The sequence below is a fragment of the Streptomyces sp. NPDC007917 genome (assembly GCF_042959105.1).
Taxonomy (GTDB): Bacteria; Actinomycetota; Actinomycetes; order Streptomycetales; family Streptomycetaceae; genus Streptomyces.
The window spans coordinates 337,328-394,123 of record NZ_JBIBKK010000009.1 but is presented as its reverse complement, the minus strand read 5'-3'; the positions used below and the strand labels follow the sequence as shown (position 1 = coordinate 394,123).

At 71.9% G+C, this 56,796-nt stretch carries 51 protein-coding genes (2 of these 51 only partly in view); 25 read left to right on the top strand and 26 right to left on the bottom strand.

Features of this window, described 5'->3' with window-relative positions; translation table 11 throughout:
* The 3 genes in view from ACFZDL_RS21165 to ACFZDL_RS21155 are tightly spaced (at most 29 nt apart) and all read left to right on the top strand, a layout consistent with a single transcriptional unit that may run on beyond the window.
* Positions 1-247 carry the final stretch of an LLM class flavin-dependent oxidoreductase gene (locus ACFZDL_RS21165; protein WP_353588071.1) on the top strand. It extends 881 nt beyond the left edge of the window, so 247 of the gene's 1,128 nt are visible here — the last part of the coding sequence; the start codon falls outside the window, past its left edge; its stop codon occupies positions 245-247.
* Positions 248-276: 29 nt separating this feature from the next.
* A complete protein-coding gene (locus ACFZDL_RS21160; RefSeq protein ID WP_353588069.1) occupies positions 277-2,019 on the top strand; it encodes an amidohydrolase family protein in 1,743 nt (580 codons plus the stop codon).
* Positions 2,020-2,026: 7 nt separating this feature from the next.
* Positions 2,027-2,980: an SDR family oxidoreductase gene (locus ACFZDL_RS21155; RefSeq protein ID WP_353588067.1), complete on the top strand. Its 954-nt coding sequence runs from the start codon at positions 2,027-2,029 to the stop codon at positions 2,978-2,980.
* On the opposite strand, the gene ACFZDL_RS21150 is transcribed toward ACFZDL_RS21155, so the two are convergent.
* Positions 2,981-4,501 (bottom strand): CehA/McbA family metallohydrolase, encoded by a 1,521-nt coding sequence (locus tag ACFZDL_RS21150; RefSeq protein WP_353588065.1) that lies wholly within the window; start codon positions 4,499-4,501, stop codon positions 2,981-2,983.
* 157 nt (positions 4,502-4,658) lie between these two features.
* Complete coding sequence (locus ACFZDL_RS21145; protein WP_353588063.1) at positions 4,659-5,744, bottom strand: alpha/beta hydrolase; 1,086 nt, start codon at positions 5,742-5,744, stop codon at positions 4,659-4,661.
* A 109-nt stretch (positions 5,745-5,853) separates the two neighbouring features.
* Here ACFZDL_RS21145 and ACFZDL_RS21140 point away from each other — a divergent pair, with 109 nt between their 5' ends.
* Complete coding sequence (locus ACFZDL_RS21140; protein WP_353588061.1) at positions 5,854-6,606, top strand: TetR/AcrR family transcriptional regulator C-terminal domain-containing protein; 753 nt, start codon at positions 5,854-5,856, stop codon at positions 6,604-6,606.
* A gap of 107 nt (positions 6,607-6,713) precedes the next feature.
* Positions 6,714-9,317, top strand: coding sequence for a bifunctional FO biosynthesis protein CofGH (locus ACFZDL_RS21135; protein ID WP_353588059.1), 2,604 nt, complete (start codon positions 6,714-6,716; stop codon positions 9,315-9,317).
* Between the two features lie 93 nt (positions 9,318-9,410).
* Here the strand turns inward: ACFZDL_RS21135 and ACFZDL_RS21130 are convergent, their stop codons facing one another.
* The 5 genes from ACFZDL_RS21130 to ACFZDL_RS21110 all read right to left on the bottom strand — a co-directional run bounded on the left by ACFZDL_RS21130 (position 9,411) and on the right by ACFZDL_RS21110 (position 12,689).
* Entirely contained in the window at positions 9,411-10,115 is a 705-nt protein-coding gene (locus ACFZDL_RS21130; protein WP_353588057.1) for a type 1 glutamine amidotransferase, read from the bottom strand.
* The gene (locus tag ACFZDL_RS21125) at positions 10,112-10,399 is read right to left on the bottom strand and encodes a hypothetical protein (RefSeq protein WP_353588055.1); all 288 of its coding nucleotides are present in this window, start codon (positions 10,397-10,399) and stop codon (positions 10,112-10,114) included. The genes ACFZDL_RS21130 and ACFZDL_RS21125 overlap by 4 nt, the downstream gene beginning before the upstream one ends.
* A gap of 83 nt (positions 10,400-10,482) precedes the next feature.
* Positions 10,483-10,917 (bottom strand): DUF2690 domain-containing protein, encoded by a 435-nt coding sequence (locus tag ACFZDL_RS21120; RefSeq protein ID WP_353588053.1) that lies wholly within the window; start codon positions 10,915-10,917, stop codon positions 10,483-10,485.
* A 180-nt stretch (positions 10,918-11,097) separates the two neighbouring features.
* The gene (locus tag ACFZDL_RS21115; RefSeq protein ID WP_353588051.1) at positions 11,098-11,991 is read right to left on the bottom strand and encodes a virginiamycin B lyase; all 894 of its coding nucleotides are present in this window, start codon (positions 11,989-11,991) and stop codon (positions 11,098-11,100) included.
* A gap of 71 nt (positions 11,992-12,062) precedes the next feature.
* Positions 12,063-12,689 (bottom strand): TetR family transcriptional regulator, encoded by a 627-nt coding sequence (locus ACFZDL_RS21110; protein WP_353588049.1) that lies wholly within the window; start codon positions 12,687-12,689, stop codon positions 12,063-12,065.
* Between the two features lie 250 nt (positions 12,690-12,939).
* On the opposite strand from ACFZDL_RS21110, the gene ACFZDL_RS21105 reads away from it, so the two are divergent.
* On the top strand, positions 12,940-13,158 hold the full coding sequence (locus ACFZDL_RS21105) for a hypothetical protein (protein ID WP_353588047.1): 219 nt from the start codon (positions 12,940-12,942) through the stop codon (positions 13,156-13,158).
* Here the strand turns inward: ACFZDL_RS21105 and ACFZDL_RS21100 are convergent.
* Positions 13,137-13,637 carry a hypothetical protein gene (locus ACFZDL_RS21100; protein ID WP_353588045.1) on the bottom strand — a complete coding sequence of 167 codons (501 nt, stop codon included), beginning with the start codon at positions 13,635-13,637 and terminating at the stop codon, positions 13,137-13,139. The genes ACFZDL_RS21105 and ACFZDL_RS21100 overlap by 22 nt on opposite strands.
* A gap of 166 nt (positions 13,638-13,803) precedes the next feature.
* Here ACFZDL_RS21100 and ACFZDL_RS21095 point away from each other — a divergent pair, with 166 nt between their 5' ends.
* Both ACFZDL_RS21095 and ACFZDL_RS21090 read left to right on the top strand, forming a co-directional pair.
* The gene (locus ACFZDL_RS21095; protein WP_353588043.1) at positions 13,804-14,688 is read left to right on the top strand and encodes an NAD(P)-binding domain-containing protein; all 885 of its coding nucleotides are present in this window, start codon (positions 13,804-13,806) and stop codon (positions 14,686-14,688) included.
* Between the two features lie 228 nt (positions 14,689-14,916).
* Positions 14,917-16,041, top strand: a complete 1,125-nt coding sequence (locus ACFZDL_RS21090) for an ADP-ribosylglycohydrolase family protein (protein WP_353588040.1) — start codon at positions 14,917-14,919, stop codon at positions 16,039-16,041.
* Here the strand turns inward: ACFZDL_RS21090 and ACFZDL_RS21085 are convergent.
* Complete coding sequence (locus ACFZDL_RS21085; RefSeq protein WP_353588038.1) at positions 16,026-17,381, bottom strand: glycosyltransferase 87 family protein; 1,356 nt, start codon at positions 17,379-17,381, stop codon at positions 16,026-16,028. The two genes, ACFZDL_RS21090 and ACFZDL_RS21085, sit on opposite strands and share 16 nt — an antisense overlap.
* 278 nt (positions 17,382-17,659) lie before the next feature.
* Here ACFZDL_RS21085 and ACFZDL_RS21080 point away from each other — a divergent pair, with 278 nt between their 5' ends.
* Together ACFZDL_RS21080 and ACFZDL_RS21075 are read left to right on the top strand one after the other, a co-directional pair.
* Positions 17,660-18,094, top strand: coding sequence for a nuclear transport factor 2 family protein (locus ACFZDL_RS21080; RefSeq protein ID WP_353588036.1), 435 nt, complete (start codon positions 17,660-17,662; stop codon positions 18,092-18,094).
* Between the two features lie 118 nt (positions 18,095-18,212).
* Positions 18,213-18,740, top strand: a complete 528-nt coding sequence (locus ACFZDL_RS21075; protein ID WP_353588035.1) for an anthrone oxygenase family protein — start codon at positions 18,213-18,215, stop codon at positions 18,738-18,740.
* Between the two features lie 64 nt (positions 18,741-18,804).
* On the opposite strand, the gene ACFZDL_RS21070 is transcribed toward ACFZDL_RS21075, so the two are convergent.
* The 3 genes from ACFZDL_RS21070 to ACFZDL_RS21060 form a co-directional block, all read right to left on the bottom strand.
* Positions 18,805-20,385 carry a sodium:solute symporter family protein gene (locus ACFZDL_RS21070; protein WP_353588033.1) on the bottom strand — a complete coding sequence of 527 codons (1,581 nt, stop codon included), beginning with the start codon at positions 20,383-20,385 and terminating at the stop codon, positions 18,805-18,807.
* A 380-nt stretch (positions 20,386-20,765) separates the two neighbouring features.
* Positions 20,766-21,548, bottom strand: coding sequence for an SDR family oxidoreductase (locus tag ACFZDL_RS21065; RefSeq protein ID WP_353588031.1), 783 nt, complete (start codon positions 21,546-21,548; stop codon positions 20,766-20,768).
* Between the two features lie 123 nt (positions 21,549-21,671).
* The gene (locus tag ACFZDL_RS21060; RefSeq protein WP_353588029.1) at positions 21,672-22,853 is read right to left on the bottom strand and encodes a PLP-dependent aminotransferase family protein; all 1,182 of its coding nucleotides are present in this window, start codon (positions 22,851-22,853) and stop codon (positions 21,672-21,674) included.
* 137 nt (positions 22,854-22,990) lie between these two features.
* On the opposite strand from ACFZDL_RS21060, the gene ACFZDL_RS21055 reads away from it, so the two are divergent.
* Positions 22,991-23,851, top strand: a complete 861-nt coding sequence (locus ACFZDL_RS21055; protein WP_353588028.1) for a hypothetical protein — start codon at positions 22,991-22,993, stop codon at positions 23,849-23,851.
* Positions 23,852-23,958: 107 nt separating this feature from the next.
* Here the strand turns inward: ACFZDL_RS21055 and ACFZDL_RS21050 are convergent, their stop codons facing one another.
* The 3 genes from ACFZDL_RS21050 to ACFZDL_RS21040 all read right to left on the bottom strand — a co-directional run bounded on the left by ACFZDL_RS21050 (position 23,959) and on the right by ACFZDL_RS21040 (position 26,298).
* Positions 23,959-24,168: a DUF397 domain-containing protein gene (locus ACFZDL_RS21050; RefSeq protein WP_353588026.1), complete on the bottom strand. Its 210-nt coding sequence runs from the start codon at positions 24,166-24,168 to the stop codon at positions 23,959-23,961.
* Between the two features lie 183 nt (positions 24,169-24,351).
* Positions 24,352-25,224 (bottom strand): helix-turn-helix transcriptional regulator, encoded by an 873-nt coding sequence (locus ACFZDL_RS21045; RefSeq protein WP_353588024.1) that lies wholly within the window; start codon positions 25,222-25,224, stop codon positions 24,352-24,354.
* A gap of 327 nt (positions 25,225-25,551) precedes the next feature.
* Positions 25,552-26,298, bottom strand: a complete 747-nt coding sequence (locus ACFZDL_RS21040) for a GPP34 family phosphoprotein (protein WP_353588022.1) — start codon at positions 26,296-26,298, stop codon at positions 25,552-25,554.
* 259 nt (positions 26,299-26,557) lie between these two features.
* On the opposite strand from ACFZDL_RS21040, the gene ACFZDL_RS21035 reads away from it, so the two are divergent.
* Together ACFZDL_RS21035 and ACFZDL_RS21030 are read left to right on the top strand one after the other, a co-directional pair.
* Complete coding sequence (locus ACFZDL_RS21035) at positions 26,558-28,885, top strand: D-alanyl-D-alanine carboxypeptidase (protein ID WP_353588020.1); 2,328 nt, start codon at positions 26,558-26,560, stop codon at positions 28,883-28,885.
* A 242-nt stretch (positions 28,886-29,127) separates the two neighbouring features.
* Complete coding sequence (locus tag ACFZDL_RS21030; protein WP_353588018.1) at positions 29,128-31,110, top strand: MFS transporter; 1,983 nt, start codon at positions 29,128-29,130, stop codon at positions 31,108-31,110.
* 50 nt (positions 31,111-31,160) lie between these two features.
* Here the strand turns inward: ACFZDL_RS21030 and ACFZDL_RS21025 are convergent, their stop codons facing one another.
* From ACFZDL_RS21025 to ACFZDL_RS21000, 6 genes are all read right to left on the bottom strand, one after another.
* Positions 31,161-32,477, bottom strand: a complete 1,317-nt coding sequence (locus ACFZDL_RS21025; RefSeq protein ID WP_353588016.1) for an extracellular solute-binding protein — start codon at positions 32,475-32,477, stop codon at positions 31,161-31,163.
* Positions 32,474-33,439 carry a hypothetical protein gene (locus ACFZDL_RS21020; RefSeq protein WP_353588014.1) on the bottom strand — a complete coding sequence of 322 codons (966 nt, stop codon included), beginning with the start codon at positions 33,437-33,439 and terminating at the stop codon, positions 32,474-32,476. Before ACFZDL_RS21020 ends, ACFZDL_RS21025 begins: the two co-directional genes overlap by 4 nt.
* Positions 33,436-35,088, bottom strand: coding sequence for a VWA domain-containing protein (locus ACFZDL_RS21015; protein WP_353588012.1), 1,653 nt, complete (start codon positions 35,086-35,088; stop codon positions 33,436-33,438). The genes ACFZDL_RS21020 and ACFZDL_RS21015 overlap by 4 nt, the downstream gene beginning before the upstream one ends.
* Positions 35,089-35,100: 12 nt before the next feature.
* Complete coding sequence (locus ACFZDL_RS21010) at positions 35,101-37,434, bottom strand: tetratricopeptide repeat protein (RefSeq protein ID WP_353588010.1); 2,334 nt, start codon at positions 37,432-37,434, stop codon at positions 35,101-35,103.
* Positions 37,435-37,520: 86 nt separating this feature from the next.
* Positions 37,521-39,233 carry a serine protease gene (locus ACFZDL_RS21005; RefSeq protein ID WP_353588008.1) on the bottom strand — a complete coding sequence of 571 codons (1,713 nt, stop codon included), beginning with the start codon at positions 39,231-39,233 and terminating at the stop codon, positions 37,521-37,523.
* A 219-nt stretch (positions 39,234-39,452) separates the two neighbouring features.
* Positions 39,453-40,721, bottom strand: a complete 1,269-nt coding sequence (locus ACFZDL_RS21000; RefSeq protein WP_353588006.1) for a helix-turn-helix transcriptional regulator — start codon at positions 40,719-40,721, stop codon at positions 39,453-39,455.
* A 261-nt stretch (positions 40,722-40,982) separates the two neighbouring features.
* Here ACFZDL_RS21000 and ACFZDL_RS20995 point away from each other — a divergent pair, with 261 nt between their 5' ends.
* The 5 genes from ACFZDL_RS20995 (at position 40,983) to ACFZDL_RS20975 (ending at position 44,502) form a co-directional block, all read left to right on the top strand.
* Complete coding sequence (locus tag ACFZDL_RS20995; protein WP_353588004.1) at positions 40,983-41,357, top strand: ATP-binding protein; 375 nt, start codon at positions 40,983-40,985, stop codon at positions 41,355-41,357.
* A gap of 107 nt (positions 41,358-41,464) precedes the next feature.
* Positions 41,465-41,599 carry a hypothetical protein gene (locus tag ACFZDL_RS20990; protein ID WP_353588002.1) on the top strand — a complete coding sequence of 45 codons (135 nt, stop codon included), beginning with the start codon at positions 41,465-41,467 and terminating at the stop codon, positions 41,597-41,599.
* 14 nt (positions 41,600-41,613) lie between these two features.
* The gene (locus ACFZDL_RS20985) at positions 41,614-42,783 is read left to right on the top strand and encodes a JmjC domain-containing protein (RefSeq protein ID WP_353588000.1); all 1,170 of its coding nucleotides are present in this window, start codon (positions 41,614-41,616) and stop codon (positions 42,781-42,783) included.
* Complete coding sequence (locus ACFZDL_RS20980) at positions 42,780-43,679, top strand: aldo/keto reductase (protein ID WP_353587998.1); 900 nt, start codon at positions 42,780-42,782, stop codon at positions 43,677-43,679. The genes ACFZDL_RS20985 and ACFZDL_RS20980 overlap by 4 nt, the downstream gene beginning before the upstream one ends.
* Positions 43,680-43,698: 19 nt before the next feature.
* Complete coding sequence (locus tag ACFZDL_RS20975; RefSeq protein WP_353587996.1) at positions 43,699-44,502, top strand: hypothetical protein; 804 nt, start codon at positions 43,699-43,701, stop codon at positions 44,500-44,502.
* A gap of 194 nt (positions 44,503-44,696) precedes the next feature.
* On the opposite strand, the gene otr(A) is transcribed toward ACFZDL_RS20975, so the two are convergent.
* Positions 44,697-46,721 (bottom strand): tetracycline resistance ribosomal protection protein Otr(A), encoded by a 2,025-nt coding sequence (gene otr(A), locus ACFZDL_RS20970; RefSeq protein WP_353587994.1) that lies wholly within the window; start codon positions 46,719-46,721, stop codon positions 44,697-44,699.
* A gap of 169 nt (positions 46,722-46,890) precedes the next feature.
* Positions 46,891-47,502 (bottom strand): TetR family transcriptional regulator, encoded by a 612-nt coding sequence (locus ACFZDL_RS20965; protein ID WP_353587992.1) that lies wholly within the window; start codon positions 47,500-47,502, stop codon positions 46,891-46,893.
* 123 nt (positions 47,503-47,625) lie between these two features.
* On the opposite strand from ACFZDL_RS20965, the gene ACFZDL_RS20960 reads away from it, so the two are divergent.
* Complete coding sequence (locus tag ACFZDL_RS20960; protein WP_353587990.1) at positions 47,626-48,447, top strand: NAD(P)H-binding protein; 822 nt, start codon at positions 47,626-47,628, stop codon at positions 48,445-48,447.
* Between the two features lie 70 nt (positions 48,448-48,517).
* Here the strand turns inward: ACFZDL_RS20960 and ACFZDL_RS20955 are convergent, their stop codons facing one another.
* Positions 48,518-49,600, bottom strand: coding sequence for a Ku protein (locus ACFZDL_RS20955; RefSeq protein WP_353587988.1), 1,083 nt, complete (start codon positions 49,598-49,600; stop codon positions 48,518-48,520).
* Positions 49,601-49,632: 32 nt separating this feature from the next.
* On the opposite strand from ACFZDL_RS20955, the gene ligD reads away from it, so the two are divergent.
* The gene (ligD, locus tag ACFZDL_RS20950; RefSeq protein WP_353587986.1) at positions 49,633-50,535 is read left to right on the top strand and encodes a non-homologous end-joining DNA ligase; all 903 of its coding nucleotides are present in this window, start codon (positions 49,633-49,635) and stop codon (positions 50,533-50,535) included.
* Positions 50,536-50,611: 76 nt separating this feature from the next.
* Positions 50,612-51,529: an ATP-dependent DNA ligase gene (locus ACFZDL_RS20945; RefSeq protein ID WP_353587984.1), complete on the top strand. Its 918-nt coding sequence runs from the start codon at positions 50,612-50,614 to the stop codon at positions 51,527-51,529.
* 78 nt (positions 51,530-51,607) lie between these two features.
* Here the strand turns inward: ACFZDL_RS20945 and ACFZDL_RS20940 are convergent, their stop codons facing one another.
* Entirely contained in the window at positions 51,608-52,555 is a 948-nt protein-coding gene (locus tag ACFZDL_RS20940; RefSeq protein ID WP_353587983.1) for a pyridoxal-phosphate dependent enzyme, read from the bottom strand.
* Positions 52,556-52,607: 52 nt separating this feature from the next.
* Positions 52,608-53,444 (bottom strand): class I SAM-dependent methyltransferase, encoded by an 837-nt coding sequence (locus tag ACFZDL_RS20935; protein ID WP_353587981.1) that lies wholly within the window; start codon positions 53,442-53,444, stop codon positions 52,608-52,610.
* Positions 53,445-53,673: 229 nt separating this feature from the next.
* Between ACFZDL_RS20935 and ACFZDL_RS20930 the strand changes: the two genes are divergently transcribed.
* The 4 genes in view from ACFZDL_RS20930 to ACFZDL_RS20915 are tightly spaced (at most 42 nt apart) and all read left to right on the top strand, a layout consistent with a single transcriptional unit that may run on beyond the window.
* Positions 53,674-54,750: a trypsin-like peptidase domain-containing protein gene (locus ACFZDL_RS20930; RefSeq protein ID WP_353587979.1), complete on the top strand. Its 1,077-nt coding sequence runs from the start codon at positions 53,674-53,676 to the stop codon at positions 54,748-54,750.
* 14 nt (positions 54,751-54,764) lie between these two features.
* Positions 54,765-55,355 (top strand): effector-associated domain EAD1-containing protein, encoded by a 591-nt coding sequence (locus ACFZDL_RS20925; RefSeq protein WP_353587977.1) that lies wholly within the window; start codon positions 54,765-54,767, stop codon positions 55,353-55,355.
* 2 nt (positions 55,356-55,357) lie between these two features.
* Positions 55,358-56,002 carry a hypothetical protein gene (locus tag ACFZDL_RS20920; protein ID WP_353587975.1) on the top strand — a complete coding sequence of 215 codons (645 nt, stop codon included), beginning with the start codon at positions 55,358-55,360 and terminating at the stop codon, positions 56,000-56,002.
* A gap of 42 nt (positions 56,003-56,044) precedes the next feature.
* On the top strand, positions 56,045-56,796 hold the 5' portion of the coding sequence (locus ACFZDL_RS20915) for a radical SAM protein (protein ID WP_353587973.1). Its footprint extends 676 nt past the window's final position; 752 of the gene's 1,428 nt are visible here — the first part of the coding sequence; its start codon is at positions 56,045-56,047; the stop codon falls past the right edge of the window.

Genomic DNA, 56,796 nt, shown 5'->3' with positions numbered 1-56,796 from the left:
CGAGGAGATCATCGAGCTGCTGATCGCCGAGGAGCTGATGATCTGCGGCGACCCGGACGAGGTCTTCCGGCAGTGCAAGCGGTGGGAGCAGGCGGGCGCCGACCAGCTGTCTTTCGGGCTGCCGATCGGGATCGGCCGCGAGGACACCCTGAACACGATCAAGCTGATCGGCGAGCACGTCATCCCGAAGATCGACACCGACCCGGTGCACCGTACGACCCGCTTCCGCCAGGCGGCCCGCGACTGAGCAGAACCGAGCGTGAAGGGAGAACCACCGTGCTCGACCACCTCATACGCGCCGCGACCGTCGTGGACGGCACCGGCGCCCCCGCCCGCGTCGCCGACGTCGGCCTGCGGGACGGGCGCATCGCGGTCATCGCCGAGCCCGGCACCGTGACGGAGCAGTCCCGCGGCGTCGAGGACGCGACGGGGCTGGTGCTCGCACCCGGGTTCGTCGATCCGCATACGCACTACGACGCGCAGCTGTTCTGGGACCCGTACGCCACCCCCTCCCTGAACCACGGCGTGACCACCGTCGCGGGCGGCAACTGCGGCTTCACGCTCGCGCCGCTCAACCCGGAGCGCCCCGAGGACGCCGACTACACCCGGCGGATGATGAGCAAGGTCGAGGGGATGTCGCTGGTGGCGCTCGAGGAGGGGGCGCCGTGGAACTGGCACTCCTTCGGCGAGTACCTGGACGCGCTGGACGGGCGGATCGCCGTCAACGCGGGCTTCATGGTGGGGCACTGCGCGCTGCGCCGCCACGTGATGGGCCCCGACGCGATCGGCGGGCAGCCCACGGCCGCGCAGATGGACGAGATGCTGCGGCTCCTCCACGCGGCCATGGACGCCGGGGCCTGGGGCCTTTCCACCACCCAGTCCTCCACCCACTCGGACGGCGACCGCAAGCCGGTGGCCTCCCGCCACGCCCGGCCCGAGGAGCTGATCGCGCTGTCGCGGGCGGTGGGCGAACACGAGGGGACGCAGATCGAGGCGATCGTCGCGGGCTGTCTCGACCGGTTCTCGGACGACGAGATCGACCTGCTGGTGGAGATGAGCACGGCCGCCGGGCGGCCGCTGAACTGGAACGTCCTCACGATCGACGCCGCCGTGCCGGAACGGGTGCCGCGGCAGCTGGAGGCGAGCGAGCGGGCCCGAAAGGCGGGCGGCCGGATCGTCGCGCTGACCATGCCGATCCTCACCCCCATGAACATGTCGCTGGGCACGTTCTGCGCGCTCAACCTCATCCCCGGGTGGGGCGACATCCTCGGGCTGCCGGTCCCCGAGCGGATCGCGCGGCTGCGCGACCCCGCCGTGCGCGAGGAGATGCTGCGCCGGGCGCACAGCCCCGAGGCCGGGGTCTTCCGGCGGCTGGCCAACTTCGAGCGGTACGTCATCGGCGACACCTACTCCCCGGCCAACACCGGGCTGACCGGGCGCGTCGTACGGGACATCGCCGCCGAGCGCGGCACGGACGCCTTCGGCTGCCTGGTGGAGATCTGCGCCGCCGACGAGCTCCGTACGGTGCTGTGGCCGATGCCGACCGACAACGACCCGGCGAGCTGGGAGCTGCGCCGGCAGACCTGGGAGCACGAGGACGTGCTGCTCGGCGGCTCGGACGCCGGGGCGCATCTGGACCGGATGTGCGGCGCGCCGTACACCACCCGCTTCCTGGGGGACTGTCTGCGCGGGCGGCGGCTGGTCGGCCTGGAGCGTGCGGTGCGCATGCTCACCGACGAGCCGGCCCGGCTGTTCGGCCTGCGGGAGCGCGGCCGGGTGGCCGAGGGCTACCACGCGGACCTGGTGCTCTTCGACCCCGAGCGGATCGACGCGGGCCAGGCCACGCTGGTGCACGACCTGCCGGGGGACAGCCCTCGGCTGGACTCGCGGGCGATCGGCGTCGTGAGCGTGCGGGTGGGCGGCGTCGAGACCATCCGGGACGACCGGGTCACCGGAGCGCTCCCGGGCACGGTGCTGCGGTCGGGGCGCGATACGGAGACCGTAAGCACGAGGGGCTGACCTTGTGGTGAGCGCTGGGGGTGGGCCGGGCGGCCGTAGCGGCGGGCCGGGCGTGCCGGGCGGCGGTGCCGGCGGGCCGGGTGGGGCTACGGGCGTGCCGGGCGGCGGGCCCGGCGGGCCGGGTGGCGCTACCGGCGGGCCCGGCGGCCCGGCCGGGGCCGTCGCGCCGGAAGGCGGGCCCGATGGCGGCCCCGCCGCCCTCGCGGGCCGCGCCGCCCTGGTGACGGGCGCATCCCGCGGGATCGGCCTCGCCGTGGCTCAGGCGCTGATGGAGGACGGCGCGGCGGTGTGCGTGACGGCGCGGGGCGCGGACGCCCTGACGGACGCCGTACGCCGCCTGGGCCCGCGAGCCATCGCGTGCCCGGGCGACGTAGCGGACCCGGCCCACCTCGACGAGGCCGTATCCCGCGCCCTTTCCGCATTCGGCCGCCTCGACATCCTGGTCAACAACGCCGCCACCAACGCCCCGCTCGGCCCGCTGATGGACGCGGACGCGCTCGCCTGGCGCACGGCCTTCACGGTCAATGTGGAGGCCCCGCTGCGACTGGTCCAGGCGGCCTGGCGGGGATGGATGCGTGAGCACGGCGGCGCGGTCGTCAACATCTGCACCGAGGGCACCCACGGCGTCGGCCCGGGCGTCGGCGCCTACGGCACCACCAAGACCGCCCTGCTCCGCCTCACCCGGCAACTCGCCGCCGAACTGGCGCCCTCCGTCCGCGTCAACGCCGTCTCCCCGGGGCTGGTCCGCACCGAGATGGCCCGTTTCGTCTGGGAGCCCGACGAGCCCACCCTCGCGGCCGGCCTTCCCCTGGCCCGCATCGGCGAGCCGGAGGACGTGGCGCGAGCGGTCCGCTGGCTGGTCTCGGCCGAGGCGTCCTGGATCACCGGCGCGGACCTCGTCGTGGACGGCGGCCGCCGCGTCCGCGCGGCGTACCGCCCACGACCCGCGCCGCCCTCCTAGTTACCGCTCGCCCAGCCAGATCGGGTTCGTCATCGCCGCCATGCGGCCCGGTACCCCCGAGGCGCCGCCGTCCGCCGGGGCGTGGCGCACCTCGGCCCGTACATACGCCGCGTAGGACGCCGTCGTACGCCATTCCGCGGTGGCGGACCCGGAGTCGGGGACCGACGTGGCGTACAGCTGACCCTGGTCGGTGAGGAGCCGGATCGTGCAGCCCAAGCCGACGCCGGAGACCTTCAGCCGGACCGTCACCTCGTGCTGCCGGCCGACCTTCAGCCGCTCGCCGATGCCCGCGTGCTCCCCGCGGCCGCCGACTGCCTCGAAGGAGAGGTCGATCGCCGACGACTCCGCGATCCAGCAGCGCCCGGCCCGTATGCCGTCCTGGATCGCCGTGCGCGACAGGTCGTCGGCGAGCACCACCGTCTGCGGCAGCCCGACGACCTGGGGCTCGCGGTGCGCGTCGCTGTGGCCCACGGCCGGGAGCCAGCAGCCGTCGCCGCGGGCGGCGGCCACCAGCGTGTTGTCCCACTCCTGGACCGTGACCTCGTCGTCCGGGGTGAAGTCCGCGTTCCACACCTCGACCGCGTCCGCTTCGTTGAACCCGAACTTCCAGTTGCAGCCGACGCAGGTGCCATGCGGATGGGCCGGGATGACCAGGCCGCCCGCCTGCCGGATCTTGCGGGCGTACTTCCCGAAGGCGTTGTCCCGGGCGCGGTAGCGCCAGTCGATGAAGACGCCCGGGTCGGTGCCGAGGGCCACCACGTGGCCATTGCGCGTGGTGACCTCCTCACCGGTGAGGATCAGCAGGTCATCGCCCCACAGCCCGTCCCACGCCGGATGCGAGGAGGTCGTGTTGTGCTCGGTGGTGGTGATGAAGTCGAGCCCGGCGGCCCGGGCGGCGGCGGCCACCTCGGCCGGGGTGCGCTTGCCGTCGGAGTGGATCGTGTGCAGATGGGAGTCGCCCCGGTACCAGGCCCGGCCGCGCCCCTTGGCCCGCTGCGGCGGGTAAACCGGCTTCGGCGTCTCACCCGGCTCGCCGAGGCGCAGCGTGACGGTGACCTTGTAGTCCAGCCCCTGCGGAGCGACCGTGTAGGGGCCGAGCACGACATACCAGGTGCCCGCCTTCACCGGCCCCGCCAGATACCCGGGCGTCGCCTGCTCGGCGCTGATCGCGAACTCGGTGCGGGCGCCGCCCGACCAGCCGCGGAAGCCGCGCCCGCCGAGGTCCGTGCCGCGCTCGTCGAAGATGCCGATGTCGCAGGCGTTTCCCTGGGTGCCGGCCGGGACCGTCGGCTTGTCGTACGAGTACGAGACGGCGATCTCGCGGACGCCGCGCGGAACCTCCACCGGCAGATAGACGAAGTCGGGGGAGCCGGTGGGCAGATGGCCCGTGACCGTCTTCGTCCGCTCGCCGCCCGACCCGCCGTCTCGCTCCTCCGCATGGGCGAAGGTCACCGGGTCGAGAGTCAGCACGCCCGCCGCTCCCGCCAGGGCGGAGAGTCTGAGTACTTCGCGTCGCTGCATGAGTGCCCCCTGTGGCCGTCGTGCCGTCCGTCGCCGGCGCTCACACCGTTGTACGCGGGAGTGACACGTACGGAAAGGCCTGTGGATAACTCGATGGCGGCCAGGGAACATGCGCGCGGCCACATCCGGCGCGGCCACATCCGGCCCCCACCGGGGCTCACCGCGCGAGCGTCGCCTCGCCGGTGACCACCGGGCGGACCTTGGTGAGCATGAGGTCCAGGAACTGGTCGGGGTGGCGGAAGGAGGCGAAGTGGCTGGCGTCGCGGATGAGCGCGAAGTCCTTGACCGGCGCCGTGACGTCGTCGAAGAACCGCTTGGCCGGCTCGGGCGGGGTCATGACGTCGTGCTCGCCCTGGAAGAGGAAGAACGGGAGCTGGAACTCGGTGCCGTCGGCCCATTCGTCGAAGGCCACGGTCTGGGGCGCGATCTGCTCGGAGAAGCTCATGCCCTTGAGGTAGCGGCGCAGCTCGCCGAGCCCGTGGAGCGGTGAGAACCACAGCGACCGGATCACCACGGTCTTCATGGTGTCGTAGGTCAGCGGGTCGGACACGACGACGAGCTTGTTGTAGTCGGTCCACTGCCGTGCGGTCCAGGCCGAGGCGTCGGGGCCCATCTCGGTGACGGCGGCGAGTTCCTTGTGCTTGCCGGCCGCGCGCAGCCGCCGCACCAGGGCGTGGTACGCGGAGCGGTCGCGTCCGCCCGCGATGACGTTCTGGTCGGTGCCCACGTAGGCGGAGTAGAGCTCCGGGTGGCTGCGGGCGAGCCGGAGCCCGAAGACGGTGCCGAAGGAGTTGGCGACCAGCAGGACCTTCTCGACGCCCAGCCGGGTGCGGATGTGCTCGGTGAGTTCGAGGGCGTCGCGCTCGATCCGCTCGAAGGTCATCTCGCCCTGCCCCTCCGGGCCGCCGTGGCCGAAGGTCTTGCCGGAGCCGCGCATGTCCCACCGCACGAGGGTGAAGTGCCGCTCCCAGGCGCGGGTGCGGGGCGTGTAGATGGTGTTGGCGGCGCCGGGTCCGCCGTGGATCTCGAGGATCACCGGGTTGCGGCGGTCCTCGCCGCGGATGGAGACCCACTGGTCGATGCCGCCGATGCGGACGAACCCGGACTCGTCGACGGAGCCGGGGGCGGTGAGGCGCAGCAGCCTGGCGTTGGCCGCGCGCTTGTACTGCCGGTATCCCAGCAGACCGGCCGCGGGGGCGGCGAGGGCGGTGGCGGCGGAAGCGGTGATGACGGTGCCGAGCATGGCTACTCCCCTAAACTGTTTATGTCGTAAGCGACGAGGTTTAAGGTATATACAGTTGCTGGTGGATGTCAACGAGCCGGAGAACGAGCCGGAAAGAGGGAGCACCGCGATGGCCAGGACCAAGGAGAAGAAGCGCGATCTGCGGGCGGGCGTCGCGCTGCTGTGGGGCGAACAGGGCCAGCCCACCCGGGGCCCCAAGCCCAGCCTCGACCCCCGCCAGATCGCCCGGGCCGCCGTGGCCCTCGCCGACGCCGAAGGCCTGGACGCCATCTCCATGCAGAAGGTCGCCGCCGAGTTCGGCGTCTCGGCGATGGCGCTCTACCGCTATGTGCCCGGCAAGGCCGAACTCGTCGAACTGATGGTCGAAGCCGTCCTCGCCGAGGGCCCCGACCTGTCGGCCGCGGGCCCCGGCTGGCGGCCACGGCTCGCGGAATGGGTCCGCGCATGCTGGGCCGTGTACCGGGCCCACCCCTGGCTGCTCGCGGCCACCGCGATGCGCCGCCAGGTCATGGGCCCCAACCAGCTCGGCTGGCTCGACGCCGCGCTCGCCGCCCTGGAGCCCACCGGCCTGACGGCGGCCCACCGGCACCAGGTCTTCCTGCTCGCCATCGGGCTCGTCCGCAACCTCGCCCAGCAGCTGCTCGACGAGGACGAGGCCCACAACGAGGAGTGGAGCCGTCTGACCGGCGAACTGCTCACACGCCACGCCGACCGCTTCCCCGCCCTCACCCGGGCCATCGCCGACGGCGTCTTCGCCCCCGGTGACACCGACCCGCTCGAGTTCGGCCTCGAACGCATCCTGGACGGCGTCGAAGCGCTCATCGCCCGCAGGGAGGCCGAGGCCGGCCGAGCCTCCTTCTGAACGCCCGCCCGTATTCCCGTCCGGGGCCTGATCTGCCGTGAGGAGACCCACAAAACCGCTGGTTCGGGCGGTCTGGCGGTGTCAGATCCCCCTCGTATGCTCGGAGAATGACCACGAGCGCGCAGGGATCCGAGCCGTCCGCCCAGGCTGCCCCCACCTCCAACGCCATGCGCCGCGCGCTCAAACGGGCTCGTGACGGCGTGGCGCTGGACGCCGCCGAGGCGGCCGTGCTGCTCCAGGCGCGCGGCGCGGACCTCGCCGACCTGACGGCCTCGGCGGCCCGGGTCCGCGACGCGGGCCTGGAGGCCGCGGGGCGCCCCGGGGTCATCACGTACTCGCGCAGCGTCTTCATCCCGCTGACCCGCCTGTGCCGGGACAAGTGCCACTACTGCACGTTCGTCACCGTCCCCGGCAAGCTGCGCCGCGCCGGCCACGGGATGTTCATGTCCCCCGACGAAGTCCTCGCCATCGCCCGGCGCGGGGCCGAACTGGGCTGCAAGGAAGCGCTCATCACCCTCGGGGACCGCCCCGAGGACCGCTGGCCCGAGGCCCGCGAATGGCTGGAGGCCGAGGGCTACGACGACACCATCGCGTACGTACGGGCCATCTCCATCCGCATCCTGGAAGAGACCGGGCTGCTGCCGCACCTCAACCCCGGCGCCATGACCTGGACGGACTTCCAGCGGCTCAAGCCCGTCGCCCCCTCCATGGGGATGATGCTGGAGACCACCGCCGAGCGGCTGTGGAGCGAGCCCGGCGGTCCGCACTACGGCTCGCCGGACAAGGAGCCCGCCGTGCGGCTGCGCGTCCTGGAGGACGCCGGGCGCAGCTCCGTGCCCTTCACCAGCGGGCTGCTGATCGGGATCGGGGAGAACTACGAGGAGCGCGCGGACTCGCTGTTCGCGCTGCGCCGCGTCGCGCGCGCCTACCACGGCCTCCAGGAAGTCATCATCCAGAACTTCCGCGCCAAGCCGGACACGGCGATGCGCGGCATGCCGGACGCGGAGCTTGACGACCTCGTCGCCACCGTCGCCGTCGCCCGCCACATCCTCGGCCCCGCCGCCTGCATCCAGGCGCCGCCGAACCTGGTCGAGGGGGAGTACGGGCGGCTGATCGGCGCCGGCATCGACGACTGGGGCGGCGTCTCCCCGCTCACCATCGACCACGTCAACCCCGAGCGCCCCTGGCCGCAGGTGGACGAGCTCGCCGAGCACTCGGCCGCCGCCGGCTTCCGGCTGCGCGAACGGCTCGCGGTGTACCCCGAGTTCGTCCAGCGCGGCGAGCCCTGGCTCGACCCCCGGCTGCTGCCCCACGTCAGCGCCCTGGCCGACCCGGCCACCGGCCTGGCCCGCGAGGGCGCGATGCCGGCCGGCCTGCCCTGGCAGGAGCCCGACGAGGGCTTCACCGCCTCCGGCCGCACCGATCTGCACCGCACCATCGACACCGAGGGCCGCACCGGCGACCGCCGCGACGACTTCGACGAGGTCTACGGCGACTGGGAGGCGCTGCGCGAGGCGGCGGCGCCCGGCATGGCCCCCTCCCGCATCGACGCGGACGTCAGCGCCGCCCTGTCCGTCGCCGCCGACGACCCCACCCGGCTGACCGACCCCGAGGCGCTGGCCCTCCTCCACGCCGACGGCCCGGCGCTGGACGCGCTGTGCCGGATCGCCGACGACCTGCGCCGCGCCACGGTCGGCGACGACGTCACCTACATCGTCACCCGGAACATCAACTTCACCAACGTCTGCTACACCGGCTGCCGCTTCTGCGCCTTCGCCCAGCGCCGCACCGACGCCGACGCCTACACCCTCTCGCTGGCCCAGGTGGCCGACCGCGCCCAGCAGGCCTGGGACGTGGGCGCGGTCGAGGTGTGCATGCAGGGCGGCATCCACCCGGACCTGCCCGGCACCGCCTACTTCGACATCGCGCGCGCCGTCAAGGAGCGCGTGCCCGGCATGCACGTCCACGCCTTCTCCCCGATGGAGGTCGTCAACGGCGCGACGCGCACCGGACTGTCCATCCGCGAGTGGCTGACCGCCGCGCGCGAGGCGGGCCTCGACACGATCCCCGGCACCGCCGCCGAAATCCTCGACGACGAGGTCCGCTGGATCCTCACCAAGGGCAAGCTGCCCACCGCCACCTGGGTCGAGGTCGTCAAGACCGCCCATGAGCTGGGCATCCGCTCCTCCTCCACGATGATGTACGGCCATGTGGACCAGCCCCGCCACTGGCTGGGCCATCTGCGGCTGCTCGCCGGGATCCAGCAGGAGACGGGCGGCTTCACCGAGTTCGTGACGCTCCCCTTCATCCACACCAACGCGCCCGTCTACCTCGCCGGTATCGCTCGCCCCGGCCCCACCGCCCGCGACAACCGCGCCGTCACCGCCATGGCCCGGCTCCTGCTCCACCCGCACATCCCCAACATCCAGACCAGCTGGGTCAAGCTGGGGGCCGAGGGCGCGGCCGAAATGCTGCGCTCCGGCGCCAACGACCTGGGCGGCACCCTGATGGAGGAGACCATCTCCCGCATGGCGGGCTCCTCCTACGGCTCGTACCGCTCCATCCGGGACCTCATCGCCATCGCCGAGTCCACCGGCCGCCCGGCCCGCCCCCGCACCACCACCTACGGCCAGGTCCCGCCCGACCGCCAGGCGGCCGCCCTGGCCTCGGACGGCCACCTGCCGGAGCTGCTGCCGGTGCTGGGCGACTGAGGGCGCGGCCACAACACCGGCGAATTTGTGGTGAGTATGGGACAGCGACACGCCGTGGCGTCGGCGTGTCGCTGTCCCATACTCACCACAAACTCAGGCGTGGGCGCGGACCACGGTCGCGAAGTTGGCCGCCAGCCGACGCGCGGCGCGCGCCGAGGCCGGCTCCGCCGCCCGCGCCTCGGCGCGGAGGGCCGCCAGGTCAAGACCCTTGTCGGCCAGCGCCGCCTCGTCCCAGCCGTCGAGCCGGTCCGCGCCGGCCTCGGGATGGAACTGGACGCCCCAGGCACACCCCCCGACCCGGAAGGCCTGCACCTGGCAGGCCTCGCTCCGCGCCAGATGAGCCGAGCCGGGCGGGAGGCACGTGATCTGGTCCCGGTGGTTCTGAATGGCACGGAACCGCCGCGGCAGCCCCTCCAGCAGCCCGTCCCCTCCGGCCTCCTCGCGCAACTCGACGGCGCACGAGCCACGCTCCGGCACCCCGTACGACCCCTCCACCGTGCCGCCCTCGGCCGCCGCCAGGACCTGGGCGCCCAGACAGATCCCGAGCAGCGGGACCCCCTCGGCCACGGCCCGGCGCGTGAGCTCGCGCTGCCCCGGCAGCCACGGCGCGTACGCGTCGTCGTCCGGCAGAAACCCGCCCCCGAGCAGCACCACGCCGTCGTACCCGGCCGGATCGGCCGGCGCCTCGGCGCCCGCCAGCTCCACCACGTCCAGCCCCTCGTCCCGCAGCCACGGCAGCAGCCGGCCCGGCCCGCTGCCCTCGGAGTTGCGGACCATCAGCACACGAGGCGAGGTCACCGCGCGCCCCCGTCCTCGGAGTCCGTATCGACCGGCCCGCCCTCGGCCCCCGCCAACCCGTCGGCCTCCGCGTCCAGCCGCCGCCGCTCCCCCTCACCGAGGAACGGCAGCAGCGCCCCGCAGTCCCGGCAGGCTCGCGCGAACCCGGCGTGGAACGTCGGCCGTGCCTTGAACGCTCCTGGCCGGGGAAACGTCAGCCTCAGCCGCTTCTGCATCGAACTGTCGGACGAAATGAGCTCCCCGACCGGACTCAGCCGCCCGGACCCGCATATCGCGCAACGCATGGCGGGAACGATACGCCCGGCCGCCGATCCGGCAGAGGATGACGGCCCCCCGGCCGAGCCGGGGGACCATCACTGTGGCGATCTCAGTACCAGCCGGTGCAGACGAGGTCGTGACCGACCGGCTTGCCGCAGGCCCGCATGATGTAACCCGCGTCGTTGTACGCGTCGGTGAACTTGCTGGTGCCCCTGGCGATCTGCGTTTCCCCCTTCTGCGCCCACGGAGCGTGCTCGCCGCCCAGCGTCCTCGACCAGTCCACCCAGATCTTGTCGCCGGGCGCTCCCAGGGTGATACGCCCCCACGCGCACCGTGTGGTCTTGTTGTAGCGGAGCTCAATCGCACGACCGCCGCTGTGCACCGGCGAGACCGGAGTGGTGGCCGCGCCGGGAAGGGCTTTCGGGTCGCTGCCACTCGGACAGTCGTAGTCAGCCGCTTGGGCCGGCGACGCGGTCAGCGTCAGACCGGTGACGGCGAGAGTCGCACTCGCGACCACGGCCCCGATTCGATGGAGCATGCGCATGACACTTCCTCCTCGGCGGTCTGTTCTTTCCTGCGCGGAACTTAACAACGCACCGCCGGGACCGGTCCCTGCCGCTTGGCCGCCGGTACTCGTCCGACGGCCTGGATTCCGGCCGGAGGGAGCCAGGGGAGGGAGGGAGCCAGGAGGGAGGGAGCCAGGAGGGAGACCGGCGAGCCGGGGTTACGGTGCCAGGCGCGCGACCGCTCCCGTCTCAAGGGCCGCCCAGAGCGCACCGTCGGGGCCCACCGTGATGCCGTGTGGTTCGGATGACGGCGACGGCAGGTCGTATTCGGCGATCTCGCCGGCCGCGGTGATGTGGCCGATGCGGTTGGCTCCCCATTCGGTGAACCAGCAGTCCCCGGTGGAGGCCGCGACGATGGCGTGGGGTTTGGCGGTGCGGTCGGGGAGCGGGAATTCCTCGATGTCGCCGTCCACCGAGATCCTGCCGATCCGGCCCGCCGCGATTTCGACGAACCACAAGGCGGCGCCGTCACTGGTGATGCCCACGGGCGCGGCGCCGGGGGTCGGCAGGGGGTGCAGGTCGACGGCGCCGTCGGTGGTGATGCGGCCGATCGCGTTCGCCTGGTTGAGCGTGAACCAGAGGGCCCCGTCAGGGCCTGCGGTGATCGCCGAGGGGAAGGCGCCCTCGGCGGGAAGGGCGAACTCGGTGATCTCTCCCCGGACGGTGGCGCGGCCGATGCGGTCGGTGTTCATCTGGGTGAACCACATCGCGCCGTCCGGACCGGCGGTGATGCCGAAGGGGCCGCTGCCGGGCGTGGGCACGGACAAGGATTCGGTTTCGCCGTCGACCGTGATGCGGCCGAGCCGGTGGTCCTGGGAGCGGGTGAACCACAGGGCGCCGTCCGGGCCGGGGGTGATGAGAGAGGGGCGGCACTCGGGCGAGTCCAAGGGATAGACGTCGAGTTCGCCGTCGAGGCCGAGACGGGCGATGCGACCGCTGTGGACGAAGGTGATCCACAGGGCGCCGTCGGGGCCGGCCGTGATGCCGTAGGGGCCGGCCTCCTCGTCCGCCACGGCGATCTCCCTGAGGGCCGGGGCATCGGAACGCTGCACAGCAACTCCTTTCGTACCGTCGCACCTTGTCCGTCACGGGGGAGAGACGCAAGCGCTTTTCCCCTGTCGCGTCAGCGGACGGCGTAGTCGGCCAAGGACGCCTCCAGCAGCCCGAACACCTGGTGGGCCGCGCGGGTCGCGGAGACGGCGATCTGCTGGTTGTCGCGGCCCGCCAGGGTGAGGTCCAGGACGTGCTGGAAGAGGGTGCGGTGGGCGGTGGTGAGGAGGGCGGCCACGGCCCTGGGGGTGAGGTCGCCGGGGGCGGCCGCGGTGTCGGCGGCGAGCGTGTGGGCGAGGGCGTCCTCGCGCTGGTCGTGGAGTTCGCGCAGGCGGGCGGTCAGGGTGGCGCTGTCGGCGATCATGCGGGCGAACTCCCGGCCGGTGAAGCCGACCGCGGGGTCGTGGCGCAGGACGGCGGCCATGTACGCGCGGCGCAGGGCGGCCAGCGCGGATTCGCCTTCCCGGCGGTCCGCGACGGTGTGGGCCAGGGTGGCGGCGAAGGTCTCGTGGTAGTCGAGGGCGAGGTCCTCCTTGCGCGGGAAGTAGTTGGTGACGGTCATCTTGGCCACCCGGGCGGCCGCCGCGATCTCGGCGATGGTCACCGCCTCGAAGCCACGCTCGATGAACAGCCGTGTCGCGGTGTCGGAGATCGCCTGGCGCGTCTGCTGCTTCTTCAGTTCACGCAGTCCTGCTGTCATGGCCCCATCCTCGCATAGCCTGATTATAAAAATAGGCTTGACCTAAATATTGGTCGGCTCTAGATTCTGTGGTGGCGACAGCAAGAAACCGATCGAGAGGAGCGCGCTTGAACCTGCGCATCACGCCCCCGGCCCCGTCCCGCAAGAACCGCGATCGCCGCGACCGGCCGATCCGCCATATCCGTCCCACCCCCCGGCCCGCCGTGCCCCAGGCTGCCGCGCGGCGGGAAGGGCCGCTGAGGGAGCGCCCGTGAACGTTCCCGCCACCTCCGAGGAGATCGCGGCCGTCATGGCGCAGCTGCGGCTTCTGGCCCCGGCCGCGCCGGATCTCCCCGGCGACGCCGACCTCGTGCCCGCGCTCACGAGCGCGGGCACGAGGCCCGGGCAGGCGGCCGGTTCCCCGCTGCCCAGGGCGGTCGTGGTGTCCCCGCTGACGGTGTCCTCCCGTTACTCCTCGAAGTCCTGGTAGCCGTACGCGGCGAGGCGATCCCCGGTCAGCAGTACGGCTTCGTCGTCCGGTCCCGCGACCTCGCCGATGAGTGAGGGCGCCGGGACGCGGTCCCAGTCGACCGAGACCTTGACCGAGTCGTCGAGGTCGTCCGCGAACATCCGCCCGGAGAGGCCGCCCTCCTCGTCCTCCTCGTCCTCGTCGAAGTCGTAGCCGACCGGTTCGCCCGGGCCCGTGAAGGTGATGTCCGGATAACCCTCGACCGAGATGGTGATGAAGGGGTGGAGGTCTATGGACTCCGCCAGTTCCCCCTGCTGGTAGACGTCCAGTGTCAGGCGTGCGCCGTACCGGCACAGCAGATACAGGTTGATCCCTTCGGCCAGTTCCGACGCCAGGCCGTGCTTCACCTCGTCCAGCGTGGCGCTGACGATGTGGGCGTCTCTGCGGGCTCCGCCCGGGTCCACGCCGAAAGCCAGATCGTAGAAGCTCTTGTCGAACATGCGGGCCAACGTAGCGGGGTGGCCGCGCATCCGCGTACCTGGGGGTAAGTGCGCACTTTTTTGTGGGTACTTGAGTCCGGCCCCGGCGGATAACAGGATCGATGAGAACCCGGCGCGCACAGGGGATTTGTCACGGACTCGAATGCAAGAAACAGGTGGTTCTGTCATGGCAGGTGAGAACCGGGCGCCGGTGACGGTGATCGGGCTTGGCGCGATGGGCCAGGCGCTGGCCGGTGCGTTCTTGGCGGCGGGCCATCCCACGACCGTGTGGAACCGCTCCGCGCACAAGGCCGACGCCCTGGTCGCCCGCGGGGCGGCGCGGGCGAAGACGCCCGCGGAGGCGGTGAAGGCCGGCGAGATCGTGGTCGTATGCGTCGTGGACTACGAGGTGAGCCAGGCGATCCTCGGGCCGCTGGGCGCGGAGCTGGCGGGGCGGGCGCTGGTCAACCTGACCTCGGACACCCCCGAGCGGGCCCGCGAGGCCGCAGCGTGGGCGGCGGGGCACGGCATCGACTACCTCGACGGGGCGATCATGGTGCCGACCCCGGTCATCGGCTCGCCGCAGGCCCTGCTGCTGTACAGCGGGGAGCGGGCCGTGTTCGAGGCGCATGAGGCGACGCTGAAGGCGCTGGGCGGAAACAACAGATATCTCGGCGCGGATCACGGGGTCGCGCCGCTGTACGACCTGGCCCTGCTCAACGTCTTCTATTCCAGCATGGCCGCCATGGTCCATTCCCTTGCCATGGTGGGCGCGGACGGTGTCACGGCCAAGGAATTCCTGCCGTACATCAAGGAATTCCTCGCCCTGCTTCCCGCGATGGCGGACCAGGTCGCCGATGGCGTCGACAACCGCGAATATCCGGGGGATCTGGGCAATCTGGCGATGGAGGCGGCGGGCGTCGACCACATCCTGGAGGCGGGCGAGGCCCGGGGCCTGGACTCCGGGCCGCTCGCGGCCGTCCGCGCCCTGATGGGGCGCGCGATCGCCGACGGCCGTGGCGGCGACGGCTTCGCGAGCGTCATCGAGGACATCAGGAAGCCTGCCGCCTAGCGACACCCCACGCGCGGCCGAGGAGGCCGGGTCCGGACGTCCGGACCCGGCCTCCTCCGTGTCTTGCGTGCGGTGTCGGCCCGGCGTTTCGGAATGCGGCGCTCCGGAGTGCCCTCCGTGTTGACGCCTTCACAATCCCTGGCGGACCGAAGGCGATCATTCGGCGTCGATTACAGTGCGAAAGCCAGTCCAGTGGCCGTGCGTGCATCGACGGGAAGGGGCAGGGTCGTGACGGCAACCGCCAGTGCGGCGACCGGCGTATGGGGCCGCGCCGAACAGCAGGACTTCCGCAGCCGGGTGCGCGGCTGCCTGCTCGGCGGTGCCATCGGGGACGCTCTGGGCGCCGCGGTCGAGTTCTCCTCGCTCGCCGACATCCGGGCGGAGCACGGTCCCGAGGGCGTCACGGACTACCTCCCGGCGTACGGGCGGCGCGGCCGCGTCACCGACGACACCCAGATGACCCTCTTCACCGTCGACGGGCTGATACGCGCGCAGGTGCGGCGCGACACCGGCGCCTGGCACCCGCCCACCGACGTCCACGCCGCCCACCGCCGCTGGTACGTCACCCAGCGCGACTGGGGGCCCGACGAGCGGCGGCAGGACGCGGGCTGGCTGGCCCGCGAGGAGTGGCTGTACGCCCAGCGGGCGCCGGGCCGGGCCTGCCTGACCGGGCTGGCCGACGAGACCATGGGCACCCTGGAGCACCCCAGGAACCCCGACTCCAAGGAATGCGGCGCGGTCATCCGCTCGGCACCCTTCGGGCTGCTGGTGGGATGGGAGCCGCAACTGGTCTTCCAGCTGGCCATCGAGTGCGCGGCGCAGACCCACGGGCACCCCACCGGCTATCTGTCCGCCGGGGCGTTCGCCCTGATCGTGCACGGGCTCGCGCGCGGCGACGCGCTGGACGGGGCGGTGCAGCGGGCGCTGGCCCACCTGGCCACCCGGCCCGGCCACGAGGAGACCACCGACGCGCTGCGGTACGCGCTCGGCGCCGTACGGCAGGGGCTGCCCACGCCCGAGCGGGTGGCGTCCCTGGGGGAGGGCTGGAGCGGCGACGAGGCGCTGGCCATCGGGCTGTACTGCGCGCTGGTCGCCGAGGACGTGCACCACGGCCTGCTGCTCGCCGTCAACCACGGCGGGGACAGCGACTCCACGGCGGCGGTGTGCGGCAACCTCCTGGGCACGCTGCACGGCGAGACCGCGCTGCCACCGGCCTGGCTGGCGGAGCTGGAGGGGCGCGGCACGATCCTGGAGCTGGCCGACGACTTCGCGATGGAGATGACGCAGGGCCCGGCCCTGCACGGCCCCGCGGCCTCCGCCCCCGCCTGGCTGGCCCGCTACCCCCGCGCGTAGCTCGGTTCGGCGCGCCGCGGGGCGCCGCCGCGGGGGGTGTACGGCGGCGCCGCGCGCAGGGCCCGTACGGTCAGCAGCCCGGCGACGGCCAGGAAGACCACGCCGATGACCGGGTAGACCGCGGTGAGCAGCATCTGGCCGGGGTTCTGGTGCAGTTCCACGCGCTCCGGCAGGTCATGCGGCACGTACCACATCATGAACGAGCAGAACAGCAGGGCGGTCAGCGCCGTGAGACACCACCACCGCGCGGTGCGGCGGCGCAGCGCCTCCGCGCCCAGCAGCAGCACCATGGGCACCGCCCACACCCAGTGATGGGACCAGGAGACGGGGCTGACCATGAGGCCGGTCACGCCGCAGGCGACGGCCGCCCACGCCCGGTTGCCGGGCAGCCGGCCATCCGCGAGCTGGGCGGCGACCGCGGTGGCCAGGCCCGCGCAGGCCAGCAGGGCGGCCGCGGCGAGCCACCACAGGCCCGGGTCGGGGGTGTGCAGGAGGCGGGCGAGGACGCCGCGCAGATTCTGGTTGCCCGCGCCCTCGACATCGCCCGGCCGGTCCGTCGCGAACAGGATCTCGGTCCAGTAGCGGTGCGAGTCGTGCGGCAGGGCGAGATGCGCCAGGACGACGGTGGTGAGGAACGTCCCGGTGGCCACGGCCGCGCCGCGCAGGTGCTCGTTCCGGAACCGGCCTCCTGACCGCAGCCGCCGCACCCCCTCGACGAGCCCGGCCAGCGCGAGGAAGACCACGAACAGCGCCGGGGTGATCTTGATGCCCGCCGCGATGCCCGTGCCGACGCCGGCCCAGCCGTAGCCGCGGTGGCCGGCCCGCCGGGTCAGGTCCCACAGCACCAGGACGGTGACCAGCAGGTTGATCTGCCCGTAGCGCAGCGTGGTCCACACCGGCTCGCACCACACCCCGACGGCGGCCAGGGACAGCACGGCCGCCGCCCTGGGCACCACGCGCGGACGGCCGACCAGGCGCAGGGCCAGATGGACCAGCGCGGCCATCAGAGCCAGGTTGAACGCCGTCGCCAGGGTCCGCATGAGCCCCGTGCCCAGGAACGTCAGCGGGGTGAACAGGAGCGAGGCGAACGGGGGGTAGGTGTTGGGCAGGTTGTGCACGGTGGCCCGCATGTCGTACAGGTCCATGGCGTTGCGCACGGACCAGCCCTCGGCGCGGTAGACCATCAGGTCGACCATGCTCACCTGGGCGGCGCGCTGCGCGATCCAGAAGCCCGTGAAGGACAGCAGACAGAACGCCGCGGCGAAGAGCGTGGGACGGCGGAGGACGGCGGCGCGCACCGCGCGCACACGGGGTTCGGTGAGCGTCGGTTTCACGGTCACGGGGAAGAGCTCCAGGTCCACGGCGCGGCGACGGTCGGCAAGGACGTAGGGGACGGCCGACGATAGTACGTACGGAAGAGGGGCCCGGACGGGGGCTCGGTTCCCACTTCCGCACCACATCTGCCGGCCTCCTTCCCGCCCGTGCCCATTACCCCGCGGGTAATCGACGTCCCTCCCGGGCCGCGCGAGCATCGTGCACAGCACCGGACGTCACAGCATCGGACGTCACAGCATCGGACGTCACAGCACCCGGACGTCACAGCACCGGAAGGACCGATATGGCCGCCACGACCGCCACCACGACCACCGAGCGCACCCGCGCCACCGTCCAGCAGTTCCTGGCCCGGATGGCGGCAGGCGACCTGCAGGGCCTCGGCGAACTGTTCGCCGAGCGGGTCGACTGGCAGATCGCCGCCAACCCGGACGTCCCGTGGATCCGCCCCCGCGCCACCCGCGCCGACGCCGTCGCCCACTTCCGCGAGCTGGCCGAGAGCCTGGCCCCGGACCCGGACGGAAACACGATCGACGTCATCGTGGCGGAGGAGACCGAGGCGATGGTGACGGGGACCCTGGCCGGCACCGTACGCGCCACGGGCAAGCGCTACCGGTCTCCCTTCGCGGTGCGGGTGACTGTCGAGGACGGGCTGATCGTCCGCTACCGCGTGTACGAGGACAGCCGGATGTTCGCCGCGGCCTGCACCCCCGACGCCTGAGCGGCCTCCCCGCTCCTGCCCGCTCCTCCCGCTCCTCGTCGCGCCCTGAGACGCCGGCTTATGAGATCGAGTCTTTCGGCCATGGCCCGTCTCGCCGCGCCGCGCTTGGCTGTACGGCATGACGTACCACCACGCCCTCCAGACCCCCGTACTGATCGCCGCCACCGTGGCCACCGGCCTGAGCGCGGGCCTCTTCTACGGATACACGTGCTCCGTGATGCCCGGCCTCGGGCAGGCGGACGACCGTACCTTCGTCGAGGCGATGCAGCGGATCAACGTGGCGATCCTCAACGGCTGGTTCGCCCTGGTCTTCGGCGGCGCGCTGCTGCTCGCCGGGCTGGCCGCCGTGATGCATCTGCGCGGAGAGGGGCGGCCCGCGCTGCCGTGGATCGTGGCCGCGGTGGCCCTCTATGTGGTGATGCTGATGATCACCTTCCGGGTCAGTGTGCCGCTGAACGACGCGCTGGCCGGCGCCGGCCACCCCGACCGGCTCACCGGCCCGGACCTGGCGGCGGTGCGAGAGCGGTTCGAGCAGCGGTGGGTGCGCTGGAACGTGGTGCGCGCGCTTTCCTCCACCGGGGCGTTCGCCCTGCTCGTCTGGGCCCTGGTGGTGAGCGCCCGCGGGGGCACCCGCGGGACGGGGTGAGCGCCCATGACGGCACCCGCGGGACGGGACGGGCAGCCGCCCCGCGAATGCCTGCCGCCGCGCCTCAGTCCGTCGCGCCGGCGACCGAGCTCCGGTCGGTCGCGTCCTGCTTCGGCACCGACAGCGTGGCACTCGCCGAACCCGGCCCGTCGTCATCCGAGTTGAGCGAGTCGAGGATGGCGTCGCGCTCCGGGGTGTCCTCCGGCTTGATGTAGCCGATCACGATGAAGAGCACGAGCGAGACCGCGAGCGGAATGGAGACCTGGTACTCCAGGTTCACGCCGCCGTCGACGGAGTCGTTGATCGGGTAGTTGACCAGGTAGAAGGCGAACAGCCCCAGCCCCCAGCTGAGCAGCGCCGCCGTCGGACCCGACTTGCGGAACGGGCGCAGCAGCCCGAGCATCAGCGGGATCGCGATCGGGCCCATGAGCCCGGCGACCCACTTGATCACCACGGTGATGATGTCCCCGAAGAAGTCCGAGTTGACCTGGGTGGCGATGGCCATGGACAGGCCGAGGAAGAGCAGGGTGGTCCAGCGCGCGGCGATCAGCCCGGCGCGGGTGTCCCAGGCCCGGACCCGCCGGGAGAGCGCGGGCATGATGTCGCGGGTGACGACCGCGGCGATCGCGTTGGCGTCGGAGGAGCACATGGCCATGGTGTGGGAGAAGAAGCCGACGATGATCAGGCCGAGCAGGCCGTGCGGCAGCAGATGCTGCGCCATCAGCGCGTAGGAGTCCGCGGAGGTGTGGTCCTTGGGGATGTCGATGACCAGCGGGGCGACCCACATCGGGAAGAAGAGGACCAGCGGCCAGACGAACCACAGAACGGCCGAGAGCCGGGCCGAGCGCTCCGCCGAGGCGGCGCTGTCGGTGGCCATGTAGCGCTGCGCCTGGTTCCACATGCCGCCGTTGTATTCAAAGGTCTTGATGAACAGATAGGCGAGCAGGAAGGTCAGCGTGTACTTGTCGACGGTCGGGTGGTGGTGGGTGGCCGGCAGGTCGTCCCAGACGTTCCACAGCGTGCTGATGCCGCTCAGATCGTGGAGCACCGCGATCAGCATCGCGATGCCGGCGACCAACTGGATGATGAACTGGCCGAGTTCGGTCAGCGCGTCGGCCCACAGCCCGCCGACCGTGCAGTAGACGGCGGTGACGGCGCCCGTGATCAGGATGCCCTGGTTGAGGGAGACGCCGGTGAAGAAGGACAGCAGGGTCGCGATGGCGGCCCACTTCGCCCCCACGTCGACGATCTTCAGCAGCACACCCGACCAGGCGAGCGCCTGCTGGGTGGGCAGGTTGTAGCGGTTCTTGAGGTATTCGAGCGGTGAGGCCACGCGTAGCTTGCTGCGCACCCGGTTGAGCCGGGGCGCGAAGAGCTTGGAGCCGAGGGCGATGCCGATGGCGATCGGGAACGACCAGGTGACGTAGGACGTGATGCCGTAGTCGTAGGCAATGGCCGCGTACGCGGTGAACATCACGGCGCTGTAGCCGGACATGTGGTGGGAGATACCGGAGAGCCACCACGGCATCTTGCCGCCCGCGGTGAAGAAGTCGCTGACGTTGTCCACACGTTTGTGGGACCAGAGCCCGATCGCGACCATGATGCCGAAGTAGCCGATGACCACGGCCCAGTCGAGACTGTTCATGCCCCCTCCAGGGGTCCGTCTTGTGAACAGGACCGCACTTCGCCGCGACGTTCGTCATGGGCGGATTCCCCCGAGCGGGAGCGGGGTACTCCAGGGATTGAAGCGCTTGTTCGGGTGGCCGGTCAAGAGATTTCCGGTCACGAGTGTGAACACAAATCAGACCACCGAACGAATTTGCTGTTTCTTGACCTACTCGACGGTTGTCGTGAACGCGTCCGCGAACCCACGATGAGCGGGCACTTCGCCAGACGCACGCCCACGCTCGACCGCACCAACGGACGGGCCGTACGGGAGCGGGATCCCGTCAGGCCGGAGAAGGAGGGCGCAACCCCCGTGCAATCCCTCTGTGCGCCCCCTGTGTGAACCCTCGCGTCACCGCGTCACCGCATCAGTTCACCGGCGTTGACCAGCAATGACTGCCCGGTGATCGCCCGTGCCCGGTCGGAGGCCAGGAACACCGCGGCCTCCGCCACATCCCCGTCCGTCGCCAGTTCGGGCAGCGCCATCCGGTCGGTGAGCCGGGCCAGCACCTCGGGCTCCGGTACGCCTTCGGAGTGCGCGGCGAACGTGACGTACGCCTGCACCGGCGGACCCCACATCCAGCCGGGCTGCACGGTGTTCACCCGGATGCGGTGCGGGCCCAGTTCGCGCGCGAGCGAGTACATCGCGGAGACGAGCGCGCCCTTGGAGGCGGCGTACGCGGCCTGCCGCACCTGGGTGGGCGCGGCGACCGACGACTGTGTGCCGATCATCACCACCGAGCCGCCGCGCCGCTTGAGCGCGGGCAGGCAGGCGCGGGTCATGCGGAGCGTCCCGAACAGGTTGGTGTCGACGACCTGGCTCCAGGAGGCGAAGTCGGCGTCCTCCAGGCCGCCCATGTAGCTGTCCAGGGCCGCCACATGGATGACGGCGTCGACTCCGCCGAAGCGCTCGACCGCGAGCGCGGCGAGCGCCTCGCACTGCCGCTCGTCCGCGATGTCGGTCGCGCGCCACGCGGTGTGCCCGCCCCCGGGGTCGGCCTCGGCGGCGGCCTTCGCCAACTGTGCCTCCGTGCGGGCCCCGAGCACGGCGTTGCCGCCGTCCCGCACGATCGCCGCGGCGACCCGCAGGCCGAGGCCGGGGCCGACCCCCGAGACGATGACGGTCTTGTCGCGCAGCAGCATGGGGTGCCTCCCCGGGTGATCGCGATGGCCCGAAGCCCCCGAGCTGACGCGGCGTCAGCTCGGGGCGGCGTCAGGCTAGGCCGCGCACGCCGAGAAGGCCATACCCGCGCCGGCGGGAGCTGCCTAGTGCAGCGCCTTGGCCAGGCGCCGCAGGCCCTCCGCGATCTCCTCCGGCGACTGCGTGACGAACGACAGGCGCATCGCCGCCCGGTCCGGCTCGCCCGCGAAGAAGGGCGCCCCCGGCACGTACGCCACATCGTGCTCGACCGCCACCCGCAGCCGCTCCGTCGCGTCGTACCCCTCGGGCAGCGACGCCCAGACGAACATGCCGCCGTCGGGGCGGTTCCAGCGCGAGCCCTCGGGCAGGGCCTCGCCGAGTCCGGCGAGCAGCGCGTCGCGCCGTTCGCGGTAGGCGTCGCGGACGCGGGTGAGGTGGGCGTCCAGGTCGGCGTCGGCCAGATAGCGCGCGGCGGCCATCTGGGTGACCGTCGGGGTGTGGAGGTCGGCGGCCTGCTTGGCGATGACGCAGGCGCGGCGGAGCGCCGCGGGGGCGCGGAGCCAGCCGAGCCGCAGCCCCGGCGCCATGATCTTGGAGTAGCTGCCCAGCAGCACGGTGCGGTCGGCGGCCTCCGGGCGGCTCGCGATCCACGGCACCGGCTCGCCCGCGAAGCGCAGCTCCCCGTACGGGTCGTCCTCGACGATCCACAGCCCGCGCCGCTCCGCGACCTCCGCCACCGCGCGGCGGCGCTCGGCGGGCAGGGTGCGCCCGGTGGGGTTCTGGAAGGTCGGGATGGTGTAGAGCAGCTTCGGCCGCTCCCGCTCGACCAGCGCGTCGAGCGCGGCCGGATCCAGGCCGTCCTCGTCGCTGGGCACGGACACGATCCGCGCGCCCGCGAAGGAGAAGCACTGCAGCGCGGCCAGGTACGTGGGGTCCTCGACCACGACCGTGTCGCCGGGCTCGAGCAGTGCCGTCGCCAGCAGGGTCAGCGCCTGCTGGGAGCCGCTGGTGACGAGCAGCGCGTCGGGGTCGGTCGGCAGCCCGCGCGCGGTGAGGCGGGCCGCGGTGGCGGCGCGCAGGGCGGGGTCGCCCTCGGTGGTCGAGTACTGCAGGGCCGCGCGCGGGGCCTCGGCCAGGACGCGGTCGAAGGCCGCCCGTATCGCCTCCGCGTCGAAGAGCTCGGCCGCCGGCAGCCCGCCGGCGAAGGAGATCACCTCGGGGCGCGCGGTGAGCGCGAGGATGTCGCGTACCGGGGAGCCGGCGACCGAGGCGGCGCGGGTGGCGAGGTCGGGGAGGTCGGCGCGCATGGGGCTCCTTCGCTGGTACGGACGTCGGCGCGGAGGCTTCCGCTGTGTCTGCAGCCTAGAGAGATCGGTGCACGGGGCAACCGCTTTGTCCGCGATGCGGTCGCGACCCTCCACATCTGACGTGGCGTCAGCTACACATGGAGGACATGAGCAGTGACTCGAGTGAGGACACGCGCGCCGAAGCGTACGCGGAACTGGCCTCCGTCGGCCCGTACGGAGTGCGCCCGGGGCACGCCCTGATCACCATGGTCGAGCCGCACCCCGGTCACGAGCACGCCTACAACCGCTGGTACGAGGACGACCACTTCATCGCGGGCGCGATGGCCATGCCCTGGATCTTCGCGGGCCGCCGCTGGGTCGCCACCCGCGAACTGCGGCGGCTGCGCTACCCGGAGGAGTCCGCGGTCGCCCAGCCGGTCACCGCGGGCTGCTACATCACGGTCTACTGGCTCACCGAGGGGCGCTACGCGGAGCACATGAAGTGGACCGTCGGCATCAACAAGCGGCTCAACCGGGACGGCCGCGTCCACCAGGACCGTACGCACGTCTTCACGGCGTTCCAGGACCATGAGGCGACCGTCTACCGGGACGGCGCGGCGGGCCCCCGCGACTTCCACGCGCTCGACCACCCGTACGCCGGGCTGGTCGTCGAGGTCGTGGACGCCGAAGGGCCCGAGCGCCGCGCCGAGCTCCTGGAGTGGCTGCGGGCCAGGCATCTGCCCAAGCGCCTGGCGGGCTCGCCCGCGGCGATGGTCACCGTCTTCCGGCCGACGCCGCTGCCGCTGGACCGGATGTCGTATGTGAAGCAGGTGGAGGGGGTGGACACGCGGCTGACGCTGCTGTGGTTCCTGCAGCAAGATCCGCGCGAGTGCTGGGAGGGGCATTTCACCGGGCTCGACGAGGACGTGGCCCGCTCGGGGCTCGGCCGCGTCGAACTGGTCGCGCCGTTCATCCCGACGGTGCCCGGCACCGACCGCTACGTCGACGAACTGCGGTGAGGCGCGCCCGGCGACCTCGTCCGGGCAGCGGCGAGCCCTCTCGGCAGGGACGGCGGCCGGACGAGAGGGCTCGGTGCCCGAAGGGCGGGTGCGGTGGGTGACGAAGGTCAGCCGAGGTCGAAGGCTCCGCGACGGACGTCGGAGACGAAGGTCGACCACGATCCCGGAGCGAAGCTGAGGGTCGGGCCGTGCGGGTCCTTGGAGTCGCGTACGGCCACCTCGTCGACGACGGGGGAGGCGACCTCCACGCAGGCGCCATTTCCCGCCGAGTACGAGGATTTAATCCACATACTCGTCTTTCCTTGCTGAATGGACACTTTTGCTCCGATACGTTTTGTTGATGAGATGCACCCCGTTTGGAGGCGAGACCGACGTTACTCGTCAACATCGTCGGGAAAGCCGGTCGTTCACTCGACCGGATGGCATATTCCATTGGCCCCTTCCGCGCCATGGGGCGGAGGTGTAGGGTCCAGCCTTTTGGCATCCACTCAGCGTGCGGTTCAGCTCTCCTCGTCCCGGCGCGCGTGGTCCCGCGCCACCTCCGTGATGAACTGACGGCTCTGGTCGACGTTCAGCGCCTGGGCCCGCAGATGCTCGTACATCATGCTGTAGCTCTGCACATCGGTGTGCTTCTCGAGATACAGGTCGCTGGTCACGCCCTCCAGGTAGACGACGCTGGTGTCCGACTCGTCGGAGAACTCGAGGATGGTGAACTGCCCGCTCATCCCCGGGTGGGAACCCATGCCGAACGGCAGCGCCTGCACGGTCACATGCGGCTCGTGGCTCATCCGCACCAGATAGTCCAGCTGATCGCTCATGACCTTCGGGCTGCCGACCACCCGGCGCATCGCCGCCTCGTCCACGACCGCCCACAGCCGCAGCGGCGTGACCGGGTCGGTGATCCGCTCCTGCCGCCTGAGGCGGACCTGGACCCGCTGGGCTATCTGCTCCTGCGGGGCCTCCGGCAGCGCGCCGCTGATCACCGCCTCGGCGTACTCCGGGGTCTGCAACAGGCCCGGGAGCACCTGTGGTTCATAGACCCGCAGCGATGCCGCGTCGGTCTCGAATCCGATGTAGACGCTGTACGGAACGTCACCGAAGGCGTTCCACCAACCCTGCTGGCGCGACTCCTTGGCCATTTGCATAAGGGAATCGACCAGTGCCTTGTCCTCCACCTTGTAGGTGCGGCACAGGTCGCGTACGTCGCGCTGGCTGATGCTGCGGCGGCCGTTCTCCAGTCTGCTGATCTTCGACTGGGAGACCATCAGCTCCTCGGCCACCTCCTCCGCCGTCATCCCCTTCTCCTGGCGGAGCCTGCGGAGTTCCTGGCCCAATCGGCGTCGCCTGACCGTGGGGCCGACGTTCGATGTCACGGGACGTGCACCTCCGGCTTCGTACTGCTGATTCATGCTGTTCAGCAGCCTGCCACTACCGGTCGGCGCCGCGCTGGGAAATGGCCGCACAGGGTGCCTCTCGGGGCACACCCGACGCGCGCGGCCATGGCGCGTGCACCGCGGCGGCCCCGGGGCGCCGGGGCGGCCGCCCGGGGCACGGGAGAACGGGCGCGCGGGGCGGCGGGCCGGCCGGTCCTCACGGGACGGGCCGGCCCACCGCCCCGCGCGAGGCTCCCGAACCGGGTCGGTGGGGACTGTGTGGTGCGGTCGGTCGGGTGGAGCGGGTGCGTGCTGCGCCTGCTGTGCTCAGCGCGCTCCGACGCGGGCCATGCTGCCGCGGCGGGACGGCTGTGCCGGGACTCCGGGCGCGGGCACCGAGGCCCGTGCTCCCGGCTGGCGACCTGTGGCCGGTGCGCGCCGTGGCTGCGCCGCGACACCGTTCTGCACATCCATGACGGCGTGCGCCACGAGTCCGCCCATCGGGTCGTGCCTGATCAGATCCCGGAGCCTGGAGCGCGAGGAACGCCCCTCGTTCCCGGGATACAGGTGCTTGCCGAGCCCGACCGCGTGGGCCAGGGCGGCGAGCGCCGCGGTCCGCGGGTCCGGCGGCACGCCGGTGCGGATCGCGCTGTCCAGCCGGGCCCTGATCTCCCGGCTGATGGCCGTCTCCGTCGCCTGGTAGCGAGTCGTCGGCAGCACCCCGCACATCTGGCCCTCCACGGCATGCACCATGCCGCAGCGCTCCAGATGCGTGAGATACGTCTGGCGCAGCCCCAGCCGGGGCCCGCCGATCCAGTGGACCGCGCGGACCGGGCTGCCACGTCGGCGCAGCAGCTCCAGCGCGGAGTCCAGTGTCGGATCTCCGGTCGGCCGTGGCAGCACCACGGCGATACGATCCCCGTCAGGGGCTATCCGTCCGGCCAGAGCCAGCTCTACTAGCTGGGCTCCGGCAAGACCGAGGTCGAGCGACTGCGGCTGCGCCGTGGTTCCCGTGGCCGGGTCCAAGGCGAGCAGCAGAAGCTCCTCCGGAATTGTTCTGCGGCTCCTGCCCATCCATGCCTCCCCGCGTGGATGAATGACAGGGTGACCCCTCTCACATTGGTCTGTCGAGAGTGCCTGGGGGATTTGATATGGAACCGATAGGTATGTCTTTCTCGTCTATCGGGTGGGCGCCCCGTTGAAGGCGCTCTGTCAGGGGGCCATGGCGCGGCGGCACTCGGGGCACACAGGACACTGGTAGATGGTTGGGGCGGCGGGGCGTGAAGCCGAGAGGCGACGCGCGTCCCGCAAAACGTATTACAAGGAGGCATCGGTGGCGGGCGAGTCCCCCGACAAGTCGGAGCAGCGGAAGTCGTCGGGGGAGACGGCTCGCGGCGAGCGCGATCCACGACTCGCGGTCTTCCACGAAGGGGAGGCCGGGGGCAGCGGGTCGGCGGTCGCCGTCGCGGACGAGGAGCCGGAGGCGGAGGCAGCGGCGGAAGCGGAATCTGGTGTTCGCGAAAGCGAATCCGATGATTCTTCTGGATCTGACGAATCTGCTGATGACGCCCAATCTGTGGGCAAATCGGACGAGAAGGCGGCTGGGGAGTCGGGTGACGAGTCGTCGTCCGAGTCGGTGGATCGGCGTACGGCGGTGTTCCGCACGCTGAAGCGTGAGCCCGCCGACGACGAGAAGGTCTCGCCGGAGCCCGGTTCCGATGACGAGGACTCGGCCGTGCCCGTGGATCGGCCCACGGCGGCCTTCGGGGTGCTGCGGCACAAGAAGGAAGCCCCCCGATGGGCCCAGCGGGACGGCGAGGCGGACGATTCCGCCCAGGCGGACGACAGGGCGGACGACAGGGCCGCTGATTCCGGCAAGACGGATAAGGCAGATAAGGCGGATAGTTCGAACAAGTCCGACAAAGCGGATGGAGAGGGCGAGAAGGGCGACAAGCCTGCCGCCGGTACGGGCATCGACCAGCCGACCGCGGTGTTCAAGACCCTCAAGACCCCTGCCGCGGACAAGGCGGACAAGCCCGCCGCGGACGGACCTGCCGACGGCAAGGTGACCGCCGCGAAGCCCGCCGAAAGGCCTGCGGAGAAGCCCGCCGACAAGGCTTCCGACACGCCTGCCGGCGAGCCCGCCGTGAAGGACGAGCCCGCCGCGAAGGACGAGAAGGACGCGAAGGAGGCCCCCGACGCCGAGCGCACCAGCCGCTTCGTACCGCTGAGGTCGGCCGACGCCCCGCCCGTCCGGCCCCCGGCGCGCCCCTCCGCGCAGCCCGCGCTGCCCGAGTCCGAGCGGACGAAGCAGCAGCCGCTGCCCGAGTCCGAGCGGACCAAGCAGCAGCCGCTGCCGCCCGTCGGCCAGCCCGCGCCGCTCGATCTGCTGGCGCAGCTGACCAACACCCCGCCCCCGCCGGAGACCCCGCTGCGGACCGCCGTGCGGCGGGTCAAGATCTGGACGCCGCTCGTGCTGCTCCTCATCGTCGTCCTCGGCGTGGTGCAGGCGGTGCGCCCGCTGCCGTCCCCCGAGCTGAGGGTGGCCGAGGCGACCTACACCTTCGACGGCGCCAAGATGTCGCTGCCCTGGCCGGGCCAGGGACAGTCCGCGGTCGAGGTGGAGGGCCTGGGCAGCCTGGGCACCTCCGGGGCGCAGAAGCCGGTGCCGATCGCCAGCGTCACCAAGGTGATGACGGCGTACGTCGTCCTCAAGGAACACCCGCTCAAGGCGTCCGAGAAGGGCCCGACCATCAAGATCGACGCCCAGGCGGGCAAGGAGTCGGGCTCCGAGGACGAGTCGCGGGTCCAGGTGGACGAGGGGCAGACGTACAACCAGCTCCAGATGCTCCAGATGCTCCTCATCCCGTCCGGGAACAACATCGCCCGGCAGCTGGCCCGCTGGGACTCGGGTTCGGAGCAGGCGTTCGTGAAGAAGATGAACGACGCCGCCAAGGACCTGGGGATGAAGAACACCGTCTACACCGACCCCAGCGGCTTCAAGGCGACCACCAAGAGCACCGCGTCCGACCAGCTCAAGCTGGCCAGGGCGGTGATGAAGAGCGAGGCGTTCCGGGCGGTCGTGGCGACGCCCAACGTCAAGGTTCCCGGCATCAAGACCCCCGGGAGCAAGATCTACAACAACAACAATCTGCTGGTGAAGCCCGGTGTGGTCGGCATCAAGACCGGGTCGAGCACCCCGGCCGGCGGTGCGCTGATGTGGGGCGCGGAGAAGACCATCGACGGCAACAAGCGGCTGATCCTCGGTGTCGTCCTGGAGCAGCGGGCCCCCGGCATCCTGCAGAACAGCCTGGATCTGGTGCAGGCCAACAGCTACGAGCTGATCACCGCGGTGCAGGACGGCCTCGTCTCCGCCACGGTGGCGAAGAAGGGCGATGTCGTCGGTCACGTCGACGACGGTCTGGGCGGGACGACGCCGGTCGTCGCGACCAAGGACGTGAGGGCCGTGGGCTGGGGCGGCCTCCAGGTGGACCTCGAGCTGACCGACGCGGGCAAGGCCGTGCCGCATTCGGCCAAGGCGGGCACGGTAGTGGGCCAGCTGATCGTCGGCAATGGCACGGCCCAGGTGAAGGTGCCGGTCGCGCTGCAGAAGGATCTGTCCGAGCCGTCGTTCGGCTCGAAGCTGGTCCGCATCGCCTGATCCGGCGGGACACACCGCCTTGCGCTGTGACCCGGCGCGCCTCGCGCCGGGTCACCGTTCAGCCGTATGTAGCAAGTTGTCCACAGCACCCCCGACCGCCCGCCCTGAAGGCCTTTTGGGGCCCTTCGCGTGCTAGCGTCGCCTGCGCCTCCGGTCCCGGTCCTCGGTAACGAACCGGGGGGAACCGGTACAGGGTTGAAGGAACATGGGGGCATACCTCGGGGAAGACGGGGAGAGCCGCAGTGACCACCGTGGATCCGACACGGGCCGACAGCAGCGGGAGTTCCGAGGAGAACACCGCGGCGCGAATAAGACTGCCCACGCAGCGGGCCTCCGAGGACCCGGACGCGGCGGAGGGTGTGAGCCGCGCTGAGGACGCGAGTCCGCCGGCGGGCGCCGACCCGGCCGAGGACGCGGGTACGGCGCCGGCGCGCAGCGGCGAAGAGCAGGAGCAGGAGCAGGAGCAGACGGTCGGCTGGGTGCGGCGCGCCTGGCGCTTCATGTGCCACCCCGTGCCCGCCTCCCTGGCCGTCGCCGGAGTGCTGCACGTGCTGTGGGTGGCGCTGCTGGCGAACAGCGGCGGCGACCTGGCCGCGCAGGACGCGTGGGCGGAGTTCGCCCTGCAGCACCCCGACTCGGCGTACAACCTCGCCTGGTACGGCGGGATGCATCCGGTCTCGTACAGCGTCATCTCGCCCTATTTGATGGCGGTCCTCGGCGTCCGCACCACGATGATGATCGCGGGGACGCTGACCGCCGGGCTGCTCGCGCTGCTGCTGGTGCGCAGCCGGGTCGTGCGGCGGCCGCTGTGGCCGGCCCTGTACGGCGCGTTCGCGCTGGTCTGCAACGCGATCTCGGGCCGGGTCACCTTCGGGCTCGGCGCGATGTTCGGTCTGGGCGCCGTGGCGGTCATCTTCGCGTGGCCCACCAAGTGGCGGTCCCGGCACTGGCACCACAAGGTCGCGCGGGCGCTGCTGGCCGCCCTGCTGGCCGCCCTCGCGACCATGTCAAGCCCGGTGGCGGGCCTGTTCATCGGGATCGTGGCCGCCGCGCTGTGGCTGACCCGGCGCCACCCCGCCTCGTACGCGCTCGGCGTCACGCCGGTGGTCGTGGTCGGGCTGTCGGCCTGGCTGTTCCCGTTCTCCGGCGAGCAGCCGATGAGCTGGCCGTCGACGATCCTGCCGGGCATCAGCGGCCTCGCCGTCTTCCTGTTCGCGCCGAAGGGCTGGCGCACCGTCCGGGTGGGCGCGGCGCTGTATGTGATCGGCGTGGTGCTGACCTGGTTGGTCCCGTCCCAGATCGGCACCAACATCCAGCGCCTCGGCATGATCTTCGGCGGGGTGGTGCTGCTCGCGGCGCTGACCTCCCGCCGGGTGCCGGCGCGTGGGAAGCGGCTCACCACGCTCCCGGGGCGGAAGTGGACGGCGCTGGTGCTGTCCCTGGTGACGGTCACGGTGTGGCAGGGCGTGAAGACGGGCGACGACGTCATCCACACCACCCCGTCGGCGTCCTGGGCGCGCGAGCTGGCGCCGCTGGTCCACCACCTGCAGCGGGTGAAGGCCGACCGGGGCCGGGTCGAGGTGGTGCCGGTGCGCAGCCACCGCGAGTCCTCGGCACTTCCCCGCTACGTCAACCTGGCCCGGGGCTGGACCCGGCAGGCGGACATGGAACGCAACCCGCTCTTCTACGAGGAAACGCTCAGCGCGGACGACTACCACGCCTGGCTCAAGCGCATGGCCGTGCACTACGTGGTGCTTCCGGCCGATGAGCCGGACCACGCCGCGCGGCTGGAGGCCGAGCTGATCGCCGGGGGCCTGCCGTATCTGCGTGAGGTGTGGGGCGACGACAACTGGAAGCTGTACGAGGTCAAGGACCCCACCCCGATCGCCGACCCGCCGGCCACGGTGGAGCGGGCCGGCGCGGACAAGCTGATACTGAAGGTCCGCGCCAAGGGGCCGGTGCTCATCCGCATCCCGTACTCGCCGTGGCTGGGCCTGGTGGACGCCAAGGGCCACCGGATCAAGGCGCCGGAGGCGGATGAGGACGGCAGGCTGCCGGTCAACCGCAACGGCTGCCTGACCAAGCAGGTCTTCGAGCCGAGCAAGGAGGGGGAGCCGGAGGACGAGTGGACCGTGCTGCACGCCCCGCACCCCGGCACCTACCGGATAGCAGGCAAGTACGACCTGCCGCGCGGCACGCCCTGCCCGGACGAGATGGTGCCGTAGGCCGACGGGACCGACAGGGGCGGGCCCGGGGTGTTCCGGGCCCGCCCCTGTCAGCGGCAGACCGCCGACGGCCAGGGCTGGTCCGGTTCCCGGTTCCGGCCCTGGCCGTGCTCGGTGCTCCGGTGGACCTTCTCCAGGCTGCCCAGCAGCGCGTCCAGGCGCTCCTTCTTCTCCGTGTCCGGATAGCTGAGGAACGTCAGGACGGCGCGCTGGAACGCGAGCCGCATGCGCGGCGGCATGGCGTCTGAGGCGTCCAGGCACAGCGGGGAGGACGTGAGCGCCCGCGCGATCGACTGGGCGACCTTGTCGTTCCCCTGGACGGACACGGGCACCTTGCTGTTCGCGGAGAACGGCTTGGCGGAGCCGGGAGGGGTGTGCTCGGCCCAGGTCCGCTGCCCCTCGACCCGGGTGAGATAGCGCAGGAGCTCCCGGGCCTGCCCGGTGTGCCCGGTGTTCTTGAACAGCGCGGCGAAGTCCCCGGACACCTCGTGCGCGGCGGAGGGTGAGCCGGGCAGTCCGAGCAGATCGCCGGAGTATCCGAACCTGGCCCGGTTGGGGCCGGGGTAGCTGCCGCGGATGAAGGAGCCCTGGTGTTCCAGGGCACACGACGGGCGCTTCGCGAACAGCTTCTTCCCCGCCGCCCGGAAGTCGGTGCGCAGCGCGGTCTTCGCCGCCGCGCCCGAGAACAGCTCGCCCCAGGTCCGCCACGCCTCCGCGACGCGTGGGTCGTCCCAGGCCAGCTCGCCCCCGGCCCACTGCTCGTAGACCTTTGTGCCCTGCTGCCGCAGCAGGATGTCCTCGATCCAGTCCGTGCCGGGCCAGCCGGAGGTGGCGCCGTCGCCCATGCCCACGCACCACTGGCGGCCGTCGGCGGCCAGGGCGGGGAGGTCCCCGGGGCCGTGGCGCGTGCCGTCGTACCAGACGATGCCCTTGAGGTCGGCCTTGACCGCGATGCCGTAGATCGGCCCGTTCTCCCGCAGCCCGGGTGTCCACAGGGGGTTGTACTCGGCCCGGGGGACCACGTCGTCGAGCCCGGCCAGATAGCCCTGCCTGGCGTAGGCGGCCAGCTCCCCCGAGCTCGGCAGCATCGCGATGTCGGGCGGGGTGCCGGACCGCACGTCGGACAGCAGCACCTCGCGCAGCGCGGTGGTGCCCTGGTACTCGACGCGGATGTGGTGTTCTTTGGTGAAGGCGTCCAGCACCTGGCGGAAGGCGTCCTCCTCGGGGCCGGTCCAGGAGGCGAGCACGCGGATCGTGCCGCCGGACCGCTGGGCGCCCGCGTCGCCCGTGCCGAGGGCGCACAGGAGCACCAGCCATAGGCCGAGCACGGCGGCGGTGACGTTCCGGGGGCGGGTGGCGGCGCTCATCGGGCCCGGAACCTGTACTCGTCGATGCGCGGCTGGAGCCCGACGAAGACGAGCGCGGCGAGGAGCACGCCACCCATCGGTATCCACACCACGGCGCCGGTGCGCCAGTGGGTCTCCTCCATCTTCGTGCTCACCCTCTTGTTGGTCGTGTCCGGGGCCTTGCCGATGTCCGGCTGGCGCAGGCTGGTGCGGGCCTGGGAGAGCCGGTCCTGCGTCTGGTAGGTGAAGACGGCCAGGGTCGGCACCGCGAGGAGCAGCAGCCCGGTGGCCACGAGCAGGCAGGGGTTGAACCGGCGGCGGAAGCGGTGGCGCACAAAGCGCTGGGTGCGCACCAGCAGCACGGCCAGGGCGAGCGACGCCGCCGGGACCAGCACCCACCACCCGAGCGACAGCAGCCAGCCGAAGGAGGTCTGCTGGTCGAGCAGGCGGAGCTGCTTGCCCTGCACCTTCACCAGCCGGGCGAGGATGTCGCTGTCGCCGTCACGCACCTCCTTGGCCGAGCCGTCGTCGCCCCGGAGCATCGTTTCGGCATAGCCGAGATAGGCGTCGCGGAGAGCGCGGTTGTCGCGGTTGACGTACGCCTGCTGGACGAGGTCGCCGTAGGAGGAGACCAGTCCGGTGATGGTGAGCAGCGACTGGCGGGCCGAGGTGCCCGCGGTGGTGGACTTGAGGGCCTGGGCGAGGGCCTGGTTGGCCGTCGACAGCGTGGTGCGGTAGTCCTCGCCCAGGCCCTCGATGTCGCCGGTGTCGCCGGTGAGGCTGAGCTCCGCGTACTCGTACGAGTCGTCGAGGGTCACCTCGGCCGCGGCCACCTGGAGTATCGCGGGGGCCGACTCGTCCCGTACGGCCTGGGTGTTGCGGCTGACGCCGTAGTACGCGGTGAACAGCGCGGCCGCGGCGGCCACCGAGAGCGCCAGCAGCGTCACCAGACGGCGGATCAGAAAGGCGCGGGTGCCGGTCATACCGCACCGGCCGGGGTGCCGGGGCCGCCGGGGCGCAGCGTGGTGTCGCACTGCTGGCAGAAGGTGGCCGTGGCGGGGGCCAGACGCCCGCAGCCGGGGCATTCGACGTCGGAGCCGGCGGGCCCGGGAGGCCCGGCGGGGGTGGTGAGCGGGGCGGGCGCGGCGGGGTCGGGGGCTCCTTGGGCCGGGCCGCGGAAGCGGCTGCTCTCCTCGGACAGCACCATGGCCGAGTTCAGGTCGAGCGGCCGGATCCGCTCGCGCAGCCGCACCTCGCCCGCCGCGGCGTCCACGATGTCGACCAGCCCGCGCAGCCGGTCCAGCATCTTCTCGTTGCCCAGCTCGTGCGCCAGCCGGACCGCCCGGCCCCAGTGCGCCAGGGCCTGCCGCGGATCGCCCGCCACATACGCGTCGTAGGCCGCGGTGACGGCGAGGCCGAGGGCGTCGTCCGCGCCGTAGTGGGCGAGCCGGGGGTGGATACGGGAGGACAGCAGCGGGTCGTCCGTCCAGCGGACCAGGACGGACTGCGCGGCGGGCAGCCGGACCCCGGCCGTGCCCCCCTCCGGCGCGCCGCCTTCTGACGCGCCGCCTTCTGCTGCCCCGTCCAGTGACAGCTCCACCCAGGCCAGCTCGATCTCCTCGTCCTGCGCGTCGCCCTCCGGGTCGGCGGTCACACACACGTGGTACTCGCGCACCTCGTCGCCCCACGGCCCGCTGCGCCACTCCCAGGTGCGCGCGTCGGGCCGGGTGCCCTCGCCGGTCAGGTCCACCCGGGTCGGATACACCTGCTTGACCATGCCGACCGCGCCGCCCGCGCGCGTCCGGATCCGGATGCGCAGCGCGGCCAGCGCCCGGGCCATCGAACCGCGCGTCAGCGCCTCGAACTCGGCCGGCAGATCGGAGTGGTCGAGGACCGCGTCGGCCCGGCCGCGCAGCCGGCGCACGATCTCCTTGAGCTCGGTGGCGTCCCAGCCGTCGCCGATGCCGCGCGCGTCGCAGGTGAAGCACGGGGCGCAGGCGTCGAGCACCCGCGCCAGATCGCCGGGGTCCTCATGCTCGTTCTTGCCGTCGGTCAGCAGCAGGGTGTGCCGGAGCGCGGTGGACTGCTCGGTGTGGTCGGTGTGGAGGCGGCGGGCGAGGTCGAGCCAGCTGCCGATCGCGGTGCCGCCCAGCGCGGCCAGCTTCATCGCGGCGCGCGCCGCGGCGGCCTTGGTGTCGGGCCCGGCGACCGCCATGCCGCCGGCGGGCGGATAGACGACCTCGGCCCGCTCGGTGCCCTGGACGACCGCGAAGCGCGTGCCCTCGCGCAGCGCGGAGACGGCGGCGGCGGTGGCCCTGCGGGCCGCCATGATCTTCGTCGGGGGCCAGGCCATCGACCCCGAGCAGTCGATGACGATGACCTCGGAGGCCGCGGCGCGCGCCGCGACCGGGCCCAGCCCCCGGGCCTCGACCCTGATGATGGCGTGCATCTCGGCGCGGCCCGCGGCGGCCGGAAGGTACTCGTTCTGGTCGACGCGCAGGGTGATGGCGGCGCCCTGGCCCCCGTCCGCGCCGCCGTCCCCCGTCGGCCGGTCGGCGGTCGCCTGATGGGCGGTCGCCTGATCGGGGGTCGCCCGATCCGTTCCCGCTGGGCCCGCTGTGTCCTCGCTCATCCGATCCCCCTGTCAGACGCTGGTCATGGGCCTGACGGCGTTGGCCCGGTCGACCAGCACCTCCAGGGCCTCGGGGCTGTCCGCCTGCTGGGCCAGGGCCCGCAGGGCCTTTTCGAGGTCCGCGCGCACCACGGACTCCTCGTCGTGCTTTCCGAACAGGGCCCCGGCCTCGTCCTTGTGCCCGTACCGCAGCACCCAGTCGAGCACGACCTCCCACACCTCGGCCGTCAGCCGCTCGCGGGCGTGGCCCGAGGCCCGCCCGTCGTCCAGATACAGCCGCGGCAGCCGGGTCAGCACCTCCGCGAAGTCCGCCTCGGTCGGCAGCCGGTCCGGGTGGCCCAGCCGGCCGGCCAGCACCCGCACCGTGGCGATCTGGGCGGCGTCATGGTGGCGCGAGACCTTCGGCACCCCGCCCAGGACATCGACCGCCCCGGCCCGGTCGCCCGCGGCGAGCCGCAGCCGGGCCAGGCCGAAGGCGGCGCTGCCCTGGGAGCGGTTGCGCTGCCAGACCGCCTGGTAGAAGCGCTCAGCGGCGCCGTGGTCGCCCAGGTGCTCGGCGCAGTACCCGAGGGCCAGCTTGGGCGCGTACTCCCCGGGCAGCGCCCCGTACACCGCGTCGAACTCCCGCTGGGCATCGGCCACCGAGCCCTCGGCGAGCCGCACCAGCGCGCGGTGCCAGTTCAGCCGCCAGTCGTACCGGGCGCGGTCACCGCCGATGATCCGCTCGGCGGCCTTCACCTGGCCTTCCGCCTCGTCCACCTCGTCGAGTTCGAGATGGGCGCGGCAGATGCGGAACCGGATCTCGGCGGACTCGTGCGGAAAGGCCCCCAACTGCTCGATCAGCCGCCGCGGGCCGCTGTCGGTCGGGGTGTTGAGCAGCGCCGCGCCCGGGTCCTGGGCGTCGGGGAACGGCACCGGCAGCCCGAGCGGCACCCTCGCCGGGCCGGGCCGGCCGTCCCCGAGCACCGGGCGGACCTCCCCGGTCAGCCAGCGCTCCAGGCCGGGAATCCGGCCGAGCCCGGAGTCGAGCAGGGCCGCGGTCGGGGCGAACAGCGTGGAGGGCTCGGGCTGCTCCCGCTCCAGCCGCAGCGAATGGATCTCGCGGAGGACCCCGCGCAGCTGCTCGGCCATCTCACGGGCGGAGCCGAACCGCTGCCGCGGGTCATAGGCCGTGGCGCGGGCCAGGAGCCTGTCGTACGACTCGCGGCCGAGGCCCGGCGGCCGCTGGGCGGCCCGCTCGACCTTGTCGGAGAGGTTCCTCAGCGTCGCCCCGAGCCCGTAGAGGTCATGGAGCTCGGTGGGCACGGCGCCGCGCAGGACCACCTCGGGGGCGGCGAACTTCTTGGTGATGACGGGCGAGCCGTCCCGCTGCCCCGACTGGCGGACCGCGCCGAGGTCGATCACCTTGACCCGGCCCTCGTGGTGCATGACGTTGCTCGGCTTGAGGTCGCAGTAGACCAGCCGCTCGCCGTGCAGATACTCCAGCGCGTCGAGGATCAGGGCGCCGTAGGTGAGGATGTGCTGGTAGACGCGGGGTCCGTCGAAGTGCGGATCGGCCCGGGCGATGTAGTCCCCGATCGTGGAGAGGGTGACCCCCGCGACGAACTCCATCACGATGTAGCCCTGCGGCCGTCCGCTGCCGCGGGCCGGGTGGCGCACATAGTTGATGATGTTGACGATGCCCGGGTGGTCGAGCATGGTCAGATAGCGGCGCTCCTCGATGGCCGCGCGCTGCGCCGTCTCGTCATCGTCGTTGATCAGCCCCTTGATGGCGACGGGCTGGCGGTCCAGCTGGGTGTCCTCGGCGAGATAGACCCAGCCCAGGCCCCCGTACGCCACGCCGCCGACCACCTCGTACTGGCCGCCCAGCAGATCCCCGGCCCGCAGCTGCGGGGTGAAGTCGAAGGGATGGCGGCAGCGGTGGCAGACCCCGGTCCACAGCGCGGGCTGCCCGGCGTATGCCGCGCCCACGGTCTCCTCGCAGCCCGCGCAGGGCTGCCCCTGAGGGGGCGGCTGCGGATCGTCGATGACCAGGTCGCGGAGGGAGGGGAGCTCGACGCGGGGCAGGTCCATCAGGCCGTCGCCCGCGGGCCGGACGGTGAACTTCCGGGCCACGGCGCGCCGCCGGACGCGGGCCGCGGTCGCGGTGGACTCGGACTCCAGGATGGCGGAGCCTGAGGCGGACGCAGCCGCGGGCGCGCCGGGGGAGGGGCTGCCCTGGACCCCGCCGCGGGGCCTGCGGCCGCACTCCGAGCAGAATCCCCGGACGTTGATCCGGCCGCGGCCGGCACCGGGGCAGTCGGGCCGGTCGCAGACCGCCGCCCCGCCGCTCGTCCCGTCCGTCATACGCCTTCCTCCCCGTTTCCCTGTGCCTCCGCGTCTGTTCGCGGGAGCCCGCTCACGGCCCGACCCGGTTCACGGCCCGATCCCGTTCACGTCCCGATCTCGTTGACGGCGCGTACGAACCGGTCGACCGCCTCCTGCGCGGCCGGCACGTCGTACGGCACCGAACGCAGCAGGTCGAACGCCGCGCGCTGGAGCGGGATCAGCTCCGGGCGCTCGGCCGCGCCCATGGCGCCCAGCCGCGCGGCGTAGGGGGCCAGCTGGCTCTCCAGCTCCGGGATGCGCTTCAGCTGCTCGTCGGCCGCGTGCCGCGCCGCCTCCGCGCGCCGCAGGACCGTGGCCGCCGCGTGCTCGAAGGCGGCCATCTTGGCGATGATGTGATGGGTGTGCAGCCCGGGGTCGTCGCGCAGCCTGAGCAGATTGATGCGCAGCGCCGGTGCGTTGCGGGTGTACGGCGCGTTCAGCGCGGGGGAGAGCAGCGCGCGCCGCTCGACCGCCTCGCGCTCGCTGCCTTCCGCGCGGGTCACCTGCCTGGCGAGCTCGTCCAGCCATGCGTCGATCCGCGCCCGGTCCGGCCGGAACAGCCGCTCGGCCAGGCGCAGGCCCGGCGCCCGCGGATCGCGGAAGACCAGCATCAGCCGGCTGCCCCGGTCGGCGAGGAGCTTCATGAAGTGGACCAGGGCCTCGGGGTCATGGGCCCGGTCGACGCTCACGGCCACGATGGTCAGCGGCACCGCGTTGGCCCGGATGCGGCTGAGCGGCGAGGTGTCACCGAGCGACTTGAGGTCCATCCGGTCGGCGACCCGCCTGGCCACATCGGTGTCGGTGCGGCCGGTGACGTCGATGGCCAGGTCCAGGCTGCCGATCGGCGGCACCGTGTTGCGCGGCGCGGCGGACACCGCCGCCTCGGCGCCGCCCACGGACAGCTCGCGGTCCGCGAGCGTCACGGCCCGGCTGAGCGCCCCGTACCGGTCGCTGTCGTCGTCCTCGATCACCACCGTCTCGACGTCCGCGATCCCCTCCCGCCCGGCCAGGCTCTCCCGCCGCAGCCACAGGGCCAGCCGCTGGGCGAAGCCGATGTCCTGGACGCCGCCGGTGAGCGGGGAGACCAGCCGCGGGTCCACACCGGCCTCGCCGCCCACCCAGCGGGCGACCTGGGGCAGGTGCCGGACGATGGTCTCGACGGGGATCATGTACGAGAAGCGGCGCCGCTCGGCGCTCGGCACGCTGTCGGAGTCGTCGTAGCGGCTGACCACCATGCCGATCACGTGGTGGGTCTGCTCGTCCTCGACCCCGGCGCCGCTGAAGCCGTACCGCACCACGTCACCGGGCGTCTCCGGGTTCACCTGCACCCACTCGGCGCGCGGGCCGGCGGCGCCCGCGAGGCGGCCCAGGAACCACATCCCGTCGTCGTTGCCGTCGGGGAAGCCGCACATCCGCACCGGCCGCCGGGACACCGGGGGCAGCCGGAACAGCGGCGCGGCATGCTCGGCGGGCTGGGGGCGGCTCAGCCTCAGCAGCGCCACATCGCCGCAGCTGTCGGCGCGCTGCGGCACCCAGCAGCCCGGGGCGACGCGCGCGCTGACGGGCTCGGCATCGGGCACGCCGACCAGGTCGACCCGGACTTCCGTGGCCGGAAGCGGCCGCCCGTCCCCGGGGATCACATGGGCGCACGTCAACACCGTCTCGCTGCCCAGAAGGATTCCGGCGCCCAGGACATCACCGGTCGTACTACGGATCCGAACCCGCCAAGTCCCATCATGAGCGGGCACATTGGCGGTATTGCCGTTTTCCGCCCCCATGTGGCCCGAGCATACGCCCGAGGCGTACGGAAGTGACCCCATGCGGTCGATGAGTCACGGGAAAGGGTGAGCTGCGACCCCGGTCCGGAGTGTGATTTCAGATGATCATCGAATAGGGGGATTGCTCCAATTTGGGGGTAATAGAGGTGTCATCCGAGGCCGTGCCTCGCGCTGCGGCGTCGGCGGGGGTTTTCGTTTTCACGCGCGCGGACTCTCCGGCTAACTTCCCACCTGCTCCAGCGACTCCAGAACGGGGGCGTCCGGGAGCTTGCGGCCGATCCTCGCCCGCAGATCATGGGCGGCGTTGGTGACGCGGGTCGAGCGGACTCCTTCTGCGGCAGAGGCGAACTCCTCGGCCGATGCCACAGCGCCGTCCACGTTTTCGCGTCGAAGCTGGACGATCGACAGATCCGCCAGAACCATGGCGCGTGTCCGCCGACGGTCGAGACCGTGGATGTTCAGCGCCAGGTTCAGGTGTTCCTCAGCGGCGGCTTGGTCGCCCAGGCGGGAGTAAATTTTGGCGGACTCGTGGGCCCACCGGCCGGGGCTGTAGTGGGACGCCCATGACTCGCCGGGAGCCGCCTCGGCGTGCTCGATGGCGCTCTCTGAGGCCGTCAGCATTTTCTGCGCGGTTGTGTTGTCGAGGTCGTACGCGCAGGCTCGGGCGAGGGTGTTGGAGTAGTACGCGACAGCCTTCGGGTTGTCGAGCTTCTTACCCCACTCCACACAGCCCTCGGCGAGACGCAGAGCGGGGGCAAGGTACCCGAGGTCGATCGCCTGGTCCGCGAGTCCCCGCAGCGCGGTAGCGGCCGTCTCATTCATTCCGGCCTCCGCCGCGAGGTGGAAGGAGTGCGTGTAGTACCGCTGGGCCAGGCCCTCGTTTCCCTCGTCCTTGGCCATCCACGCGGCCAGGTGCACCAGCTCCGCCGTGGCCGCAAACAGGTCACGCCCGGTCTTTTCGGTGTACGTGCCGTCCAGCCAGCGCTTCACGTCCTCGGTCAGGTACCGCACGGTCAGATGGCGGGCGTGGCCACCCCCCAGTTCTGAGGCGGCGTCCCCGAGTGTCTTGATCATGTGGCGGAGGGCTCCAACCTCGCCCATACCGACGCGCACAGACGTCCGCATGCCTACCCGGCGAGTCACCGCTTCAGCGTCCGGCACATTCAGTGCCGCCAGACTCGCCGCGACCGACGCCGCCAGAAACGCGCGACGCTCCACGTCTTCCCTCCCGAGTGCCATGACCGAAGCCACCGTATCGGTATCGGTTGGACCAGGATCATTGTGCGGCTCCGTGAACAGCACCTGATCGATATACGGCGCCCACACTGTGGGGCAGCGGCCCCCTTTCTCCCACCTGTACACCTGCTGCCGGTCCAAAAATCCCGCTTCGCCGAACCGCGCGATCGACAGCTCGTCCGCCAGACGCTGCTGACTCCAGCGCGGCACACGTGCCTCGCGGGCCGTCCTGATGCGCTCCCCGATCACCACGGACTCCACCTGGATGACAACTGGACTACAACGAGGATGACAGTGTGGCATCCGCCCAACACTCTGCGTCAGCAGTTGACTTGGTATCAGCCGCCGGGCGCAATCCGCAGGTTCCCCGCTCTCGGCGCATTGAGGAGAGGCCCGCCCGTGTCCCCCGCATGGGCAGGCCCGTCCCACTCCCGAGGAGACGACCCTGTGAGCGTCATGACCAGCCCCATTGCGAGACCGGCTACGACGGGTGCACCCGGGTACACCGAGACGATGCCCGCTGAGGAGGCATCCGCCCGCCGGGCACGGCTGCTTGTCTCCGCCGCGCTGCATACGTGGGATATAGCGGCTCTGGTCGACTCCGGCGTCCTGGTCGTGGACGAGTTGGTCGCCAACGTCGTACGTCACACGGCCTGTCGTCTGCTGCGGGTGCGGGTGACCCGGGCGGGCGCCAGGCGCGTGCGTATTTGCGTCACCGACAAATCCCGCACCCCACCCGACACGGGCCGCCCACTCACCGACGACACCGAACACGGGCGTGGCCTGGCCCTGGTCGACGCCGTCTCCCACTCCTGGGGCTATGACCTGCATCGCTGGGGCAAGACGGTCTGGGCGGAGCTGCGCATCAAGGCGGAGGGGGAGCAGTGACCCCGACGCCGACGAGCCTCTTTCTGGCGCTGAATCCGGCCGTCGGCGCATTCACAGACTTCCCGCCGGGACCCCGGTGGAAGAACCGATAAGAGAAGGAGCACGGCATGAACGAGAACGCCCCGCAGACCACGGCCGGTGACGGTCTGCTGGTCGCCCGCACGTCCATCGTCGCCGCACGGTCCCGCGCCGAGCAGCCGTCCGACGGTGGCAGCACGGGCGTCTCCGACAGCAACGACTGAACGGAGCCGCGCCCGTGACCACCTTCTCCAAGGTGGTCGACTGCCTCGGCGGGGGTTTCCTCGCCGGGGCTTTCGGCCGCCGGCATCGCGTATGGACCGGTGTCGGAGACTTCTCCGGCCTTCTTTCCTGGGACGACATCAACGACATCATGACGCGGGGGAGGTTGAAGCCTCCCCGCCTACGCCTGCACCGTGACGGCGAACTCGTCCATTGGCAGAGCTATGCCAGCCCAGTAACGACCCGGCGCAGCACCGTGTGGCAGCGCATCCAGCCGTCCCGGCTGCACGAGCAGTTGCGGGAAGGGTCCTCGCTCGTCCTGGACGCTGTGGACGAGCTGCACGCCCCCGTCGAGGCACTGACCCGTGATCTGGAGCAGGTATTCCGGAGCCACATCCAGGTCAATGCCTACGCCTCGTGGACATCTCGCGAAGGCTTTGGTACGCACTGGGATGACCACGACGTGGTGGTGTTCCAGGTGGAGGGCTCGAAGCGGTGGCGGATCTACGGGCCGACCCGAGTCAATCCGCTCTACCGGGATCTGGAAGCCCCCGGAGCACCGACCGGCGAGCCCTTGGCTGAACTGTCGCTACGCGCGGGCGACATGCTGTATCTCCCGCGCGGCTGGTGGCACGCAGTGGCCGCCACCGAGGGCCGGTCCCTGCACCTGACGTGCGGGCTCCAGACCACGACCGGCGCCGATCTCCTCGCGTGGCTCTCGGAGCGCCTGCGCGGCTCGGAAACCATCCGGGCGCACCTGCCCATGTTCGGCAGCGACCAGGACCAGTCCACCTATCTCGACGTCGTTCGTAAAGAGGTTGCTGAGGCCCTGCACGACGGTGTGATCCGGGAGTTCCTCGACGTTCGCGACGCAACCGATCCGGGGCGCCTGATGCCCTCCCTGCCGTTCCTCGACGGTATCCCCGCCGAAGACGACCTAGTGGTCCGGTTCACCACCGCGCGGGCTCGGACCACGGTCAACGACGAGGGCCAGGTGATCCTCCGGACCGGTGGCGAGGAGTGGACATTTGCTGCTCTCGTCGCTCCCGTACTCGAACCGCTCGCCGCGGGGCACTCGGTCTCTCTCGGCGATCTGGCGCAGGCGGCTGGGCTGACCACGGCGCAGGTCGCGTCCGTCGTGACCGAGCTGGTGTCTGCCAACGTAGCGGCGGTGAGCCACCGGTGACACCGGATCTCGCGCTCGGCACGTACCACTGCCGGGACATCCCCCGGGCGGCGGTCCACGCCGTCGCCCGGGGGGCTTCCTGGATCGATACTGCGCCCAACTACCGAGCCGGACAGGCCCACGCCCTGCTCGTCGCCGCTCTCCCTCAGCATCTGCACGTGCGGGTCTCCACGAAGACAGGATTCTTCGCCCAGGAGGAAGCTGAGGCCGCCGTCAACGCAGGAGTCCTCACCCGTGAGCAGGCGGCGGCCGGCCACAGCCTCACTGCGGGTTTTCTCCGCTGGCAAACGTCCCGCTCCCTCAACGTCCTCGGCCGCGCCGACGTGGTGTTCGTGCACAACCCCGAACGCGCCATCGACGACCGCGAGGTGCTGCATTCGCTGCTACGGGACGCCTTCGCTGTCCTGGAGGAGTTCGCGGACGCGGGGCGTATCGGTGGGTACGGCGTCGCCACCTGGTCCGGCCTGGACTCCGGCGCACTTACCGTGCCGGAAATCCTCGCTCTGGCGCGGGAGGCGGCTGGTACGGCTGGACATCACCTGCGGGCGGTCCAATTGCCGGTAAGTCTCGTCATGGCCCGGCCGATCAGCTCCGCCCTGGACGGGCGTGGCCCCCTCGTACACGCCCACGCGGCAGGGCTCGACACCTTCGTCTCCTCGCCCCTGCACGGCGGGGAGCTTCCGGGAATGGTCACGCCAGAACTCGCCGAGCTGATCGAACCTGGCCTCACCCCTGCTCAAGCGGCCTTGCGTGCCGTCGCATCCACCCCAGGAGTCACACGGGTTCTCCTCGGCACGCACAACCCGGCACACTGGGATGCCGCCGCCCACACGCTAGCGCTGCCCCCGATCCCACTCAGCACCCTTCGGAAGGTTCTCGATGTTCTCGGTACCTAACGAACCCACCGCGAACCGGATGCGTACCGCGAGGAGCGCCGCCTGCGCGGCCCTGGGCGTACACGATACGACGCAGAGTCCGGTCTGGGGCTACAACGGCCGCACTCTCTCCGGCGCTGTCGTCACCACTGGGAAGAAAAGCTGGCTCCGTCTGGTCAGCGAAGCCGCCGGCCGCGCCCACGGGAAGCTCTGGGACGGCCCGAAAGCCGCCCAGGAAACCCTCCCGGACGACATCCCGCGCCCCGGGCTGCATCGCGTCTACGACTGGCACGAAGACGGCTGGGCCTACCGCGCCGAGCTGTACGAGCACACCACGCTCTCCACCGTCTCCCGCAGCCCCGTCCTCGACGCCGAGCCGGACCTTCCCGAGCCCTGGTGGAAGAACCTGCATGGCGTGGTCGACACCCTGGCCGCTGTCCCCACCGACCGCGTGGCGGTACGCGAGAAGTACATCCGCCGCGCCGTACCCGAGTTCACCGGCCACGACCTCGGCAACACGATCGAGTGGTCCACCGCCCACGGGGATTTCCACTGGGCCAACCTCGCGGGCCCGGACCTCACTATTTTCGACTGGGAGGGCTGGGGCACCGCGCCCGTCGGGTGGGATGCCGCGCAGCTCTACATCTACGCCCTCCAGGCCCCGGAAACCGCAGCACGCGTCCGCCAGGTGCTCGCGCCTATCCTGGACGACCCCAAGGCCCGCGTCGCCGAACTGACGGTGTGCGCCCAGGTGCTTCAGGCCGCCAACCGGACCCCGTTCTATGCCGCACTCGCCGAGCCTGTACGCCGCCACCTACGCGCCCTGGAGCACCGCGCGGCGTGATCCGCCCGTACCCGAGCGCCCCGCCATCTCTCCCGTGGGGGGCAGGGCGTCGTCGCGTGCGGGGCAAAGGAAAGACCCTCGTGGTGTGTGAGAAGGGCGGCGAGCTGCTGCGCAAGGCCGCGCGGGCGGGGGTGTGCCGCATCGTCCACCGACCTCACCTTGACCACCCCCGCCAGCAGCGCCACCCAGTTCCTCTACACCGCGGCTCCCGGCATCTGACCGGGGCCGGTGCGGCGGTCCCGCCCCGGGCCCAGCGGGCGGTCCCCGGACGGCCGGGACCACCACACGCCCTCGCCGCGCGTGAGCCCCGGCAGCCACCGCTTCACGCCGTGCAGCTCCCGGGCCGGAATCCGGCCTTCGAGCAGCCAGACCGGCACCCCGCCCGACGTCTCCTCGACGGCGGTGATGTCGGCCTCCGCCGCGGTCAGCTGCCCGGTGACCGGGGCCAGCGCGTCGTGCGGGATCTCCAGCTCGAAGGCGTGGCACGGCTCGTACACCCGCGTCCCCGCGGCGCGCAGCGCCCGCTCCAGCACCACCGGGGTCAGGCCACGGAAGTCGCCCGCGGTGCTGACGGGGCTGGAGAAGCCGGAGCGGATGAGGGTGACGAGACAGTCGGTCACCGGCCGGCCTTCGTGGCCCTGGAGGAGGGTGTCGTGCACGGTCTCCTCGATGGCGTGGTGGAAGGCGCGGGGCAGCGCGCCCAGTTCGGTCTCGTACCGGAAGGTCACCCCGGAGCCGGCCGGGGAGGGCTCGACGCGCAGTCCGATGGTGGCCCAGAAGCCGGTGTGATGGCGCCTGGCCATCTCCTCGCACGCCTCGCCGACGCCCACGGGCCGCTCGACGTGGACCGGCCGGCTCGGCTCGAAGACGGCCTCGATGCCGAAGTCACGGGCGAGCGTCGCCCCGATGATCTCCTTTTGGACCTCGCCGTACAGCAGCACCGAGGTGGCGCCGCCCGGCAGGGCGCGGGTGTGGATCAGCGGGTCCTGGTCGGCCAGGCTCAGCAGCGCGGCGTGCAGCCGCGCGGCGGGGCCAGGGCCGGGCTCGCGCGCGCGGACGACCGTGCTCAGGCTGGGCGCGGCGAAGTGCGGCTGGTCGGGGCCCTGGGCGGAGCCGGGGCTGCTTCCGGTGCCCGGGTCGGCGTGAGGGTCGGTGTCGGCCCGGCCGAGCCGGTCGCCGACCCGTACCTCGGGCAGGCCCCGCACCTTGCCGATGTTCCCGGCGGTCAGCCGCCCGGCGTCCGCCTCCGCGCCGGCCCGGCCGATGACATCGAGCGAGGTGATCTGGCCGCCGTACTCGACGAACGAGCCGCCCGGCCCCCGGCGGTGGAACCTCACCTTCTGCCGTACGGCCAACTCGCCCGCGAACAGCCGCAGATAGGCGGTCTTTCCCCCGCTCCCGCCCCGCCGCTCGACGGCGAAGACCGTCCCGTACGGGGCCGCCGCGTGTTCCGCCGCCACGGTCGCGGGCGGCAGCAGGCGCGCCATCCCGCGGGCGAGCGCGCCGACGCCCTGGCCGCTGAGCGCCGAGCCGAAGAACACCGGGTGGACGCGGCAGTCCGCCGTGCCCCCGGCCAGCGCGGCCCGCAGCTCGGCGGGCGTGGGCGGCGGTCCGTCCACGACGCGGGCGAGCAGCGCGTCGTCGGTCTCGGCCAGCGCCTCGGCCACCTGGGCGCGGAAGCCGGCGTCGTCGAGCGACCGGGGCACGGCGCGGGCGCCCCGCGCGCCCAGGTCCCGTACGGCCGTCATCGCGACGAGGTGCGGGGCCAGCTTGTGCCGGATGTCCGCCAGCAGCCCCTGGTCGCGGGCGCCCGCGCGGTCGATCTTGTTGACGAAGAGCAGGGTCGGCAGCCGCAGCCGGCGCAGCGTCTTCATCAGCACACGGGTCTGCGCCTGGACGCCCTCCACCGCGGACAGCACCAGCACCGCGCCGTCGAGCACCCCGAGGGCGCGCTCGACCTCGGCGATGAAGTCCGAGTGGCCGGGTGTGTCGATCAGGTTGATCTGCGCCGACCCCACGGTGAACGAGGCGACCGCCGAGCGCACGGTGATACCGCGCTCGCGCTCGATGTCGCCCGTGTCGGTCTGGGTGGTGCCGCTGTCGACGCTGCCGAGGCGGTCGATGGCGCCGTGGTCGAAGAGCAGACGCTCGGTGAGACTGGTCTTACCGGCGTCGACGTGCGCCAGGATGCCGATGTTCAGGGTGTGCGAAATGGGCATGCGGGTGGAAGTCCTCGAGAACTGTCGTCCGGTGGGGGCGCGGGGTAGTTCCGAGGAATCGGCGCATCGCATGCTCCTGACTGGGCGTCGGACGGACGCGGCAATCCTGGGCAGCGGGTACGGCCCGGTCAACCGAATTACGGCCGTACGGGCGGCCGTGAGACCGCGGCTACGCGAGGTGGCGGACGATCCGGCGCACCTGCTCGGTGTAGTGCTCGCGGAACTCCGGCGAGTCCGGGTCCACGCCGAAGAGCTGCCGTACGACGTGCTGCATCGCGACCGGCGCCGAGACCAGGCTCATGAACAGCAGCATCGCGGCGGCCGGGTCGATGTCGTCGGCCAGCTCGCCGTTCGCCTGGCGGCGCCGCAGCCCGGAGAGTTCTTCGGGGTCCTGCTCCACCGCGCCGCCGGTGAGGCCGTTCCACAGGTTGAGGCGGGTGGGGCGGGGGTCGGCGAAGGTCTCGTCGAGGTAGCGCACGATGAGCTCGTCGAGGGGGAGGGCCGGGTCGGCGATGGTCTCCTCGCGCCGCAGCCACTGGGCGTGCAGCTCGCGGTAGAGCCCTTCCTTGCCGCCGAAGTAGTAGCTGATCAGCTGCTTGTTGAGCCCGGCACGGTCCGCGATGTCCTGGACGCGGGCGCCCGCGAACCCCTTCTCGGCGAACTCGTCCATCGCGGCGTCCAGCAGCAGCCGCCGGGAGCGCTCGGGGTCGAGCCTGCGCTCCGCCGGCGCGGGGGCGCGGCGGGGCTTCTTCGGCGGTTCCTGCGGCGCTCTCTCCTTCACCTGATCAGGCTATCCGTAGCTGTCGCCGACTTCACCCATCTATTTGTTTGACAACTTCATCCGGATGGATGAATTGTGGGGCCGGTCAGAGTCAACGACACAGCAGAACAAGGAGAACCCGTCATGATCGTGGTGACCGGAGCCACCGGAAACGTCGGCAGGCATGTGGTGGACGAGCTGGTCGCGGCGGGCGCGGAGGTCCGCGCGCTGACCCGTGACCCCGAGGCGGCGCGGCTGCCCGAGGGGGTCCAGGCGGCACGCACCGCGGACCTTCCGCTGGACGGCGCGGACGCGATCTTCCTCAACCCGGCGGTGGTGTGGGAGCAGGGCCCCGGCGAGCTGCTGCGCAAGGCCGAGCAGGCGGGGGTGCGGCGTATCGTCACGCTCTCCTCCTCGGCCGCGGTGCACCCCGGCCCGGGCAATCCCATCGGCAACCACCACCATGAGCTGGAGACCGAGATCGAGGCCTCGGCGCTGGCCTGGACGCATGTGCGGCCGGGCGCCTTCGCCTCGAACGCGCTGCAGTGGGTGGAGCAGATCCGCAAGGGCGACGTGGTGCACGGTCCGTACGCCCAGGCCCACACGGCACCCATCCACGAGGACGACATCGCGGCCGTCGCCGCCCGCGCCCTGCTCAGCGAGGACTACGCGGGCCAGGCGCCGGTGCTGTCCGGGCCGGGGTCGCTGACCTTCGCGGAGCAGGTGGCCATCATCGGCGAGGCCCTCGGGCGGCCGCTGCGGTACGAGGAGATCCCGCCGGAGGCGGCCCGGGAGGCGATGACCGGTGGCGGTGTGCCGGCGGACATCGCGGACTCGCTGCTGCGGATGTTCGCGGAGTCGGTCGGCCGCCCGGCCGAGATCTCCCCGGAGACCGAGCGGATCACCGGGCGTCCGGGGCGTACCTTCGCCCAGTGGGCGAGCGACCGCGCGGCCGCGTTCAGCTGACGCCTTCGTAAGGGGGGTCCGGCTGCGGTCCGGCGGCGGTCAGGAAGTGGCGGCCACCATCCCGCCCCGGTCAGGAGGCTGTCCGGCCGCCCGCCCGTTTGCCGGTGGCCTGCTTCTTGGCGGGGGCCTTCTTGGCCGCCGCCTTCTTCGCCGTGGTCTTCGCGGCGCCGCCCTTGGCGCCGCCCTTCGCGTCGGCCTTCTCGGCGCCCTTCGTGGCGCTCTTCTTCGCCGCCCCGGCGGCCCGCTTCCCGGCCGGGGCCTTCTTCTCGGGCGCGGCGGCCTTCTTGCGCGCCCGGAGCGGGTGGACCGTCGCTTCCGCCGCCTCCCCGGTCTCTCCGGCCTCCCCGCCCTCCGCCTGCGCCCCGGCCTCCTCGCCGCGGGCCTCGCGGGCGCTGCGCACGCTGTCGCGCAGCGCCGCCATCAGGTCGACGACCTGGGCCCCGGCCGGGGCCTCGCCGGGCTCGGCGGTGGGCGTGGCGCCGGCCATCTTGGCCGCCACGAGGGCGTCCAGCGCTTCCTGGTACTCGTCGTGCAGCTCGTTCAGGTCCACCTCGCCGAGCGTGTCCATCAGGGTGTCGGCGAGGTCGAGCTCCGCCTCCCGTACCGTCACCTTCTCCTTGGGAGCCACGCCGACCGGGTCGCGCACCTCGTCGGGCCACAGCAGCCGGTGCATCGCGATGGCGTCGCCCACGACGCGCAGCATGCCCAGGCGCTCCCGCCCGCGGTGGGCGTACTTGGTGATGGCGACCTTCTCGCTGCGCTTCAGCGCCTCGCGCAGCAGGGCGTACGGCTTGGCGGCCGCGGGGCCGTTCGCGCCGAGGTAGTAGGCGTCACCCATCTGGAGGGGGTCGATGTCCGCCGCCGAGACGAACGCCTGGATCTCCAGGGCGCGGGTCGTGGGCAGCGGAAGGTGGGCCAGGTCCTCGTCGGTGATCGGGATCAGTGTGCCGTCGGCGTCCTCGTACGCCTTGCCGATCTCCTCCGCGCTGATCGGCTTGTCCTCGAGCTCGCAGACCTTGCGGTAGCGGATCCGGCCGCCGTCCTTGGCGTGCACCTGCCGGAAGGAGACGGAGTGGTCCTCGGTCGCCGGATACATCTTGATCGGGATGCTGACCAGGCCGAAGGAGATATTCCCATTCCAGATGGACCGCATGCTTTTGATCCCTTTCGTGAGATTCTTATCGTATGTCCCCAATTGCGGAGGTGGAGGGGCGGCGCATCGCGCTCAGTAACCTCGACAAGGTGCTCTATCCGGACACGGGCACCACCAAGGGAGAGCTGCTGCACTACCTGGCGTCCGCCGCCGGCCCGCTCCTGCGCCATCTGCGCGGCCGGCCGCTGGCGTTCCTCCGCTTTCCGGACGGCTCCGACGGACAGATGTTCTTCACCAAGAACCCGCCCCCGGGCACGCCCGACTGGGTGGAGACGGCCGAGGTGTCCCGCCACGAGGGGGAGACCGCCCGCCAGATCCTCGTCCAGGACCTCGCCTCGCTGATGTGGGCCGGAAACCTGGTTGTCGAATTCCACGCCCCCATGTGGCGCGCCGATCGCGACACCGGCCTCGCCGACCGCCTCGTCTTCGACCTCGACCCGGGCCCGCCCGCCACGATCGTGCACTGCTGCGCCGTCGCCGAGTGGCTGCGCGAGCGGCTGCGCGCCGACGGGCTGTCCGCGTACGCCAAGACCAGCGGCTCCAAGGGGCTGCATCTGCTGGTTCCGGTGGAGCCGACCTCCTCCAGGCGGACCACCGGCTACGCCAGGAAGCTCGCCCTGGAGGCCACGGCCGCCGTGCCCGGCCTGGTGACCTCCAAGATGACCCGTTCGCTGCGGCCCGGGAAGGTGTTCGTCGACTTCAGCCAGAACGCCGCCGCGAAGACGACCGCCGCCCCCTACACCGCCCGCGCGCGCCGTGAGCCGACCGTCTCCACGCCCGTCACCTGGGGTGAGGTCGAGGGGTGCGAGGACCCCGCGCAACTGGTCTTCCGGATCGACGACATCACCCCCCGCCTTGACCGCCACGGCGACCTGCTGCAATCCCTCCTGGACCCGGACCTGGCCCGCCCCCTGCCCACAGGGGGCGCACCGTGACGCCCGCGCCCGCGCCCGCACCCGCGGCGGCGCCCGGAGCCGGGGGATGATTCCGCGCTGGGGTCCGCCCTCGCGGATGCCGTTGCTGCCGCCCGTGGAGGTGGCGCTGGCCCGTCCCGTGCATGCATTCCCCGACCCGGCGGGGAAGCGGCTGGCGTATGAGCCGAAGTTCGACGGCCACCGCGTGCTGATCTTCCGTACGGAGGGCGACGTCCTGATGCAGGCCCGCTCCGGCCGCATCGTCACCACGGCGTTCCCCGATCTGCGGGCCGCCGCCGAGCGGCTTCCGGTCGGTACGGTCCTGGACGGCGAGGTCGTCGTGTGGACGGGCGGCCGTACGGACTTCGCCGCCGTCCAGAAGCGCGCGGCGGCCACCCGCGCCCGCGCCGCCCGGCTCGCCCGCGAACTCCCCGCCTCCTACGCCGCCTTCGACCTGCTGGCCGCCGGGGGCGAGGATCTGCGCCCCCTGGCGTACGAGCGGCGCCGTGCCCGGCTCGTCGCCCTGCTGGAGCCGTACGGGCCGCCGCTGCAGTCCGTCCCCATGACCACCGACCCCGAGACCGCCGCCACCTGGTACGACACCCTTCCGGCGATCGGCGTCGAGGGGCTGGTCATCAAGAGCCTCGGCCAGCCCTACCGGGCGGGCCGCCACTGGTGGAAGCTGCGGCACTCCGAGACGCGGGACGCCGTGGTGGTCGGTGTCGTCGGCCCCCGCTACCACCCGCGCTCGCTCGCCCTGGTGCTGCCGGGCGACGACGACCCCGTGGTCTCCACCCCGCTCTCCCCGGCCGTGCGCGCCCAGATCACGGCCGCGCTGCGCGCCCTGCCCGCCGCGCCCGAGCCCCCTGAACCCACCCTCCCCACCGCCACGGACATGGTGGGCACCGAGATCTCGTACCGGCCGGTGGCCCCGGAGCTGATGGTCGAGGTACGGCGGGACAGCACCGCCCGCCACGCGGCGACCACGGTGGTGCGGCTGCGCGCGCCGGAGTAGCCGTCGGCTTTTGCGGTGAGTTTGGGACAGCGACACGCCGATGCGACGGCGTGTCGCTGTCCCGAACTCACCGCGAACTCACGGGACGGGGTCGGCCGGCCCCGTGATCACGGCCGTGACTCGGCTCCCCGGCGGCAGTCGCTCACCGCCCGCCAGGTCGTACACGCACCGCAGCATCTTGGCGACGTAGCGGCGCTCCACGGCCAGGCCGTGCCGCGCCTCGAAGTCCTCGGCGAAGGCGGCGAGCCCGGCGGGGACGCGGCCGTAGCCGCCGCCGTGGTGGTCGTGGTCGATCCGCCAGTTCGCGAAGGCGCGCCCCCACCCCCGCTCGTGCAGCCGCGTCACCTCGCCGTCCAGGTAGCGGGCGCCCCGCACCACCGCGACCCCCAGCGCACGGGCGCCCTCGGGGAGCGCGGCGGCGATCCCGGCCAGCGTGCCGCCGGTGCCCACCGCGCAGCACACCACATCGCCCGGCCCGAGGTCGGGCAGATCCCCGGCGAGCTCCGCGACGATCTCCGCCGCCCCGCGCGCCGCCGCCACGTTCGTACCGCCCTCGGGCAGCACATAGCACCGGCCCCACCGCTCCGTGAGCACCCGGACGGTCTCCAGCTCGGCCAGCCCGCGCAGCGTCTCCCGGAAGCGCGCCCGCTCCCAGAACGCCAGCTCCATCCCGTATCCCTCGGCCCGCGCCAAGGACCAGTTGCGCTCGGACCGGGCCAGCTCGTCGCCCCGTATGACCCCCACCGTCCCCAGCCCCACCGCGGCCCCGGCGGCGGCCACGGCGCGGATGTGGTTGGAGTACGCGCCGCCGAAGGTCAGCAGCCGCGAGTGCCCCTGGTCGAGGGCGGCCTTCAGGTTGGGGGCCAGCTTGCGCCACTTGTTGCCGGGCACCGCCGGGTGTACGAGGTCGTCCCGCTTCAGCCGCAGCTCCACGCCGCGGGCGGCCAGCCGCTCGTCGTGCACCCGCTGCAGCGGGGACGGCAGCCGGGGCGCGAGGGCGACGGCGGGGTCGACGGGCGTGCTCATCCGTCCATTCTGCCCGGTTAGGTCCGGAGGTCCGGAGGTCCCTAGGGGCCCGTCAGGCGAATCGCGCGATGGCGGTCATGGTCGGCCGCATGTTCCGCAGGGCGGGCAGCCGGTACAGCACCGGCGTCAGCGCCCCGAAGTACGGGCCCCGGCCGCGCGGCAGGTGCAGCTCGCGCACGTCGACGACGGCCGGATGGGCCGTACGCACCTTCCGCAGCTCGCCCGCGTTCAGGCCCCACGGCATGGCGGGCATGCGGTAGTTCCGCGAGGTGCGCGTCTGGGCGCGCTGGGTGCCGGCGCTGAGCCAGCGGGGGACGGCGTCGAAGACCAGCGCCCCGCCCCGGAACCGCTCGGCGCACGCCGCGATCACCTCCCGCGCCTGGGGCGGGCGCAGATACATCAGCAGCCCCTGGGCGGTGATCAGCACCCCGCGTGCGGTGTCGACCTCGTCCATCCAGGACAGGTCGAGCACGGACTGGGCCAGGGTGCGCCGCCGTTCGGTATCGGGCAGCAGGGTGCGGCGCAGTTCGGCGGTCTCCGGGAGCTCGACGCACAGCCAGTGCGCCCGGCCGTTGTCGACCCGCCAGAACTGGGTCTCCAGGCCCTCGGCGAGGTTGACGACGGTGCCGGTCGGGTGGTCGGCGAGGAAGGACTGTACGGCGGCGTCGAAGGTCCGTACGCGCAGCGCCTGGCCCTGGGCGAGCAGCGGGTGGGGTGGGCCGAAGGTCTTCTCGAAGGGGAAGTCGAGGCGGTCGACGATCTCGATGGCCTTGGGGTCGTGGAGCACCGTCCGGGGCTGCCGGGCCTCGTACGCCCGGTGGTAGAGGTTCCATAGCAGGGTCTCGGGGACGGGGCCGAGCCGCACGGGCACCTTCTCCTGGTTGACCACGATTCCTTGTCTCCTTCCGGTCGTGTATCCCGGCGAGTACCGCCGCGAACGCTAATGGTCCGGTTGGCCGGGATGGGGGCGCCCACGCCGTATGAGATCAAATCGGAACCGGCGGGCGGAAGTTGGCGCGCCGACTGGGCCCATTGGCTGAGGGGCGCGCCGCATGTCTCCCCTATGCTGGGAGCCGTGCCGCAGGGCATTGCTCAGCTCCCAGCCGTTGGTGGTTCGAATGCCGCACTTTCTCGACGCACTGCCCTTCGACTGGAGCAGGCCGGAGTCGCGTGAACTGCACGACTTTCTCGCGGGGGTCCATTTCCGGGAAGGGCCGGTCGTCGAGTTCGCGGTGCGGGCGGGGGTGAAACCGGCGACGGTCGCATGGGACCGGCCGATGCATTCCGTCTGGCACGACCTGATCACCAAGGCCCGTAACCAGAATCGGCTGCGCGCGCTGCTCGAACAAGTGGCGGAAAACGATGAGGCGGTGGCGCTGCGGCTGCGGGAGCTGATGGCGGCGGAACCGGTGGTGGAGGCCCCGGTGGCCGGCTACGCGGGGGTGGCCTGGAAGGGGTTCGACGCCCGTGAGGCGTGGGAGCGGCAGATCTTCGACGAGTCGACCCTGCTCGATGTGGCGTTCATGCGGCGCGGGGTCGAGCTCGCCCCGGCCGTGGTGCGGCTGCTGGTGACGCTGGGGAGCGGCCGGGCGTACGGGACCGCGTTCCGGATCGGCGCCGACCTGCTGCTGACCAATCACCACGTCCTCTACGACATCGGCTCCGGCCCCGGTCCTGGCCCCGACCCCGACTCCGGCCCCGGCCCTGCGGGCGGCGCGCCCGCGACGCGGGTCGAGGCATGGCTGCACTACGAACTCGACACCGCCGCCCGGCACCGCGCCCACACCGTGGTGCGCTGCCGCCCCGAGACGATCACCGGCGACCCGGCACACGACTGGGCCGTGGTCCGGACGGAGGGTCCGCTGCCGGACGACATTCCCGTTGTCGCGTTGGCGGATGCCGAGCCCGTCTCGGTCGGCGAGCGGGTCTATGTCATTCAGCATCCGCACGGCGGGGTGAAGAAGATAGGAATGCACCACAACGTCGTCCGCCATGTCGATGACGATGTGATCCAGTACTGGACCGACACCGAGGCCGGTTCCTCCGGCTCGCCCGTCTTCAATGAGCGGTGGCAGTTGGTCGGGCTGCACCATCAATGGGTGGCGGTCGAGGAATTCGGGAAGCGGGAATTCCGTAATCAGGGGCGCCGGATATCCCGGGTGGCGGAGGGACTTGCCTCGGCCGGGGTGCTGTGAGTGGTGTGAGTGATATGAGTCTGCTGGACGCGGCCCCTTTCGCCGCCGACGACCCACAGGCGCGGGAACTGCTCGCCGCGCTCCTCACGGCGTACGACCAGGGGCCCGAGGTACGGGCCTTCGTGCTCGCGGCGGGGATGCGGGCAGCCGAGTTCGCGTGGACGGCGCCCATGGCGGAGGTGTGGCCGCAGGTCCTGCGGCGGGCGGCGGACCAGGGGAGGCTGCGGCGGCTGGTCGGCCTGATCGCCGAGGACCCCAACAGCGCGGCGTACGGGATCGTCGCCCGGCTTGCCGCCACCCCCGCCCCGGCCGCTGCCCAGGCGCCGGCCTTGCCTCAGCCGGTCTCCCCTCAGCCGGGCGACGTACGCCGACTGGTCATGGACGCCCTGGACGACGATGAACTGGGCGCACTCTGCCTCGATCACTTTCCCTCCGTGTACGGCCAGTTCGCCCAGGGCATGAGCAAATCGCAAAAGACGATCCGGCTGATCGAGTACTGTGCGCGGCGTGATCGGCTACCGGACCTCGTACGACGGGTCGGCGAGGTCAACCCCGTCAGGCACCGCGAGTTCACCGACCGCCTGGAAAACCGAGACGAGAGGTGAGCATGGACGAGCGTGAGCTGAAACTCAATTCCCTGTCGCGGTACGCCAAGTCGTCACCGCTTTTCATCCTCGAGGAGCACGGCCACTGCGAGGTGCCCGCCGGATGCGGTGGCGTGGTGCTCCGGTGGCGCAATCCGCGGGCCGGAGTCCCTTTCACGATGTGGCTGGAGACCGACGGCCCGAGCGAGATGTATCTCGACGGCACGGCGCCCTCCTCGTCCCGCCCGCTGGTCCCTTTCGGCACCCACGTACTCGCGTTCGAGATAGCCGCGTACGACCCCGCCTACACCACGCTGATGTTCGCCGGGCTCTGCAAACCCGATGAGGACATCCATGTGCGGACCACGGCCCCTCACGACGGCGCGGAGACGTCCGTGCTCTCGGCGGCGGACGGCAGTTGGACGTACTCCCTCGACGAGCCGGAGGACGACGCCTGGACGCGCCCCGGTTTCGACGACGAGGGCTGGCGGCCCATGGTGGAGCGGTCCGAGCGGCGGCCGGCGGAGGATCCGCAGCGGAATGCCGAGCCTTATCGGGTGAGAAGGCTGAGGGAATTCGGCGCGGTCGGCCTGGGGATTCCCGGACAGGGCGGCGGCCGGGTCTGGATCCGTAAGGTCTTCACGATTTCCGACCCGGGCGCGGCCTGACGGACGCGAAGAAGTTCGCGTCCCAACAAACGGAGGTTAACGATGCCGGAACGGGCCCCGCTGGTCCTCACCCCGCAATTCTTCGGCAGCCTGGTCTTCGACCGCCGTACGTCGCGCTATCTGCCCTTCGACGCCGAGGCCACGGACGTACTGAGGCGGCTGGCCGCGCACCCCGTCGACCGCCTGCTCGCGGAGACGGACGACGCGGAACGGCGCGGCCGGATCGAGCGCTTCTTCGAGCACTTCCACGACCTGGGGTTCTTCACCGTCGACGGCCGGTTCGCCGGTGTCGTCCGCGATGACCTGGAGGTGCCGCCGGACCATCTCGCCGGGCCGCTGGCGGTCCATCTGGAGGTCATCGCCTCGTGCAATCTGGGCTGCACCCACTGTTTCGCCGGTGACCTCCCGCGCCGTGAGAAGCGGCTGAGCCTGGAGGAGATCGACCGGCTCTTCGCCGAGATGGCGCGGCTCGGCGCCTTCCGGCTGGGGCTCACGGGCGGTGAGCCGCTGCTGCGGAAGGATATTTTCCAGATCATCGATCTGGCTCTGGCCCACGGCCTGGCCCCGTGCATCACCACCAATGGCCTGCTCATCACCGAGGACATCGCCAGGGAATTCGGAAAGCGCGAACTGGTCTGGCTGAATGTCAGTCTGGAAGGCGCGACCGCCGAGACCAACGACCGGGTGCGCGGGCCCGGCACGTTCGCCAAGGTGCTCGACCGCCTCGCCGTCCTCCGCGAACACGCCCGTTTCACCCTGGCCTTCACCATCATGCGGACCAATCTCGACGAGAT

Coding starts and splice junctions, on each gene's coding strand:
- ACFZDL_RS21150 (WP_353588065.1), bottom strand. CDS start 4,501: ATGCAGCGACGCGAAGTACTCAGACTCTCCGCCCTGGCGGGAGCGGCG.
- ACFZDL_RS21145 (WP_353588063.1), bottom strand. CDS start 5,744: ATGCTCGGCACCGTCATCACCGCTTCCGCCGCCACCGCCCTCGCCGCC.
- ACFZDL_RS21140 (WP_353588061.1), top strand. CDS start 5,854: ATGGCCAGGACCAAGGAGAAGAAGCGCGATCTGCGGGCGGGCGTCGCG.
- ACFZDL_RS21135 (WP_353588059.1), top strand. CDS start 6,714: ATGACCACGAGCGCGCAGGGATCCGAGCCGTCCGCCCAGGCTGCCCCC.
- ACFZDL_RS21125 (WP_353588055.1), bottom strand. CDS start 10,399: ATGCGTTGCGCGATATGCGGGTCCGGGCGGCTGAGTCCGGTCGGGGAG.
- ACFZDL_RS21120 (WP_353588053.1), bottom strand. CDS start 10,917: ATGCGCATGCTCCATCGAATCGGGGCCGTGGTCGCGAGTGCGACTCTC.
- ACFZDL_RS21110 (WP_353588049.1), bottom strand. CDS start 12,689: ATGACAGCAGGACTGCGTGAACTGAAGAAGCAGCAGACGCGCCAGGCG.
- ACFZDL_RS21100 (WP_353588045.1), bottom strand. CDS start 13,637: ATGTTCGACAAGAGCTTCTACGATCTGGCTTTCGGCGTGGACCCGGGC.
- ACFZDL_RS21095 (WP_353588043.1), top strand. CDS start 13,804: ATGGCAGGTGAGAACCGGGCGCCGGTGACGGTGATCGGGCTTGGCGCG.
- ACFZDL_RS21080 (WP_353588036.1), top strand. CDS start 17,660: ATGGCCGCCACGACCGCCACCACGACCACCGAGCGCACCCGCGCCACC.
- ACFZDL_RS21075 (WP_353588035.1), top strand. CDS start 18,213: ATGACGTACCACCACGCCCTCCAGACCCCCGTACTGATCGCCGCCACC.
- ACFZDL_RS21070 (WP_353588033.1), bottom strand. CDS start 20,385: ATGAACAGTCTCGACTGGGCCGTGGTCATCGGCTACTTCGGCATCATG.
- ACFZDL_RS21065 (WP_353588031.1), bottom strand. CDS start 21,548: ATGCTGCTGCGCGACAAGACCGTCATCGTCTCGGGGGTCGGCCCCGGC.
- ACFZDL_RS21060 (WP_353588029.1), bottom strand. CDS start 22,853: ATGCGCGCCGACCTCCCCGACCTCGCCACCCGCGCCGCCTCGGTCGCC.
- ACFZDL_RS21055 (WP_353588028.1), top strand. CDS start 22,991: ATGGAGGACATGAGCAGTGACTCGAGTGAGGACACGCGCGCCGAAGCG.
- ACFZDL_RS21040 (WP_353588022.1), bottom strand. CDS start 26,298: ATGGGCAGGAGCCGCAGAACAATTCCGGAGGAGCTTCTGCTGCTCGCC.
- ACFZDL_RS21025 (WP_353588016.1), bottom strand. CDS start 32,477: ATGAGCGCCGCCACCCGCCCCCGGAACGTCACCGCCGCCGTGCTCGGC.
- ACFZDL_RS21020 (WP_353588014.1), bottom strand. CDS start 33,439: ATGACCGGCACCCGCGCCTTTCTGATCCGCCGTCTGGTGACGCTGCTG.
- ACFZDL_RS21015 (WP_353588012.1), bottom strand. CDS start 35,088: ATGAGCGAGGACACAGCGGGCCCAGCGGGAACGGATCGGGCGACCCCC.
- ACFZDL_RS21010 (WP_353588010.1), bottom strand. CDS start 37,434: ATGACGGACGGGACGAGCGGCGGGGCGGCGGTCTGCGACCGGCCCGAC.
- ACFZDL_RS21005 (WP_353588008.1), bottom strand. CDS start 39,233: ATGGGGGCGGAAAACGGCAATACCGCCAATGTGCCCGCTCATGATGGG.
- ACFZDL_RS20995 (WP_353588004.1), top strand. CDS start 40,983: ATGCCCGCTGAGGAGGCATCCGCCCGCCGGGCACGGCTGCTTGTCTCC.
- ACFZDL_RS20990 (WP_353588002.1), top strand. CDS start 41,465: ATGAACGAGAACGCCCCGCAGACCACGGCCGGTGACGGTCTGCTGGTC.
- ACFZDL_RS20975 (WP_353587996.1), top strand. CDS start 43,699: ATGCGTACCGCGAGGAGCGCCGCCTGCGCGGCCCTGGGCGTACACGAT.
- ACFZDL_RS20960 (WP_353587990.1), top strand. CDS start 47,626: ATGATCGTGGTGACCGGAGCCACCGGAAACGTCGGCAGGCATGTGGTG.
- ACFZDL_RS20955 (WP_353587988.1), bottom strand. CDS start 49,600: ATGCGGTCCATCTGGAATGGGAATATCTCCTTCGGCCTGGTCAGCATC.
- ligD (WP_353587986.1), top strand. CDS start 49,633: ATGTCCCCAATTGCGGAGGTGGAGGGGCGGCGCATCGCGCTCAGTAAC.
- ACFZDL_RS20945 (WP_353587984.1), top strand. CDS start 50,612: ATGCCGTTGCTGCCGCCCGTGGAGGTGGCGCTGGCCCGTCCCGTGCAT.
- ACFZDL_RS20940 (WP_353587983.1), bottom strand. CDS start 52,555: ATGAGCACGCCCGTCGACCCCGCCGTCGCCCTCGCGCCCCGGCTGCCG.
- ACFZDL_RS20930 (WP_353587979.1), top strand. CDS start 53,674: ATGCCGCACTTTCTCGACGCACTGCCCTTCGACTGGAGCAGGCCGGAG.
- ACFZDL_RS20925 (WP_353587977.1), top strand. CDS start 54,765: ATGAGTCTGCTGGACGCGGCCCCTTTCGCCGCCGACGACCCACAGGCG.
- ACFZDL_RS20920 (WP_353587975.1), top strand. CDS start 55,358: ATGGACGAGCGTGAGCTGAAACTCAATTCCCTGTCGCGGTACGCCAAG.